This window comes from Mesorhizobium sp. RIZ17, assembly GCF_051127865.1.
In the GTDB taxonomy this organism is placed as follows: Bacteria; Pseudomonadota; Alphaproteobacteria; order Rhizobiales; family Rhizobiaceae; genus Mesorhizobium; species Mesorhizobium humile.
Map to the genome: position 1 here is coordinate 6,137,548 of NZ_CP147861.1, position 53,382 is coordinate 6,190,929.

Consider the following 53,382-nt stretch of genomic DNA (forward strand, 5'->3'; position numbering starts at 1 on the left):
TCACCGTCGTCGTCACCGATGCCGGCGACGGCATGCTGTTGATGGTCGCGCATATGAATGCCGAGGCGCTGGCGCTTACGCTGGAGACCGGCATCGCCCACTACTGGTCGCGCTCCCGCAACGCGCTGTGGAAGAAGGGCGAGACCTCCGGCAATTTTCAGCACATCGTCGAGATGCGCACGGATTGTGACCAGGACGCGATATGGTTGCGCGTGAAAGTGTTGGGCCACGACGCAACTTGTCACACCGGTAGACGTTCCTGCTTTTATCGGACGGTGGGGCTGAACGACGGCAGAGCGACGCTTGCCGACGACGGCAGCAAGCCGCTGTTCGATACGGACCAAACGTATCGGAAGCCTCTGTGAACCGTTCAATATTCACAAACCACTCATATTCATTATTCTCAAACATCCTTGTGGTACAAGGGATATGGGACACGGGAGATCGTGATGCTCGAATGGGCGTCATTGCGCAGCAGACCTGACGTTCGGGAGGCCAACGGCCCCGCATCGTCCGGCGGCGTGCCCGATCCGAAGCCTGGCAGGAAAACAGGCATCTCGCTGGCGCTGGGCGGCGGATGCGCCCGCGGCTGGGCCCATATCGGCGTGCTGCGCGCGCTCGACGAGGCCGGCATCGAAGTGTCGATGATCGCCGGCACGTCGATCGGCGCCCTGGTCGGCGGCTGCTACCTTGCCGGCAAGCTCGACGAGTTGGAAGAGTTCGCCAGAAGCCTGACCAAGCGGCGCATCTTCGGCCTTCTCGATCTCAATCTGGGCGGCAGCGGCCTGTTCGGCGGCATGAAGCTCGATCGGCGCCTGCGCGAGCACCTCGACGGCGCCCGCTTCGAGGACCTGTCGAAACCCTTCGTCGCCGTCACTTCCGAAATCCGCACCGGCCATGAGATCTGGCTGTCGAGCGGCTCGCTCGTCACCGCCATGCGCGCCTCCTATGCGCTGCCGGGCGTCTTTGAGCCGGTCGCCTGCAACGGGCGCATGCTGGTCGACGGCGCCCTGGTCAATCCAGTGCCGGTGTCGGTCTGCCGCGCTTATGAGCAGCCGCTCGTCGTGGCGGTCAACCTGCATTACGACCTGTTCGGTCGGGCCGCCGTCATCAAGCACAGCGCCGGGGAACTCCTCGTTGAAAACGACGCGCCGCGTCCCGGCCAAGTCAATCCCCAATCGCACCAGACACGCCTTGGCATCACCGGCGTCATGGTCGAGGCCTTCAACATCATCCAGGACCGGATTTCGCGCGCGCGTCTCGCCGGCGATCCGCCGGATATGTCGCTGCAGCCCAAGCTCAGCCATATCGGCCTCACCGAATTCCACCGGGCAGACGAGGCGATCAGCCTGGGCTACCAGGCGACGAAGTCGCAGATCAACGAACTGACCCGGCTGCAGTCCGTGCTCATGTGAATTCCCGCTATCGTCGTTACGCCAGCGCCGCATCGCTGATGCGGAACTGCACCGTGCGGTTGCCGTTCCAGTAATTGCCCGACAGTGAACCGGCGATGTGCACGGTCCTGCCCCTGTTTTTAAACAGGAATTCGCCGAGCGCCGTGTCGACGGCGCGGAACGCGATGGCCTGAATGTTGCCGCCGCTTTGCGACTGCAGGTCCACCCGGATGTGGTTGGTGCCGATCGCGCGCGCGTCGGCCAGCCGGTGCCGCGGCAGCACGAATACCGGCGCGATGTGCCCGGCGCCGAATGGCCCGGCTTTCTCCAGCGCGTCGAGCAGCGCGATCGTGGCGCCCTCGGCAGCCAAGGCGCCGTCGATCGCCAGGCTTTCCTCGTTCTGCAGCCGGAACACGTCGGCCGCGGCGCGCTCCTCGAAGAAGGCGCGCAATTCGCCGAGCTTGGCGCGCTCGACGGTGATGCCGGCGGCCATCGCATGGCCGCCGCCCTTGACGATCAGCCCGGCCTCGGCTGCCTCGCGCACCAGCCGACCGAGATCGAAGCCGGTCACCGAACGGCCGGAGCCCGTGCCGATGCCGGTCGAATTGAAGGCGATGGCAAAGGCCGGCCGGCGCGCATAGTCCTTGAGCCGCGAAGCGATCAGCCCGACGATGCCCGGATGCCAGGTGTTGCTGGCGGTGACGATGACTGCCGGGCCGTTGCCGCCGGCAAGCTCCGCATCGGCCTCGGCGCGGGCCTGCGCCAGCATCTCTTGCTCCATCTGCTGCCGTTCCTGGTTCAGCCGGTCCAGCGTCTCGGCAATGCTTGCCGCCTCGACGGGATCGTCGGTGGCCAAAAGCCGGCTGCCGAGCGCGGCGTCGCCAATGCGGCCGCCGGCATTGATGCGCGGGCCGATCAGGAAGGACAGATGGAAGGTGTTGATCGGCTCGCCAATGCGCGAGACCCGCGCCAGCGCCGCCAGCCCCTCATTCTTCTGCTGGCGCAACACCTGCAGCCCCTTGACCACGAAGGCGCGGTTGACCCCGGTGAGCGGCACGACGTCGCAGACCGTTGCCAGCGCCACCAGATCGAGCATGGAAAGCAGATCGACCGGCGCGGCATTCGGCAACCTCTCGCGCAGCACCTTCGCCGTCTGCACCAGGCACAGGAAGACGACGCCGGCGGCGCACAGATGCCCCTGCCCCGACAGGTCGTCCTCGCGATTGGGATTGACCACGGCGTCCGCGGCCGGCAGCGGGCCGCCGACCTGGTGATGGTCGAGCACCACGACATCGGCGCCGGCCTCTCTGGCCGCATCGATCGAGGTCGCGCTGTTGGTGCCGCAGTCGACGGTGACGATCAGCTTCGCGCCGCGCGAGATCAGCTCCCGCATCGCTTCGGGATTGGGTCCGTAACCCTCGAAGATGCGGTCCGGGATGTAGATTTCCGACGGCGCCGAAAAATGCGTGAGAAAGCGTTTCAGGAGCGCCGACGACGCGGCGCCGTCGACGTCATAGTCGCCGAAGATCGCCACTTTTTCGTGGGCGACGACCGCATCGGCCAGCCTCGCCGCCGCTTTCTCCATGTCAGTCAGCGACGCCGGATTTGGCAGGAGCTCGCGAATGGTCGGATCGAGGAAGCGCTCGGTCTGCTCGGCGCTGACGCCGCGCCCGGCAAGCACCCGCGCCACGATGTCGGGCACGCCATGGCCCTGCGCGATGGCCAAGGCGGCCATGTCCTGCCGCTCGGTCAGCCGGTGTTCCCAGGAAACACCGGTCGCCGACTGCCTGACATCGAGGAAGAGGCGCTTTTCGCCGCTCAACTACGCTTTCCGCTTTTCAGCCTGGCGGCGGAGCCATTCGTCCGCCGCATCGCCCATGGACTTTCCCGTACCATCCTTGAGCCAGGCCATGAAAGGGCGGTCGAACCGAAATGCACTGCCGTATTCGCGCGCGAGAAGCGGCGCACATTCTGGGTATTGCGATAGGATTTTGTAATCACCGTGGCGCGCGAAATCGGATCCGCGCCAGTCGAACGCCTTCATCGTCAGATCCCTGCAGCCGGTATCGTCGTCGCTGAGATGGCTAACAACTGCGGTCCGACCTCGCAAGCAGGTCTAGAACTTATCCAGATCCTGGTGTCGCGCCTTGATCTCGCGCACCGTGCGCGAGGACGAGCGCAGCACGATCGTGTGCGTGGTAATGAAGGTGCGGCCGAACTTCACTCCGTCGAGGAGGTTGCCGTCGGTGACGCCGGTCGCCGCGAAGAGTACGTCGCCGCGCGCCATATCCTGGGCGCGATAGACGCGCTTCGGGTCGGAAATGCCCATCTTCTGCGCCCGCGCCACCTTCTCGGGCGTGTCGAGGATCAGCCGGCCCTGCATCTGTCCGCCGGTACAGCGCAGCGCAGCCGCCGCCAGCACGCCCTCCGGCGCGCCGCCGGTGCCGAGATAGATGTCGATGCCGGTTTCGTCGGGATCAGTGGTGTGGATGACGCCCGCGACATCGCCGTCGCCGATCAGCCGGATCGCGGCGCCCGTGGCGCGTACGGCGTCGATCAGCCTGGCATGACGCGGCCGGTCGAGGATGCAGGCGGTTATGTCGGAGACGCCGACGCCCTTGGCCTTGGCCAGATTGGCGAGGTTCTCGACCGGCGAGGCGTCGATGTCGATCAGGTCTTCGGGATAGCCGGGGCCAATGGCGATCTTGTCCATGTAGACGTCGGGCGCAAACAGCAGGCTGCCCTTTTCCGCGATGGCGATGACGGCCAGCGCGTTGGGCAGGTTCTTGGCGCAGATCGTCGTGCCTTCGAGCGGATCGAGCGCGATGTCGACGGCCGGACCTTTGCCGGTGCCGACTTCCTCGCCGATATAGAGCATCGGCGCCTCGTCGCGCTCGCCCTCGCCGATCACCACCGTGCCTTTGATGGCCAACCGGTTGAGCTCATGGCGCATGGCGTCGACCGCCACCTGGTCGGCGGCCTTCTCGTCACCGCGCCCGCGCAGCCTTGCCGCCGCGACCGCCGCACGCTCGGTGACGCGCACGACTTCCATGGCAAGGATCCGGTCGAGACCAGCGACGATGTTCTGGGCGATGTTCATGGATTACGCGTTCCTCGTTGTCATGAGAGCGGTTCAGTTCTGAGCCGCTCCAGTTGTTGCTTCGAGCAATTCCAGAACGGTCGAGCGCCGGAATTGCTCCGCCTCCCGCCAGAGGCGCGCTTCTTCTGGCAAAGCTCCATGACAACGGCAAGACTCAGCCTGTCACTTTTCGAAATGACAGCAAAATCAATCGATTGAAGGCAAAAACGGACTTGGCTTATTCGGCCCGCTCGATGCGGATCACCTGCGGCTTGTCGGTCAGATGACCGTCCTTGGTGATGCCTTCTACGGCCTTGCGCACCGCCGCTTCCGTCGTCTCGTGGGTAACGAGGATGACAGTCTTCTGCGCCTTCGTTTCGGCGCCAGCCGCCTGCTGGACGATCGATTCCAGCGAGATGTCGTTGTCGGCCATGCGCTTGGCTATGGCCGCGAAGACGCCGGTGCGGTCATGCACGGTCAGCCGGATGAAATAGCCGCCGGCATGACTGCGCATCTGCGCCTTCTTGTAGGGCTTCAGTTCCTTCGCCGGCCAGCCGAAGACCGGCCCATGCTGGAAACCTGGCCGGCTCTTGGCGATGTCGGCAATGTCGCCGACGACCGCCGAAGCGGTGGCATTGCCGCCCGCGCCCGGACCCGAGAGCAGGAGCTCACCGAGGATATCGGTCTCGATCGCCACCGCGTTGGTGACGCCATGCACCTGCGCGATGACCGAAGCCGTCGGCACCATGGTCGGGTGCACGCGCTGTTCGATGCCGCTGTCGGTGCGCTGCGCGACGCCGAGCAGCTTGATGCGGTAACCGAGGTCGCCCGCCGCGCGGATGTCGGCCTGGGTGATGTTGGAGATGCCTTCCATGTAGATGTCACCGGCGGCGATCTTCGTCCCAAACGCAAGGCTGGTCAGGATCGACAATTTGTGCGCCGTGTCGTGGCCCTCGATATCGAAGGTCGGATCGGCCTCGGCGTAACCCAGCCGCTGCGCGTCCTTCAGGCAGGCGTCGAAGGAGATGCCTTCGGCCTCCATGCGGGTCAGGATGTAGTTGCAGGTACCGTTGAGGATGCCGAAGACACGCGTCACCGCGTTGCCTGCCATCGCCTCGCGCATCGTCTTGATGACCGGGATGCCGCCGGCCACCGCCGCCTCGTAATTGAGCAGCACGCCCTTCTTCTCGGCGATCTCGGCAAGCTGCACGCCGTGCTTGGCAAGCAGCGCCTTGTTGGCGGTGACGACATGGCGGCCGGCCTCGAGCGCCGCCTTCACCGACTGCCGCGCCGGCCCCTCGTCGCCGCCGATCAGCTCGACGAAGACGTCGATATCGGCCTTCTCGGCCAGCTTGACCGGGTCGTCGAACCATTTCGCGGTGCTGAGATCGATGCCGCGGTCGCGCTTCGGGTCGCGGGCCGATACGGCCGTCACGACGACGTCGCGGCCGCACTGGCGGGTGAGCTCGGCCGCCTTGTCGCGCAGCACGCGCGCCACCGAGGCGCCGACCGTGCCGAGGCCGGCAATTCCAACACGCAACGCTTCAGCCATGTCCGGCGACGCCCCTCAAATTCTACGGGATATAAGGCAAACTCAGCGACGAGCGGTGAGCGGCACCACGTTGTTGGGCTGCTTGGCGGTGGTCGCGAGGAACTTCTTGATGTTGCGTGCCGCCTGGCGGATCCGGTGCTCGTTCTCGACCAGCGCCACGCGCACATAGTCGTCGCCATGCTCGCCGAAGCCGACACCCGGCGCCACCGCGACATCCGCATGCTCGATGAGCAGCTTGGAGAATTCGAGCGAGCCGAGATGACGGAACTGCTCCGGGATCGGCGCCCAGGCGAACATCGAGGCTGCGGGCGCGGGAATAGTCCAGCCGGCGCGGCTGAAGGAATCGACCATCACGTCGCGCCGCTTGTGGTAGACCTCGCGCACCTCCTCGATGTCGGCGCCGTCGCCGTTCAGCGCATGCGCCGCCGCCACCTGGATCGGCGTGAACGCGCCGTAGTCGAGATAGGACTTCACCCGCGTCAGCGCCGAAATCAGCCGTTCGTTGCCGACCGCGAAGCCCATGCGCCATCCGGGCATGGAAAAGGTCTTCGACATCGAGGTGAACTCGACGCAGACATCCATCGCGCCCGGCACCTGCAGCACCGACGGCGGCGGGTTGCCGTCGAAATAGATTTCCGAATAGGCGAGGTCCGACAGGATGATGATGTCGTTCTTCTTCGCGAAGGCGACCACGTCCTTGTAGAAGTCGAGCGAGGCGACGAGCGCCGTCGGGTTCGACGGATAGTTGAGGATCAGCGCCAGCGGCTTCGGGATCGAATGGCGGATGCCGCGCTCGACCGCCGGAATGAAGCCGTCATCGGGCTCGACCTGAAGCGAGCGGATCACCCCGCCCGACATGATGAAGCCGAAAGCATGGATCGGATAGGTCGGATTGGGGCACAGGATGACGTCGCCGGGCGCGGTGATCGCCTGCGCCATGTTGGCGAAGCCCTCTTTCGAGCCGAGCGTCGCCACCACTTGCGTGTCGGGGTTGAGCTTCACGCCGAAGCGGCGCTGATAATAATTCGCCTGGGCGCGGCGCAGGCCGGGAATGCCGCGCGACGAGGAATAGCGATGCGTGCGCGGATCGCGCACCACTTCGCACAATTTGTCGACGATAGCCTTCGGCGTCGGCAGGTCCGGATTGCCCATGCCAAGGTCGATGATGTCGGCGCCGCGCGAACGGGCGCTGGCCTTCAGCCGATTGACCTGCTCGAACACGTAAGGCGGAAGCCGGCGGACCTTGTGAAATTCTTCCATTGGAGTTCCAGACGATCAAAGGGGGGCGCTTTCGGCGCGCGATATAAACCTAATTGCAGCTAGGGTCGAGGGCAGGGTCGCATTTGCCCTCGATCTGCTTCAGCGTGTCGTCGCCATGCGTCTTGGCAAGCTTGTTGAGCGCTGCCGCATTCGCCGGTGCCTTGACGCTGCCGCCCTTGGCGGCCTGCGCCTGCTCCTCGGCCTTGAGCTGGGCGAGGTTCGCAGCGGTCTCTTCCTTGGTGAGCTGCTTGGCGGCCACCGGCGGCGGGACATTGAGGTTCGGATAGGAGCCGGTGTCCTTCGGGCCTTCGGTCAGGGACGTCGGGGCCGCATTGTTCGTGCTGGTGCTCGTGCAGCCGCCGGCGGGCAGCAGGACGCCGACCAGCCCGGCCACGACCGCCATGCGGCAAATCGAACCCGGCCTGAGAAAAAAAGTCCCGCCAACATTAATCGTCATATTGTTTTCCTGGCAGCCGGGTTACAGCGAATTGGACCCGGTCAGATGTCCCATGGTAATATGTCAAGAAAACGCTCCGGCAGGAACCCCGCGAACCATGTCCAAACCTGACGATTCGGACAAAGCGGAAGATGGCGGACCTTCGGCCATCGAGCAATATCTGGTGAAGGACCCCGAGCGTTTTGCCTTGAACATGGCGCGCATGATCGAGCAGGCCGGCAAGGCGGCTTCCGCCTGGACCGAACCGCGCGAGAAGGGCGAAGTGCGCGATCATGTCGCCGAGCCCGTCGTCGACATGGTCAAGACTTTCTCCAAGCTCTCGGAATACTGGCTGGGCGACCCGCAACGCGCGCTCGAAGCGCAGACGCGACTGTTCGCCGGCTATATGACTGTCTGGGCGAACGCCATCCAAAAGGTCAATCCCAACGCCGAAGCGCCGCAGGACGCGGTCCAGCCCGAGCGCGGCGACAAGCGCTTCCAGGACCCGGAGTGGGGCCGCAACGCCTTCTTCGATTTCCTCAAGCAGGCCTATCTCGTCACCTCGCGCTGGGCGAACGAGTTGGTCGAGCATGCCGAGGGCCTGGACGAGCACACGCGCCACAAGGCGAGCTTCTACGTCAAGCAGGTGTCTAACGCGATCGCGCCGTCGAACTTCATCCTGACCAACCCGGAGCTGTTCCGCGAGACCATGGCCTCGAACGGCGAGAACCTCGTGCGTGGCATGAAGATGCTGGCCGAGGACATCGCCGCCGGCCGAGGCGACCTGAAGTTGCGCCAGGCGGATTACACGCCGTTCGAAATCGGCAAGAACATCGCCACCACGCCCGGCAAGGTCATCGGCCGCAGCGACGTCGCCGAGATCATCCAATACGACCCGGCGACGGAGACGGTGCTGAAACGGCCGCTGCTGATCTGTCCGCCATGGATCAATAAGTTCTATATTCTCGACCTCAACCCGCAGAAATCCTTCATCCGCTGGGCCATCGAGCAGGGCCACACCGTCTTCGTCATCTCCTGGATCAATCCGGACGAGCGCCACGGCGCCAAGGGCTGGGAGGCTTATATCCGCGAAGGCCTGCAATTCGGCCTCGACATGGTGGAGAAGGCCACCGGAGAGAAGGAGGTCAACGCCATCGGCTACTGCGTCGGCGGCACGCTGCTTGGCGCGGCGCTGGCCCTGCTGGCGCAAGAGGGCGACCATCGCATCAAGTCGGCCACCTTCTTCACCACGCAGGTCGACTTCACCTATGCCGGCGACCTCAAGGTGTTCGTCGACGAGGACCAGGTCGCCGCGGTCGAGCGCTCGATGAGCGAAAAGGGCTATCTGGATGGCACCAAGATGGCGACCGCCTTCAACATGCTGCGCTCGGGCGACCTGATCTGGCCCTATGTCGTCAACAACTATATGCGCGGCAAGGAGCCCCTTCCCTTCGACCTGCTCTACTGGAATTCCGATTCCACGCGAATGGCGGCGGCCAACCACTCCTTCTATCTGCGCAACTGCTATCTCGAGAACAATCTCTCGCGCGGGGTGATGGAGCTTGCCGGGCGCAAGGTCTCGCTCGCCGACATCACGATCCCGGTCTACAACCTGGCCACGAAGGAAGACCACATCGCGCCGGCGCTTTCGGTGTTCCTGGGATCGCAATTTTTCGGCGGCGACGTCGAATATGTGATGGCGGGTTCCGGCCATATCGCGGGCGTCGTCAATCCGCCCGCCGCCAGGAAATATCAGTACTGGACCGGCGGCAAGCCGGTGGGGGACTTCAACGCATGGCTCGCCGCGGCGCACGAGCATCCAGGCTCGTGGTGGACACACTGGCAGCACTGGATCGAGAACCAGGACGACATCCGCGTACCCGCCCGCAAACCCGGCAAGCGTATGAAAACCTTGGGAGATGCGCCGGGCAGCTATGTCAAGGTGCGCGTGTAACGGGCTGTAATGTCTGGTGAGTTGACGGGCCGCCAAAACAGGGCGAAATGGTGGCGTCAATCGTTCCGCGGCCTCAAATCACCTTCCGACGCAGAATAATTCCGAGGCTTGCAGATTCGACACACGTCCCGTTTCCGGTTGGGAACAGGAGGGTTATCGCGGCCCGGTTCTGGAGTGGCGCCGCGATAACGAACCGACCGGATACCGAGGGGGAATTTGTTTTGAAATCAGCAGGTTGGCGTCTTGCACGAAGGGAAAGCCGCAGCATTGCGGCGGCGCTTTTTTCCGTGCTCCTGGCCTCTTGCACGTCGACCGGCGACCCGACGATGTCGGTCGTTTCGCCCGCCTACAATTCAACCGCGACCGAAATGAGCGCGACATCTGGCGCCAAGACCGGGACCGCGTCCGATTCGTCGTTGCAGGCATCGGCTCCCGCCGAGGCGACGGCGACCGTGATGAGCGCGGGCGATACGCCCCTACCCGAAAAGGTCGCCTATGTGCCGGAGACGCGGCCGCAAGCCGCCTTCCCGACCGTCGCCTTGCCGGCGGGCTCCACCGCTATTACCGGCAGCACACCCCAACCGCTGGTTCAGCAGGCGCAGACGGCGGAACAGACGCAGGGCGTCGCCCAGCAGGTCGCCGCCGGCGATGCCGCCGCCATCGCATCGAAGGCTCAGGCGACCACGCAGGCCATGAGCAACGGCGTCTATGTGACCGCGGGCGAACCGGCGCAGCCGCAGGTCGCCGCGCCGAAGAAGAGCCTGTTCGCCTCGCTGTTCAGCACCACCCCGGCTTCGGCCGCACCCGCCCCCCTGATCAACAATGCGCGCTCCGGCGAGCAACCCGCGGCGCAGGCCAAGACGACGGCGCCGGCCAAGCCGATCGTGACGCTGGCCTCGGCCACCCCGGCCGACAAGCCGGTGCAACTGGCTTCGATCGACGACCCGGCCAATCACATCACCGGTGCCGACGCGCTCCCCGGCGTGCGCCAGACCGCGCTGTTCGAGATCAAGCGCAAGTCCGGCATCGACGACGAAAGCGACGTGGACCTCAATGAGGACGAGGGCGGCGGTTCCTACCAGGTAGCGTCGGCCGCCGGCATGGCCAGGCTCGCGCCCAATGGCCTTTTGAAGCAGAACGAAAGCGTCGACGTCGCCTGCCTCAAGCCGTCGCTGGTGCGGGTGCTGAAAACGATCGAGGGCCATTTCGGCCGCAAGATGATCGTCACCTCCGGCTACCGCGATCCTTCGCGCAACCGCCGCGCCAACGGCGCCAAGAACTCGCTGCATATGTATTGCGCGGCCGCCGACATCCAGTTGCCCGGCGTGTCGAAGTGGGACCTGGCGAGCTATGTCCGCTCGATGCCCGGCCGCGGCGGCGTCGGCACTTACTGCCATACAGAATCCGTCCACATCGACGTCGGTCCCGAACGCGACTGGAACTGGCGCTGCCGCAGGCGCAGCGGCGGTGGCGAGGACGGCTGAGCCCTTCGGCTTGGCCTCGTGGGCATAGCAGGTTTGATCGGTTGAAGGCCGATTGCCGTCAACATTAGTTTCAAAACGCCACCACAGACATTGGCGATTAGCCGAAGCCCGTCCGAACTTCGTCATCCACGGGCGGAGCGGGAGCGAAGCGGACGCGCAGACCCGAGGATCCATTCCGTGACCTTGGCCTAAGAGTGCAGCGGCGCAGATTCTGCACCGTTGCGGCGCGTCATCGTCACGGAATGGATTCTATGGTCTGCGCGCGTCGCTTCGCTCCTTGCTCCGCCATAGAATGACGATCGCGAGGGGCGTTGCAGTCGATCTCCAAGCTGCACGATCAAGTGGAGTCGGAAACCACGCCTAGCGTATTGGCGGAGCGCTTTTTGCCCCTTTTGAAAAAAGTTGTCGCATGTGGCGGCAGATGGGTTGCCGGTTGGCAACAACGCAATTATAAGCCGCTTCGTCTGAGCGCGCCCATCGTCTAGCGGTTAGGACACCGCCCTTTCACGGCGGTAACAGGGGTTCGATTCCCCTTGGGCGTACCAGTCTTTTCAACGAGTTAGCGCCATCGCAATCCATTCCGTTAAATAACGGTGCAATAAGCGGCCCCGCATTTCGGCGGACGTTCCCGCACGATTCGGCGAATCCCGCTGTCAACTGCCCCTTCGGACACTTGATCAGGCGCGGCAGTTCCTGCCGTCATACCATCGTGCCGATGGCGATCGATGACAGGCTCTCAGGATTGCCGTCAGCATTCAGCTTTTCAAGCGTTTCGAGGTGTTTTGCTGTGGCAAATCCATTGATGATGAATTGACCAGGATCGATCCAGAGGGCGCCACCTGCAGGCATCAGGTTAGTGTTAATGACCGATGCAATCGGAGAATAGCGGAGCGGGACATCCTCAGCAGCGGCTACCCCCTTCTCCGAATTAATCGTTTCAAGGGTCGGCAAATGTTTCGCGGTGGCCTCACGCGAGACAATGAACTCGCCGCCATGCATCAACCCAGTTAGCTCAAAAATCCCCCCACCCAAGAAGATGTACATCGGAATGTCATCGGCAGATCCGTGCCTGCCAACCACCAGCCCGCCATGACGTGCGTCAGTGATGCGTCTGTGTTCCAATTGCCTGATGAATTCGGTGAAGGTGAGGCGGTGAATGGGCGTCGAGCATTTTGGGCACTCGTCGACCTGAAGCGGTATTGTCTCATTGCAGACCCCGCAGGGTGATCCCTCTGCAATGTCAACGCAAAACTGAACCATGTCGTCGCATGCCCCCCAAAGTTGCATTCGCCGAATATGAGGACGGCCCAGAGAAATGAAAAGGGCCCTGGATGCCTATGCCTCCGGGATCATGCCTGTTCTTTGCCGGTGAGTATGACTTAGATCCCCTGCCCGCCCAAAATAAAGCCCGGGAAGTCGCGCTCGGCGTGGTCATCCTCGCGCTCATCGTCAAGCTCTCGCTCGTCGTCGCCCTCTCTATCATCCTTGCCTACAACTTCGATCCCGCCCGCAAGCCACGGTTCAAGATCAGGGTCAGAGTCCATCACATCCAGCAGCCCAATCAGCCGCTCGATCTCATCTTCAACGGCTCGCCGGACGTTCTGGTCAAAAATGACTGGCGCGTTCATCCACGTACCGCCTTCCTGCGGCCGGCCTGCTGGCGCGCGACGGCTTGCAGACGATCCACCAGTGAGGCTTCATCACTGGCAATAGCCAGAGCCGTCTCAGGAGTGCCGCCCCCATGCTGCCGCAGCCAGTTCTGCTTCCAGCGAAGGTGACGGACGGCTTCAGCGGGGATGAATATCTGCCGAAGCCCGGCAAGCAGCCACGCCTTCCGGGCCTTGTCCGTCAATTCGCTCGCGGCCCTCCCGGCATCCGTGTGCCTGCCATGTTCGCGATAGATTATGACGCGCCGATAGTCCGCGAGCATGTACGCGTGATACGAGAGTTGAATTTGCATCGAGCCGGTCCACCAGTCGCTTGCCGGCTTGATCCAGTCGATAATCTCGGCGAGGTCATCCTTGACGACAGGCGCCGGCCTAAGGCGGAAAGCAACAACCTCGCCCATGGTCACGCTTCACCGCAGAGCGACGACATGCAGGTCACGAGGTCGTCCCCATCCAGTTCGAGACCCAAGCGGTTGTAGCCACTGATGACACAGGCCGCCTTGGCGCGAACTTCTTCGATGGCCTGGCAGGGAACGGCCAGCACTGCCAGAAAGGCGTCTCGCGCCACATAGAAGGCATCGTCAGCCTGTTGATAGGCATCGTTGTAGCCACTCGCCTCGATGACGGCTTCCTGCTCTCGGAGTGAAGCCATTCCGATATCGCCTTGCTCCGTGAGATCCTTCATCCAGTGGTCATAAGCCGAACGGTTCATCAGCCCGTCGGCGAACGACTTGGCGACCTGCACTCGCTTGCGCGCTATCTCGCTTTCAAGGGCTTTGGATGCGCGGAATACCAGCGGGACATGTGTCCACCGGGACGAAACGCCGCCCGGCATCGTCCACTTCGGGAACAGCTTTTCTCCGAGCGCTTCGGTGATCGAAGTCTCGCGGTTCTGGCAGATGCTGTAGTGGTCCTCAGCCGCCTTGTAGGCGGATAGAGCGTGGTTGACCGTGGAGGCCGGCGCGGAAGCAGCAACAGCTGACGGCGCCATCGCGGCAGCGGCCATGCCGGCGGACAGGAAGGTGAGCGCGTTGCGGCGGTTGACATTGGGCATGCCTTCGGCGGCTGCCCGAACAGGGGTGTTCGGCATGCAATTCTCCGTTTTGGTTATCAGAACTGATTTACTATGTCTGGTAACCTAAAACGAGGCGCGGTGATTGTCAACGGGTTTCTAGGTGTGATAACTGGAAAAGGCGTTTTTGAGAGGGACACATGCTTACGACCGGAAATCAATTGAAGGCCGCTCGGGCATTGATAGGGATCGAGCAGAAGGAAGTCGCGGACCTGGCCGGCGTAAACGTGAACACCATTCGCAGCATGGAAGCGGCGGGGAGTGGACCGATTGCGGGGCGAGCCCAAAACGTCCAAGCAGTGCAACGGGTTTTGGAGGCGCGAGGCGTCGAGTTTCTGAATCATGGGCGGCCAGGTGTTCAGCTTCACACAAAACAGTAGGCCCGGTGGTGGATAGCGGGTGCAGAGAGCAAGGATTACGGGGGTCTAGGCGCCTAACCGCTGGTCTTTTAACCATCCAGAAAGATTCCTTCTCCTGCGTATCAAAGCGAGGAGTAAACCAGTGTCTGACATCCGCCCTATTGCCCCCATCGACACCACCGGGCTCAAACCTGCAATGCCTTTGACGGCTCTGCCCAAGTGCGAGTTGGTCGACCCCCAAGAGCTATTTGTCGACGGCTCCTACCAGCGATCGATCGGCGAGCGAGGCCATCGCCAGATCAGAAGAATGATCCAGCGCTTCTGCTGGACCAGGTTTAAGCCTCCGATCTGCGCATATGGCCAACACGAGGGCAAACGTGTGCTTATGGTCTTGGATGGCCAGCACACGGCTATCGCGGCCGCGAGCAACCCGAATGTCGACCTCATCCCGGTGATGATTGTGGATGCGCCGGAGACATCAGCACAGGCGGCGGCTTTTGTTGGTCAAAATACCGACAGGCTTGCTGTGACACCGCTGCAATTGCATCAAGCAGCGGTGGTTGCGCAGGATGAAGACGCGGTCACGGTGGAACAAGTCTGCCAGCGTGCGGGTGTGACAGTTCTGAAAGGCCCTGCAGGGAATGGCCGCTATCGGGCTCGCGAGACCATAGCAGTGACCACGGTAAGTGGACTCGTTGAACGCCAGACCGCCATGGGAGCGCGCCGCATCCTCGAAGTGCTGGCGAACGCAGATTTGGCGCCGGTCACCGGACACCATATTCGGGCCGCAGAGTACCTGATGACAAACAAGGACTATTGCCAAAAGTTCGAACCACAGGATCTAACCACCGCCATTAGCGAACTTTTTCTAACGGCAGAGGACGACGCAAAGGTGATGAGCCACGCTCATCGCTGGCCGTTTTGGAAGGCGTTGGCCGTCGTCTGGTTCCGCAAAACGAAAAAGCGCCGACTTCATCTGCGGGTCGCTGCTTAGAAGTAACTTTAGAAGGACCCGCCCCTATCTTCCCAGCGGGCGGGTCTGACGACGCGCGTTTATTGACTGCCTATTGCGACCGCTCGACCGCAAATGTTGGCGCGTCATCTCCCTCGCCCGCTTGCAAGAACTCAATAACGGCAGAAAGAAGCCGCTCGGCGACGATCCTGTTCATGGCCAGATTGATCGTGCCGGTATCGGTCTCTAGTTCGATCAGCCCGATAAGCGGATCGGCCGAAAGCAAGGTCGTCTCGGTGGCGAGAAGTTTGACGAATCCGCTTTTGCCGGGCCTACGTTTCATGCTCCACCTCCATCGGAGGCAGATCCTGCCGGCCACTCGCTGAAATCGTCAAGCCGCTCCCTTCGGGGAGCCTGCTTGCGCGCGCGCAATAGTTGCGCAATGCTGCTCCTGCAAGTCTTGCGGGGATAAGACAATGTTTCACGACATATGCCTGCAAGCCTTTCGGCTGGGCGGGGTGGATGCGGTCAACGCGCTTCTCAAACAGCAATTCCCATCTGTTGCTGATCGAGTCCGCGCGATGGAGGATCTTCAGGAGACCGGCTATTGGTCGATCGCCTGGCATGAGAAAAAGCATCCAGACGGCGGGATGTACCGCGACTTCGGAAGCGTCAGAGAATACCTAGCCGAAGATGACGAGGGTTAGACCATGCGACTGATAGGGGTCCCTGATCCGTCTCGCGTGGGCATGGTTGCGCTTGCGCGTCCGAACTGCTGGGCTGGTCCGTAGGCATCCGGGATATGATCGGCGGCAGGCCGCCTGGTGATTCTGTCGGTGCATCGTCCCCGAGAGCAAGGGGCTGGTTTTCACCGCCCGGTAACATTTTAGCGAAATTGAATGTTCGATTAACCAATCGTAGACCGCGCTGTCCTATTCTGAGACAGCGCGGTCAACTACCCCTGGCCGCGTAGGCGGCTCCGGCAACCCAGCCCCCGCCGCACTGTCGGAGCCGCCACACTCGCCTAAATATACCAGCAATGGTTGAATCAACTGTTACCGCACGTGCTTTCTAGTGCGCTTCCCCGATAGTTAGAATTTGAGGAGGCCCCGCTGTTTGATTGCGGCGCACGCCGGGGCAGCGGGAAATGATTGGCATGGAGGAGTGCGCCTGGATGGCCGAGCTGGCTGTGTGGGCGCCGCCCTTGGGGTCATTGAAACGGACATCAGACGAGTCCTGTCAGATGGATGAGATGAAAAATCCGGGTGCCGATTGCTTGCACGAGTGCACCGTCGTTGGCCGCCAAATCCCAGCCAAGGAATGCAGCCCAACAAAAGAGTAGCAAGGCAAATCGCATTAGAGAATTCTAATGTATCGCTGGTTTACGGAAGGTTACGAAGAAACAGCCGTCACGGTTCAGGCCTTGCGTTGCTCTGGCGTCACGGCATGATTGGTGAACTGCAGATTCCGGTCGTCCCGGCCGGCGGCTCGGCACTCGTGGCAGTATATGATTTTCAGCAGATCCCAATGAAGGCAAGGCTGGTCCGGGCCGAACCGTTTGACCAGCTCGGCGACATCAAGAACCGCGCGGCGCCGGCAACCGAGGCAGTGAACGGACAAGCCTGTGCCGGCGGCCAGTTTGCCTCCCAGCGTGCCCTCTGAAAATGGATATTCCTTGCCCAAAGCGGCCTCCAGGAGGTCGCCCCATCCGAGTCTCGAAATAAGAGCCCTGGGTGCGCCTGCCAAGGGCTTACGCGATCACACCATGTCGATCACAGATGTTTTAGCTACTTTGCATATGCGGCGGACCACGGTTCGCCAGGCAGGGCGCACGCTTAGGCAATCTCCAAAAGAGAGGCGCCCGGCCACCCTTAGCCCGTCGCTAGGTGTGGGGGCACACCAGCGGCGGGCTATCGGCAATTCACCATTCTCGGCGACATTCCAGCCTGCGCCGCTACATCGCCGCGCAACGGGGTGTCGGTGCCGACAGTCCGTTTCCGGTCTCTCCCCTTGTCCTGGTTCAATCTGCTTGAGCAATTCGCCAGCTCGGCGGATGGCCCGGTCGCGAAGGGACACGGCTGTCCCGCTCAGACCATAGCGCCCTACTCCCACCGTCATCCTTATGGATGGTGCGGATCATCTCGGCAGGGGTGTAGATTAGGATCAGCCGGCGCTATGTCTCGCCCCCGAGCCCCGCCGGTTAGGCCCGGCGTTTGCTGGCCTACCCCCCAGCCTGCCGGGCCGCCCGCGATCGAGGGCAAAGGCGTCCACTTCGGCAATGGGCGTGGCGCTGAAAGGCCCGCCACCTAGGGCTTAAGGTGAGCGGGCCTTCCAAAGCGTTGCCTGTCGGCGTCGCGCGATGGGATGGCTGCAGGACACAGGGTAGCGCGGCGCCGCGCAATTAACCACAATGGTCAACGCTGAGTTCCCGTCATCCTCGTAAATTTTTTGTATGAGAAAAGCCCGCCGCCACTCGGGAGGGGATTGGCGACGGGCTCCTGCGATTTTCTCTTCGCGGCTGCACCCCTGAAGGGATCGACCACTTGCTGCTACAATCCGCCGACGCAGGATTGGTTGCAGACGAATTTATATACATTAGAACTAGCTTGACGAAGGCTTCAGCCGCTCCAGACTCATCGAGATGGCGAAGGGCAGCTTCAACATCGGCGACGAGGTCGCCATCACTGCGACTGTGCGACGGCGCGTCACCGAAGACCGGGTGAGCGTCTCGATCCCGTCCTATGGCCAGCCGCATTCGATCGTCGACCGAACGACAAAGGTGAAGCAGGGCCAGCCGATAGAGCTTGTCGGCGACGTCACCCACGTCGATGACGAGGCCGGCAAGGTCACAGTCAATCTCGGCGTCCCGGTGACGGTGAGTGCCGATACGCTGCGGCTGGTCACGCGCTACGTGCCGCCGAAGCGGAAAACGCCACTGGTGGACAAGGCGACATGACCAAGCTTTCCGACCTCGGCCCGCCCATCGTTGGCAAGATGCACGGCAATGAGCCGTCCGACGCACGCGACCATTTCCATAAATGCGGCGCCTGCGGGCAGATGATCGACTTGCGTGACCTTCGCCAAGTCATCTGGCACGAGAAGCCTGGCCACGAGCCGCTTGAACTGGACACCTGAAACGTCCGCTAGCCGTGGAATAGCAATGCGCCGACGACGGCGATAGATGCCAGGAAGGCAAGCAGCGGCATCAGGGCCTGCCCTCGTGGCTGCGGCCAGACGCACGCACGACCCCAACAGCAAAGCGATTCAAGGCGCGACCGATATCTTGGTTCCGGGAACAATTTAGCAAAATTGAATGTTTATTTGGTTATGGAAAACGACCCTGCTTGCCGCGCCGCACTGCGCATCATCCGCGCCACGATCGAGGAGCATTGCCCGCCGGGCGTGCTGATGAGCGAGGAGCAGGTGAAGGGCCATTATGGCCCGACGCTCATGGACGAAGCCGAGGCATTGTCGGTCGCAATTGTCGCCACGATCGAGCGGCTGTCGTTCAACGGAACGCCTAAGCCGCCGGCACCGAGCATCAAGGGCTGAACCGCAAAAAGCCCGCCGACCGAAGCCAGCGGGCCTGTGCAACTCTATGCGGTTTGTCAGTTGCCGCCGTCGCGGCTGTCTGCCGAACGATCACCACACCGCGAACCATCGGCCGCCGTATCGTAGTCATGCTGGCAGTTGCCTGCGAAAGATACTGTGGAAGCCGAAACAGCGCTGAGTAACAGCGCCACGACGAAGAATATGCGCATTTACACCCCCCTTGGTTGAACGGGGGTGCAACTTGTTCTGCTTTTCTGATCCCGTCAAGCTGCTATGGAGATATTGGTAAACTAAAATATTGCCGAAACGTAGCGGCCGAAGCGGAAGACGCCGCTGGTGGACAAGGCATATGACAGGTGGAGACGCCCTTTTCCTAGGAGCGGTTCCGCATTATGTTCCGCGCCTATGTCGCGCAACAACACGGTTCTTCAACTCATCGCCGCGGTGATCACCATCGCCGTCCTGGCCATTTTGCACCAGGGGCTCGATTGGTTCCTCAGCAAAACGTCAATCGATTTCATGGTTGGCGTGTTCGTCGGTATGGCGCTGATTCTGCTGGTCTGGATTTATGAAGACCGAAAGGATCGGCGCTCACGGCCGGTTGGCGGCGGTAGGGCCGCCGAGCAACAGAGCGCGCGCCACACGATCGATCTGTGATTGCTGCAGCCTAGACCCTCGGCCAGCCCTCATCAAAGCGTCGAGCACGGCACTTTGCTGAGCTCCGCCCGTCAGGGTCAGCGCCATATCCGATACCGCTTTTTCGTTGCCGCCGTTGCTGAGCGCGTCGATTATCCGCTCCACGGCCCGTGTGCCAGCGGCCCTCGCAGCGCCGCGAGCACCACCAGCGATAAAACCTTCGCGGACGCCAAACCGGCCAGCGGTGCCTGGGTCGACCGCTTCTCTGGCACCGAGACGTGCCGCCGTCTCGGAATTGCGCGTGACGATGTTCGACGTATCGGCAAATAGCTTTTCACGGTCGAGCAGATCGATGATGGCCTTGGCCTTGTCCTGGCCGAAGAGCGTCGACAGGCGAGAACGGTTCCAGTCGCCTTCCCCCTTGATCAGGCGCTGAAGCGCGACGCGATCATTTGCGTTGGTGCCAACGATGCGCTCGATTTCGGCCCGCGCGCCCTCGCGGAGGCGGAGCGGTACAGCCGATGGCCCGACCTGTAGGCCTTGGGGCAAAGCGCCCTGCTCTACCTCTTGGATGAGTTCGTCCGGTCTTGGCGCCTCTCGTCCGCTGGAAAGCACCGTCTGACCGCGCTGGACGGCATCCTTCTGCCTCGCCAGCTCGGCGTATTTGGCGTCGACCTCCTTGATATTCGGCACCTTGGCCGCGAGTTCGTCATCGATCGCCTGACGCGCCGTCTGAAGCGCATTGAGGTAGTTCGTGCCTTCTCCCTTCTCTATCAAGTCATCGACGGCCTGACGCGTATTCAACAGCGTGCCGGCGTCATGAATAAGCCCGCCAGGAGCGGGCTGGCCGGTCGCGCGGGCGCGGGCAATCTCTTCGCTGGTGGGAACATAATCCAGCATCGACCGAATGCGCTGAATGCCCTTCTGCGCGTCGCCACGAAGCGATTGAGCATCACGTTCCAGATAGCGCGCGATCGGCGCAGCATCGACATCGGAGGCATCGCGCAACGCTTCGCGGTACTGAGGCAGCAACCGCCGCTGGTTGCGGTCCGCCCCTTCAATGACGCGTGACGGCGTGGGCGCCTCGCCAAGCGTCTGGTCGAGCGTTGACCGGATACGCCAATTGGCGTCAGCGTCTCGCGCCCCGATGGCATTGCGAACGATGGCCTTCCCCTCGCCAGGTGTCGCGGCGATAGCTCCGGCCATATGCCGAAGGTTCGGGCCGAGATCCATCAACATGCCGTCGTTGCCGAGCTGAGGCAGCGCAGCCGGATCGATGGCGTCTTGCCGAACTGCATCAGCCAGGACGCCGACAGCCTTCTTGTCGAGACCAAGCGCCTTGGCAATTGAACCGAGCTGCACGTTGTCGGCTATCGCCTTTACGCCCTTGCCCACCAGTGGAGCAATGAGCGGAGCAGCGAGGCCGAGCCCGCCGCCGATGAGCCCGCCCTTCAAGGTTTCTTTAGCATCCCCGCCAGACCGAACCGCTGCGTCTCCACCGCTGATCGCCGCCCCCGAGCCGATGCTGGCAGCGTAGCGCAAGGGCGCCGAGGCGACGCCAATGCCGAAGGCCTCGGGCGCGGCCGCCATCACTGGCAGAGTGCCCACCACCGCGCCGGTCACGTTGCCGGCAGTCCGCGCCACCGGATGCTCAGCGCGGCTTTCCTGCTGGATGTCGGTCATCTCCTGGTTGACTTTGGAAGCTGGCTCGCCAGTCAGCATCGCACCGATGCCAGCGGCGGTCGCGGTCAACCCTTTGTCGACCAGCGGGCCGGCGATCGGAATGCCTTCGCCGATCGAGTTCAGGAACGTTCCAGCCGCACCCATGGCTCGCGGCGATGCGATATCGGGTGCATCGTGACCGCTCCCCGGCTTCGGCCCGCCAGCATCCATGATCTTCTGCGCGGTTGCGATGCCCGCTTTTGCACGCGAATCCGCCGCGGCAACGTCGGCGTTGGGCGCCGGCAGAGACTTGGCTATCTCGTCTACCGCTGCATTCTGCTGGTCTGGCGTCATCGACAGAAAGGCGTCGTCGACCTCTACCTTGCGACCATTGATGTTCAGCGTGGCCATCAGGGTTCAATGCTCCACTTCAAGCCGTTGCTGGTCGTGCCACCGCCAGTGCCAGGCGCGGCCGGCGGCGCACCCGAACCGCCAGTCCTGATCGCATCCACCATTGCGCGTATGCGCGCCAGCTTGTCGTTCAACGACGCCTTTGCCTCACCTGGCTTAGGCGTGAGGATTGATGCTTGGTTCTCGACTTCGGCCGGCGCCGCTGTCGCGCCGGACACGCTGTAGAGGTAGGACGCGATGATGGTGCGTAGCGAGTTCGATGCACGCTGGTATTCGGGCGACTTCAGGTAATCGGCGCCATAGTCCGAACCGTGCGGGATCGCCGACAACGCCTGATCCGACGTGTTTGACAAGGCGTCGAAATTCTTCTCGACGATCGACAGTTCGGGCGCGACCACCGAGTACAGTTTGTTGTCACGCTGCTGCTGCTCGTTCGGCGGCTTCTGCTTAGCAGCGGTCAGCGGCAGGATGCCGGCATTCTCGGTCGGTCCGGGGTTTGCCGCGCGCGGGCTGACCGGTGCCGGGCTCGGCGGCGCGGCGGGAGCCGGCACGACCTGCACAGGTGGCGCTTGCGGCGCGGGAGCCGGTTCCGGCGCTGCCTTAGGCGTCACCGGAACCGGTGGCCCGCCAGCAGAGGCCTGCCCAAACACGCCTTGCGGGGTCAGGAACAGCAATTCGCCATTCGGGCCGCTGATCGTCTTGCCGGCCGCAAGCTGCTGAGCCTGCTCGGCTGTCAAGCTGCCGCCGTCCATCAGGCCGTTAAGCGCCTGAGCTTCGACAGAATTGCCGCTGAACCGGAATTGACCCGCATTCGCGCCACCGCCGCCGATAGGCTTCGTTTCGCCTGTCCGCTTGTTGTACAGCGTGCGGTCGTCCAGCTTTTCCCAATCGGTTTGCTGGCCGGTATAGACGGCCTGATGCGTCTTTGGGTCGACCAGCACGCCACCAACCTCGATCGGCTTGCTTTGCTCGGCGTCGAATTTCTGCCGGTCCAGATCAATGCGCGCCTGGTCGGCAGGCGCTATCGTGGGGTTGCGCAGCCGGTCGGTCTCAATCTGCGTCTTTTCCAGGTCGGCGCGGTTCTTCTCAAGCTCAAGCTGATTGGCCGGGTTCGCTTCGGCAAGTTTCTGCTTCAACATCATGCCAACCACCGCCTGCTGTTGGGCTGACAGGCGAGGATCCTGTGAAGCCTGCAGGAGCTGCTGCAGCGTCGGCCCCCCCGAGACTGCGGACGGCTGAGCCTGAGCGGTCTGGACGGCGGTCGGATTGACCTTGATCCAGCCGCTGGGTCCCTTGGCGCCGGCCATGCCCGTCGTCTCTGCATACTGGTACGTCTCGCCGTCGGCGGCCTTGGCAATGGTTCCCATCGCCGCGTTAGCAGGCAACCCGGCAGGACCGGCAGTCTGAGGCTGCTCGGCCGCCCTCGGCGAAACAGGCACGCGCTGGGCAAGCGCTTCGACTGCGGTGGCTGCTGGAGCCGCAGTAGCGACAGCCGGCCGATTAAGCGCTTGGGCAACGCCTGCAGATGGATCGGTGCTCGCCACCTGCACGGGCGCATCACTACCGCCAAAGAGCTTCTGATAAGCCAAGGCGTTCGCAAGTCGCGTGCCTTCCCCGCCTTTGTCGTAGGGTGAGCCGTAGCGGATGAAACCTTTCAGGGCGCTGTTAGCCCCGGCGATGTCAGTGGCCTTGGCAAATGCTCCGCCGCCCGGGTCCACCCTCACGGTGCCGGTATCGTCGGGGACAATGCCGGCCTCACGAACGAAGAAATCCATCTGCGTTTCCGGGTCAGTCGCCGAGCGCCCGGTTGCCTTCGCGAAATTGTCCAGCGACGCCTTGCGGCCCTCCCGCCATTGCGTGAAGCCAACCGCGCCTTCGCCGGGATTGACCGCGCCAGGGCGGAACTCGCTTTCCTGCTTCCAATTGCCAAGCGTGGCATAGGCCTGCGCATCGTTGAGGCCGCGCGCCTTCAGGCCTGCGAACAGCGCCTTCGGATCGGCCGCGCCAGCAACGCTCCCGCTCACGTCGACACTCGGCAAATTGCCTGGTGCGCCACCGGCGGCCGCTGCGCCCGGGCTGGCGGCCGAGGCAGAACCACCGGGGCCGAACAGCGCTGAGAACACGCTGTTGCCCCCCTTGCGCCAGTCCTGCTCGGCAGTAGTAGCCTTGCTGTTGGCCATGCGATAGCCGAGAGCCTCGCCGATGGCGTTCAGACCCTGACCGACCGTGCGCGGCGCGGCTGTCGGTTGCGCCAGCGCGTCGGCGATGGCCCGCAAGCGCGCCAACTGCTCGGGCGTCTGCACGCCGGTATCGCCACCGAAGATGAACATGGGAGCCGTCATGCCAATGCCTCCCCATAGTCGACGGCATCGACGCCGCCGATGCTGAAGACAGCGTGAGGCCGGAACGCCCGAACTTCATCCGCCATGACGCCGATCTGCTCGCCGCCGCCCCAGACATATTCGAAGGCGTACTTCGTGAGGCCGTTGGCGAAGGTGCCAAGCCTTCGGATGTTTCGCTTCAGGCGCCGATCCGAATACTTGATCAGGTTCGCGCCGAGGCCGAAGAGACCGCCGAACAGATCGCTCGTGCTATTCGCTTGAGACTGCCAATTCTGGAGCTTCTGGTTGTAGTTGGTGTTGATCAGGCCGGCATTGTCCGTCGTCGGGATGGTCGGCATGTTGGCATTGACGAAATTCGGCTGGCTGACCTGCGAACCGGACAGCAGCGCGGTCAGATTGTTGATTGGAGCCGAGTTCTGGGCCAGCGCTTCCTGCACCGCCTGGCCGCGACCCTGCAGTAGAAGCTGGTTATAGGCGTCGTTTTCGTTCTGACCTTCCAAGTTCTGCGCCTGCGCATAGGCGTCCGATCCGGGGCGGATGCCGCGGTTGATCAGGTCCGCCTCATTCGACGCGCGCCGAGCGTCCAGCGCCGGCTGAAGGCGCTTCATACCGAGATCCATCAACCGGGCCTCGGTCGCGTCGTTCGACAGGTCGACAGGCTTCGACAGGAAGTCGTTCAGGAATGCCGACTGGCTGTTTGCCAGCTTGCCCATATTCAACTGAGCCTGGTCGGTCTGATCCTTGATCGCCTGTCCCGTCTGCGAAAGCGTCTGGGTCGCCGTATAGGTCGGGATGTCGTACGTTTTGCCGGTGTACGGGTCGTACTGCTTATAGGTGCCAGTCTGATTATAGGTCAACGAGCCGTCAGGCGTGACCTGGTTGACGTTGCCCAAGTTCGCGTTGGCGATTGCCGTCGAGACGTTCGTCCCGGTCTGCGCGGCAGAAGTCTCTTTAGGATCTGGCGGGGCGGGCGGAGAGGGTGCGCACATGGTCAGGCCTCCTGAAGAAAATACGTCATTGCGATTGCCGACCGTTTGAAGCCCACGCGCTCGCACATCTTGGCAACGCGTAGATCGGTGGCGATGGTCACGTGCGCCCTGACGCAGCCGCGCGACTTGAGTTCGGCCAGGATGTGCTTGGTGAAACGGCGACCGATGCCGTTCCGATGATCCGGCCGCATGTAGATGGTATCCTCCATGGCGATGGGCTCGCTGTTGTGCATGTCCTGCGTGAGCCAGATGAAGGCGTAGCCCACGGCCTCGCCCTCGGTCCTGACCACGAAGCAGAGCAGATGCCCGGCCGAGCCGTAGACGTCCAGGCGCGGCTTGAACTCGCCGATCGTCATGCCCTCCGCCGCCATGCGCGTCTGCATCTCGCCGTAATGGGTGCGGCAAAGCGGCTCGAGTTCTGGCCAAGCCTCATTGAAGTTCTCGATGGCGATGTCGTAGCTCATACGACCACCCCGCCGTTCTCAAAGGTCGCGTCGAGCTGCACGAACTCGACATCGGGTCGGATGGCCAGGAAGCCGGTCACCTGCACCTGCGGCTGCATCACGTAGCCGGTCTTGCCGATCGATATCCACTGGCCGCCGCTCACGGTCGCCTCGGGCGCCGCCTGGTCCCATTTCGCAACGTCCCACAGGCCAGCATCCCATAGGTCCGCCGACCCGCCGTCGGCAGCATCGGGCGCCGTCGGAAGCTGCACCGTGTAATTGGCCGAGAACGAAATCTTCGGATTGAATGGCGTCGAGTTGAGAAACGTCGGGCGCGCCTGGTGAACCGTCTTCAGCCGGCCGAGCGTCTTCATGTGATCGGGGTTGCCGACATAGGTGTAATAGATCGGCTGGTCTTCGTCCTTGCCGTTGATTTCGCCCTCGAACACCTCGCCGTCGTTGGTGCCGAAGAACAGACGGCTATCGTGAAGCTCAATGCAGCGGGTTGCCCATCCGACGAACTTGCACCATGCGCCGGTTTCGAGGTTGACGACCAACGACCATGCCTCTTGCCCGTCGGCCGCGATCGGCAGCGAGACGATGGCGTAATTCATGTCGGGCCACTTGATGATTTCCCACGGCAAGGCGATGCGCCGGGCGGCTTCGCGCTTCCAGTCCGGCTCAATATTCCGCGAGATGGCCGCCAGCGACAGCGCGGCCGCGTCCTTGTTGATGGCGGCCGAGATTGGCACCATGCCTTCCTTGGTCGCGACGATCAGGTCGCCACCCGCGCGCATCGTGGCGCGCTTGCCCATCGGTGCGGTCAGATCGTAGCGGCCGACCAGGTTCCACTCGGCTGCGGTCGAGCCGGCCGGGTTGCTGCCTTCATAAATCGCGGCCTCGCCCTCGGTCGTGACGAACACGCATTTGTCGTCGATGCCATCGCCGGCATCGAGCGACCATGTTCCCCCGAAGAGCAACGAGCCGCCGCGCTGGAACACACCGGACAGGTTGATGGTGCCGAGCGCGCCGGTCACGGAATCGACCGGCAGATAGCTCGCCTTCATCGTACCGCCCTGGATGAAAAACAGGCGGTTTCGGTAGAGCCACACGTGAGACAGCGCCGAGGTCGCGACGCCGGTAATGGCGGCAGATACCTGCACCACGCCGCCAGGGATGTTCGCCGTTGCCGAACCGCCAGCGCCGCCTGTGATGGTCTCGTTGTCGACGAACGTGCCGGTGATCGACTGGACCATCAGAGAGCCGGTCGTGCCGTTGTCGACGTTCTTGACGATAGTCCCGACCGCGCCGCTGGTGCCGCCCGTCACGGTGCCGCCGCTGGTGAAATTGACCGTCTGCGCGTCGAAGTTCAGTCGAAAGGTGGCCAAGCCGTTGACCGCTGTCCAATCGAAAGCCGTGCTGTAGAGTTGCAGAAAATCGGTCCCGTTTACCGCGACGACGAACGAGCCGCCCGAGGTGGTGAAATTCACGTAGGAGTAATAGCCCGATGTCTGGCCGGTCACGGACGCCGCTGGCGGAGTGTCGGGGCTGGCGGGCGCGGTCACGTCGCGGATCGTCGTTTCATCGCAAGCCCAAATCTTCCGGGCGCCGCCAGCGTTATAGGTGATGAAGCTTTCAACCGGATCGGTGCCGAGCGTGGCACGCTTAACCGAGCCGCCGCGCATAACAATGCCGGTCGAAGTAGGGAACCAGTTTTCAAGGGTCTGCGCTGAGAACGGCTTGGACTTGACCAGGCTCTGATTGGTCACCCAGCCGGCGACCGGCGCGCCGAACGTGTAGGGCTGCGCAATCGGGCGCACGGGAGCCGGTACGGCCTTGCGGCGACCGGGAAACCGTTCGTACCTCACGCCGCACCTGTTACCGAGCCAGGCCACGTCACGCGGCGGCCGCGCCAGCTTACAGGCGGCTGGCCCGAGATGATCGGCTTGGAGCCGGCGTCGTCATCCATGCAGCGCAGGAGCAGTTCCTGGTAGTCATCGAAATCCTGCTCATAGGCCTGTCCCTTGTTCTGCTTCCAGCGATAGATGATCGCCTTCTTCAGCAAATCCTCCGAGAGCCGGAACGTGTCGGCGTCTTCGGTGAAGCTCGTCTTCTTGGACTGATCGCTGGCCGCGACAATCTCGTTCGACAGGTAGAAGAACTTGACCGTCTCGCCGCTCGCCATCGACGGCCAGATACGGAACTGGTTGCCGAAAATGATCCAGTAGCCGTTCACCGCTGCTACGGGCGTCACCTGCAGTTCAAGCCACTGGTCCGGGCTGGTCAGATGGTCAGTTGCCCACCGCCAGCGCGACGACCAGAGCGACGAGGTTTTCTGCATCCGGCGATAGTCGCTCGGCATGTCGAAGGCATCCGCCACGCCGTCGCCGGTAAAGGTCGCGATAATCAGCAGCTTCTGCCAGTCGTGGGCCTTGGCAACTTCCAAGGCCATGACGTTGACCAGTTCCTGCATCTCGACCATTTCTCGATTGGTCGCGCCAAAGACGAGTGTCGGCATATCCATGCCGAGCACTGTCGCGGCACCCCTGACCACATCGAGGATGGACATCAGGCAGCGTCCTTGGCCTTGCCTTTCGGCTTGGTCAGATCCTCGATCATTGCTTCCATCGCAGCCTGGCGCTCGATCAGCTCTTCAATCTGCCGATCCTTCGCGGCCTCGCGCTCTGCGGCCTTGGCGGCGTCGGAATTCGCGAGGAACAGGCCAGCCTGCTTGCGCAGATCCCGCATGTTCGGAAGGCGCACGCGGTCAAGCTGACCGTCGGGCAGGTCGCGCACTTCCTCGACCGTGCGAATGCCGGCGGTGCGCATGACGTCGGCCTGTTCGGGTGTGACGCCCGACCAGGCTGCAAGCGCGGTGCCGTTCAACGGGATTTCGCGGCCCGCCTTGAAAGCCTCGTATGCCGGCTCGATCTGAGACCAGCGCGCCGTCATGAAACGGAGCTTCTCACCGTCCTGGTCCTCACCCATCAGCGACGGGTCAGGCAGCAGATGGCGCACGCGCTCGGTGGTGCGGGTGTTCAGCGGCGAGTGCGAAGGCGAATACGTCACCCAATCCTCGGGCTGAAGCTCAAGGATGCGCCGATTGCTGGCGTCGAGCCTGTAGCCCTTCACGTCGCATTTCTCGGCCACCGGATCGCCCTTGACCGGCAGTTTCTCGTAGCTCGTCTTGAACCCGATCACGCGGATAAGGGGCTGCGCTTCGCTCATCTTCTTCGGCTCCTGAAAACGTTGTGGGCGCCAGCGGCGCCCTACTGGTTGATCACATCGACGATGCCGGGAAACTCGGCGAGCAGTGCAGTCCACTCGGCTTCCGACACGTTCTCAGCCTTGGCGAAGTCGACCGCGTTGCGGTGTTCGCCGCCGTTCCAAAGCTGGCGGAATTTCGGGAAGATGCCGGTCTGCGGATCGACCGCAACCACGTCATCGCTCTTGTCTGTCTTCTCTGCCTTGTCAGCCATTTCTGGCACTCCTTAGTTGAGAGGAAAGAATGGGCGGGCCATTGCAGCCCGCCCGAGGTGCGGTCAGTACGGGAAGGCGCACATGATGATTTTCGATGCCGAAAGGATCGAATATGCGCAGACGGTTTCGGTGACGGCGGCGGCGACTTTCAGAGTGCCGTCGGTGGTGACCGAAAGGGCGAGCGCCTGGCCGGACGCGCCGGACACCAGAGCGGTCGTCAACGTCGCCGGACCTTTGACCTGTATCCAGCCATACTCACCATTGCCAGGCGCGCCCGCCAGCACGCCGGCACCATTCGCCGCCGTGTCGGACACGTCCGAAGTCACTTCGTTCGTCACGCCGGTCGAAGTGCCACCGGGCGCGTAGAAGCCGACGGCATTGCCGGCGACGGCCGCGATGGCGCCCGCACCCTGGTTGTACTTCACGAAGCGGTACGTCTTGCCGTCATAAGACTCGTACAGATCGTTGATCTTCGGAGCCTTGCCCGATTCCGTTCCGGTGAGCTGCGCGGCGGTGTACGTCTTGGTGACGTCGATACCAACAAAAGAGGTCATGGTTCTTGCTCCTTATGCCGCGTCGAAGATCACGCCCTGAAGCGAGCGGTTCGAGCAGACGAGATTGCCCATCCAGTAGAAGGGGATAACAACCGCATCCTGGTTGACGGGCTTCTTCTCGTCGTCCTGCGTCCACTGCGCCTCTTTGTGCTGGTCGACGTAGAGGTAGTCGGAGTTGAGGAAGTAGCCCTTCTCGGCCGTGGTCGTGAAATTCGTGTTGTCGTCGAAAATCACGTCGGCGGTCTTGTACTTCAGGCCGATGAAACCGGACTGAGCCATATCGGCGTCCATGTACCGCTGAAGCTGCTGCTCGCCGGTCTCGTACAACGAGTAGAAGTCATGGCTGAACGTGATCAGGTCCGGCTTGTCGGCGCCGCGGTTCAGGGTGAGCCACATCGCGTTCATGTCGGCCTTGAAGGTCGCAGCGTTGGCCGCATTCGGCGTCGCGGCGAGATTGGTGCCGGTGGCTTCGCGGAACTTGTTGCGCCAGAAGGTCCACGTGGCGGAATCGATACCGCCGACAATGCCCTGACCGTTGGTCTGCAGGATGTTGGCCAAGCCACCAATCTGGTTCGACAGCGAGCCGTCGGAATAGAGGTCGACAGAGAAGTTGTTGGCCGCCGTCTTGAGCGCGTTGTTCTTTTTGGTCTTCACCAGGTTGATCATCGCGAACTTGCCGGAATTCTGGCGAAGCTCCTTGCCGCTCGACACGACATGCAGCGCGACCTGCGCCCAATCGTATTTCGCGGAGGTCACCACGTCCGACCCATTGGTGTTCAGCGTGTCGAGGCCGGCATAACGCTGATAGGTCGAGTTTTCCGCGTATTCGAGCTGCACCTGAATTTCGGTGCCGCCGTCAAGGTTGCGGATCTTGTTCTTCTTCTTCAGCCGGTTGAGGAAAGCGTTGTTCTTCGAAACGTTGTCCGCCACTTCCGTCGCGCTGTTGCGAAGGGTGGTGGACACCATTTCCGTGAAAGTAGTCGACGGACCAGCCATCGCTCTTATCCTTTGTGGTTCCGGTCGTAGACAGCGGCCAGTTCCTCATCTTCGGAGAGAACCCGAGCCTTGCCCGACGCTGTTGAGGGGATGTTGACGGAGTTGGCGCGCTTGGCCGCGTCGACCTTTCCGGTGTCCTTGGGAGCGGCCACTTTCGCGGCGGCTGCCTTGGCCCGCAGATCGGGATCGGCGTTTACTGCCATGTCATAGGCCAGGTTGAAGACGGCCTCTTTCGAGGCGGTGCTTCCGAGCCGGTCCCATGCATCATTGATGAAGTTGACCATGCGCTTTTCAGGGATTTCAGAGTAAAGCGGCTTGTCGGCTGACAAGCGGCCTAGCTCTTCATTGGCAGCGGTGATGCTGTCGCGCTCCTGAAGGCGCTGGCTTATGCGGTCGTCGATGTTCGCGGAGTTGTGGACAGATGCGAGCATCTGCTTCAACCCGGCGATTTCCTGCCGCAATTCGCTTTCGCCCTGCTGAGGGGTCTGGCCGAAGACTGCCGCGACCTTATCGCGGATGCCGTACCGGTCGATGATGCTCATCACCGTTTCGACCGGGGCCTGATCCATGTTCTGCTGGACGTTGAAAAGGTACTCGATCGCCTGCGCAGGCGTGACGACCTTGCCGTCGGCCATCTTCTTCCCGGTGTTCGGGTCGAAGTATTTGCCATTGCGCTCGATGACATCCTGAATCGGCTTGTAGGCGGATACGGCGCGGCCGTGATCGGACAGCCTGCCCTGAAGCTCCTGCTCACGATCGGCGACGAACTTGCGCAGCTCGGCGGGAGCCTTCTCCCATGCCTGCTTGACGTTCTCGGCGACGCCGCCCTTGATGCCCTGCCAGTTGGCCGGGAGAGGAACCTGCTCGGCGCCAGGCGTCAGACTATCGCCGGCCTGTCCCTCTCCGCCATCGCCGCCAGCAGCCGCCCCGGCGACTTCGACAGCAGATTTCCTAGCCGGATCAGGGCTGGCGAATTTCCCGTTGTCACGTTCCGCCCCGCTGTCGCGTTCGTGCTTGTTCCAGATCGCTTCAAGCGCGGCGTCATCATTGACCGGCGCGACCGCATTGTTGTTGGCGGCCCCCTCGGCGACGAGGCCGGCCGGGAGTGCGTTGTTGGCAAGGCTTTCTGCTACAGCAGCGCTCATCGAAATTCCTCTGACACCTGAAGGCCCCGCTTCTTGCAGAAGTCGGGATTGCGAAATTTGCCCTTGGTCGGTGACAGGCTCGGCTCGTATTCGACGCAGTTGTTGCGCTTCAGATCATCGCGCCGCTCGGAACGCGAAGTGATCATTCGGCCGTCGATCGGCGAGGAATAATCTGGGATGTCGGAAATGACGTTTGGCATGACGATCTGCCCGGCGAACGGCTTGTCCATCGGAACGCCGGTTCGCCGGTCGACGAATATGCCATCGCGGAAAACGTACCTTGCCAATTTCCTGTCCTGCTTTTCGGGCAGATGCAGAGTGCAAGGGATGCCTGCGAAACTCTAAGCGGCTTGCTTTCAGGCGAGCAGTAGCAACACCATGTCGTCGTCGTCCCGCATAGCCTGCATTTCTCTGTCGATGATCATGCGCCCGAGACGAGCTTCTAGCGCCGAGCTGTCGGGTAGGACGATCGGCGGCGCCTGGTAGCCGGCGAGCAGCGCGGCCATGACGTCCGGCGCCAGCTCTGGCCAATCGATCACTTCGACCGGTGGCATGGGCGGCGGTTCGTTCAGATCGACGACTTTACCGTCGCGAACGTATTTTGTCGGCTTCCGGTAGTAGCCCCCGCCTGGTTTGAAAAGCGCGTCGAGATCCGCGCCTTTCGGGCCGAAATAGCGGTTGCCGTAGTAGCGCTTGCCGAACCACCGATCAGCAAACATCAGCTAGCATCCAGAATGACCGCCAGTCGGTTGCCGTCCTGGTCGACCGAGGCGTTGATACGGTCCTTCGTGTCATTCGTATCGCGGAAAATGGCTGTACCGCTTCCGAGGCCGTTCGCCTTCCCGAGCAAAGCCGCAGACCAAAGGCGCCAGCCCTGCCGAGGCGTCAAGCCGGGCTCTATCCCGGACGCTCGATCAAGTAAGGCGTCCGCGTTCTGGTTTGCCGTCGGGATGTCGCCAACGGCAGCAGGCGCGGCCGGCAGATTGTTGGTCTTGGCTGCGATCGAAGCGATGTCCACCGACACTGAGGCGCCCGCCGGCGTGCCGAGTTTGCTGTTTATCGCGAGCACGTTGTTGTTGACAGTGGTCAGGCTCGCCGCTGTGGCGAAGGTCGCGAGCTGCGTATCGAGGTTCGCCGAGGCGAGGCCGACGGCACCGCGCACGCTGGCAGCATCCAGATCGTTGAAGCCGGTGATGCCGGTTCCCTTGGCAAGCACGATGTTCGTGCCAGCCGTAAGCAGGCGCGTCGCGGTCGACCAGACGGCATCGAGGGCGTTCGCCGCGAACTTGGCCGCGGTGATCGCGCCTGTGGCAAATGTGCCAGACGTGATGGCGCCCGAGTTCCAGGCGGTGCCAGCGGCATTGACGACGTTGACGCCGATTTGCGCGCTGGCCGTGTTCACCGCCGCGCCTGCGATCTGCGTGGCATTTGCTGCCACCACGCCCGCCGTGAGGCTAACCTGGCCTGTACCGGTGCCGGACGAAAGCAGCACAGACGCGCCGATGTCGCGCGCCGTCTGTGCGGTGCCAGCTATCTTTGCCACGTCGACCCGCCCATTGGCGTCGACAAGAGCCGTGGTGCCGCTGGTCGTGTCGCGCCGGAAAAGTTCGATGACACGCGTAACCGGCGCCATGCTCGCCTGAGTGATTTGCACGCAATACTCTTCGGCGTCTGACGTTGACGCCACGGTCGTGTCTTCGTCGATCAGCAGCGAATAGACGCCCGGCATGTTCGCGGCCGACAGCTCGGTGATGGTCGGGGTCGTGTAGACCGTCGCAGTGCCCCCGTTGCGGCTGCGGTAGACCGTGAACGAGGTCAGGCCTGTTTTGCGCGTCTTCAGGTCCGCACTGTCGACAGCGACGAAGTAGATGACTTGATCGATCTTGCCGCTTGGAATTCTCATCTGAAGCTCGCTGCGACCATGGTGTAGTTGTTGCCGGCGACACTGCGGGTAGCCGTGACGGTGCGGCCAACTTCAGCGACGCCGGCCTGATAACTGCCGCCTGACGCGCTTCTGCCGGTCGCGCCGATGGTGGCATCAAAATCCTCATTGACGCCGGTCCAGGTGTAGGTTGGAGCCGAGTTGCCGCAACGGGCAGCAGAGAGCAGAAGGCCGCGCTCGCTGACGTCGATCGTGCCTGTTCCCGGGTTGGCGCTCGATGTCATCGTGGCTACTGGCGTCAGGCTGTTCAGCATCATCGACCGGTACGGGAAGATGGTGAGATAGGTAGCTGCAGCCGTCAGGGTAATACTAAGGGTCTGGTTGCCCGAACCGGCGCTCGCCGGAACCCGGGCCGAAAGGATGCAGGCATAGGAAGCGCTAACCTGCAGATCGATGGAATTGCCCAGCGAGACGCCCGCGATAGTCCCGGAACTGAACAGCATCGATGTGGATGAGTTGCCGGTGCACAGGAAGTGCATCGCGCGAGAATCATCGGCCGCGCCGACGTCGACCGTGAACGTGTAGGTCGTGCGGGAAACCGTGTCGCTTTGCAGGGCGCCAATGGAGAAGGTCGGCCCCTGTGACCCGATGATAGGGTAAAGCAGCCCCTCCATGAACTGGATTGGCTGTTGCGGATGGAACTGTCCGCTATCGCCGAACATCAGCCGAGATTGGCGCCAGCTACGGCATCAGCGACGGTCTTCAGCGCGTTGAATTCCGTCGTGAGCTTGGCGAGTTTCGCCTTCACCGCTGCCTCGTACGGGTCCGTCGTGCCAAAGGCCTGCACTGCCGAGATGACCGAGGCGAAATCGGTCGGGATCGCGGCCAAGGCGGTCGAGGCGGTGCCGGCGTTCTGCTTCACTTTCAGCATCACCTGGCGCTGGTCATAGAGACGCTGGGCGATGGCATTCATGCCAACGTCGATTTCACTGGTTGTGGCCATTTGGCTGAGCTCCTATCGCTTGCTGCGGCGGCACGGTTTCGACCCCGACCGGTCGACCCTGGGTGTCCTTGACGATTCTCTTCGGCGCGGTGAGCGCCTTGGTGACCATCACCATGAACTCGCCGAATTGCTGGTTTTGAGCGGCCAGCGCCTTCAGGATGGCCTCGCCGTCGATCGGGTCGAGCGGGATCGGTGGCGGCACGATGCCGTTTGCCAGCAGCATCTGGTTTTGCTCGACCGCCGCTGTCTGCTGCTTCGACCGCAGATCAAGCGTCTTTTCCTTCATGGTCAGGTCGTGGAGTTGCTGCTTGTGCTGCATGTCCTGCGCGGCCGCGTCCGACTTGATCTTTGCATCAGCGACTTTTTGCGCCTGGTCCGCTTCTCGCGCCTTCGCGTCCGCCTGAGCTTTTTGTTGTTCGGGGCTTGGTTGCGGAGGCTCATTGGCTTTCGCCTTGGCATCGGTCACCATCTTCTCAAGAACGTCTTCGACCGACTTGCCGAGGTTGAAGAGACGCGAGTTCGCGGCGAAGATTTCGACCGCCACCTCTTTCGACAGTTCGCCGCCTTGGATCAGCGGTCCGACAGCGCCCCAATAAGCGCCGGCCGCCTGCATGAACTCGGCCGTTTCGGCCTTCTGCCTGGTCAGGTCCGCCTTGACCGTCGAATCGCTCTCGACATCGACGCGGTACATCATGGCCATGCGCTGCGTCAGAAGCTGCTGGATGCTCTGCAGCTTGGCCAGCTTCGCCTGCCGCTCCTGTTCGGCCTGCTGAGCCGCCTGCAGGGCCGCCTGGTACTGCTGCTGAGCCTCGGGCGGCTGTTGCGCGCCCTGCGGTGGCGGTGGCGGCGGCTGTACGGGCGTCAGATCCTGCTGCGTTGGGATGATCTGCACGCCGGTCATCTGCTGCAGCGTTTCGTGCGAAAACTTGGTCGGGATAATCTCCGCCATCATCACGAAGATGTCGCGCGCGGTCCGCTCCATCATGCGCTGCATCTTCTGGATGCGCAGCGAGCCCCATTGGCTCTTGATCTGCTGGGCACCAAGCGTTTCCTGAGCCTTCGTCGCACCGCGCACGATGTCGGAAATGCCGGTGATTTCGTAAATGGCCTGCTTGGTCTGGTCGCGGGCTGTGTAGAGCTGCAGAAGGACAGCGGCGTATTTCTCTGCCGGCCAGAACGCCACCGCGCCAGCCAGCCCGCCATTTGCCGCCCAGATGTCGGCATTGTTGATCGGAACGAACTCGTCGTCGTCGGCCGCGACCATGTTGGCGATGTCGCCAGCGTCGCCTGGATACCAGCCCTTCACTCGCATCTTGCGCGTGATGACGCCGATGCGCTTGGTGGTCAGGTCCAGTTCGTCTGCGAGCTTGCTGTAAATCGAGAAGGGATTGACCGGCATCAGCCGGCCGGTGAGTTCGATCGGCTGCATTGGCGCGGGAATGCAGAAGAACTCGGTAAGCCCAAGCGGATCGTCGACCTTCTTCAGCACCACGCCATTGTCGTCGATGAAGATGACCTTGCGGCTGGCCTTGTCCCAGACCTCCCAACCAGTCAGATCGCTGTCGCTTTCTCCTCGAGCTTTTTTCTCGGTGTCATCCGTCTGGATGCTGATCAGGCCGGCGTCGAACACCGCGCTTTCGTCTTCACGCTGCACGACAAAACGGAAGGCATCCCACGGCCGATCTTTCCAACGCTTGGCTGGACCGTGCCGATAGTCGCGCCAGCTTACCGCTTCGAACTCGATGCACTCGTTGGCGAGGCGTTCGCTGCCCGCGCTAGTCGCGTCAGATGGCGCTGAATAGTCGCCCCCGCCTTCAGCATCGTTGCCAGCCGTTGAAGTGTCATTATCCGCTCCACCGTCAGCGGCGTCGCTTGCTCGGGCGAGTTCCGCATTCGTCGTCTCGTCCTTGATGATGTCGCTCTTGAACCGAAGCCGGATCACGCCACGGCCGGCCAGGAAACCGTCCTGCGCCTCGCTTTCCAGTTCGACCTGCAGCTTGGCATCGTCGACCTGCTTGCGAATGGCCCGTTCGATCAGCTCGGCCACATCCTTCGCGGCTGGATCTTCATCGGCAAACCGGCGCCGAATGTCGGGCGCTGGCGGGCTGTTGATGATCGCCGGAACGATGGTCTCGACGTTTGCGAAGAGAATGTTGAAGTCGTAGGTATTGCCAAGTGTGGCGGCGCTGCTGGTGTCATCTGACTTGAGTTCGCCGGTATAGGCCTTCGTTGCCCGCTCGGCGTCGTCCATCCAGTTCTTTTCGAGCTTGCCGGCCGCCTCGACGCGCGAAAGCCACTTCGCGCCCTCCTTACGAAGGTCGACGCCCTGTTTCTGCTGATCCGGGGTGCGCTTGTCCGCCGCCTTTGCCATGGCGAGCAGGATGGAGGATCGCAATGCGAAATTCTAAGCCGCTTGCAATCTTAGAGATGTCGCTCCAGTCATCAATTCATATGCCATCTACCAAATGCACCAGTAGCGGCGTATGTTGAAGCAGACATTGGCTCTTGCTCGGTGGAAGAGGTGGAACAATGCGGATGCGGTGGTTATTTCCTCTTCTATTATTATTTTCTTCATGGGGCGCAAAAGCAGATACATTCCAAGTTGTGCCAACTTCCGTTCATGTAAGCGGCGGCGGGCTTGAGGCATACGCGTGGTACATGAACAATTCGACGAAGATACTATATAGATGCATGGCCTCATACTTAGATAGACAGGCCGAACTGTTAGTAAATTGTGGGCATCAGACCGCTTACACACCTCTCGTTGGATCAGACGGCATAAAGACATTTCCCGATTCCACAAAGAATGACCTAAATGGGGTCGGTATATGGCAGCTAAACCAGTCGGACGGTCGGTTAATGTACTGCATCTTGATCGTAGATCACCCTCAATGCGCACTAGCTCAATTCAGGTAGTAGTAGCCTGACCGACCCGAGAAATTTATGCTTGCGCCAGTTAATCGTGATGAGGCCCGCCGGTCTTGAATTTCCGCACGATCATCTCAAACAGGATATCCGAGATCCACATAGCTGAAACACCGATGAGAAACGCGGCGGCGAGCGTCGTGGCATCCTCAGCCGGGTCTGGGATCGGCAACCCGGTAGCCTTGAAATAGGACACCACGGGCAGCGTGAGATAGGCAGCCGCCAGCGCACCGCAGACTGGCGAAGCGAACATCTCTCGCACCTTGTAGCGATGGCGGGACAGCGCTCGCAGGATGCCGCCGGATAGGCCGGCAATGAGGACTGGCGCCTTGATGCCTAGGAAGTCGAGAAGATCGTGCATCAGGGCCTCCACCCGCAGAGTTTTGCGCCCTTTCGGTTGTGCGCGAGAAGGTCTTTCACTTGAGCATCTGTCATGGCGTCTATTGCGGCTGCTGAAGGCCTCTGAGGCTTCGCTATGGCGCAGAAACTGCCCTTGGTGGTCGTGCAGCCGGCGAGCGCGATGAGCGCGGCCAGGATCAGCCCTTTGACCATGACTTCAACTCCTTTCGCGCTGCGTCGGCCGGCAGAGCGCCGACATCGTTTTGAACCTGGTCAGAGATGTCGCGCGCCTTCACTTCTTCGGCCGCCTGCTTGTTCCGTTCGGCTTTGGCGCCAGTGACGCGACCGTTGACCCATGCGCCCACTGCGGCAATGATGCCGGCGCCGATCGCCAGCACGGTCGGGTTGGTGAGCAGCCAGCCGAGAAGCGCGCTCACAGCCAAACACCCACGATGACGCCCGAGACGAAGCAGACGCCACCGACGATGAGATACGACTTCCACGACTCGATGAGGGCAGTCAGAGCGGCTTTGAGGTTTTCCATGTCACTTCTCCTCGGCGGGCGGGGGCGGCGCGACCATGCCGGCCGGACCGTCGCGCACGGCGTTGATGATGATCTTGGCCAGCGCCAGGCTACCGGTGATCTTGAGAGCCGCGGCATTGCTGACGCCGAACAGCGTCCAGTCGAAGCCGGCGAGCGCGCCACCAGCTACGATAGCTATTGCTGCATTGAGGTAGTTGTGCAGTGCGTTCGTGTTGAACCACTTCATTGGAACAGTCCTTCGATGAAGCAAACGACATGATGCCACCAGCCGGCGACAGCCATGGCAGCGAGCGCGAGGAAGGCGAAGATGCCGGCGACGAAGCCGTTACCTTTGGGGGTAACAGCGGCGGCGGGAGGTGCGACTGGCTGCGTAGGAGCCGGAACGGACATTGTTGGGGCTGGAATGGCCGGCTGTATCGTCATCGAAAGAGAGGTCTTGCGCACAGTCGCAACCCGGCTTGACCATCCTCTGCCGAAGTCCTTCCACGTAGGGAGCCTTTCGAGGAACGAAAGCCGTGCATCGCAGAGGTTGTCGATGATGGCGCCAGACGGCTTGGCCTTTACCGCGGCTATGGTTGCCGGTCCAATTCGACCGTCCTGAGCGACGCCAGCGCACGCCTGCAGGTACTTGGCCGCCCTGCCAGGTCCCGAGTTCACAGCAAAGTCGAACACGGCGTAGTCGACGCCATCAGGGAGCAGCGCGCCGGCCACCGCGTCCCAATAGAAACGGCGATATACGGTTGCGACTTGGTCGTCCGTGATCTTGCGCAGATCGGCTTTGGTCGCGTCCGCCTTCACGTAGCGGCGGAAGTTGGCGAGCGTCACGCCCTTCATTGTTGCGCCGCCAGGATCGGCAGAGTTATCCGACCAGCCGCCCTCGGATTTCAGGACCAGAGTAAGCGAGCGCGCGAAATTCCTATCCATAGGCTGTCCCTTTGGCGATGTGGACAGCGTGCGGGCTTGGCCAGCGAAACTCTAAGCGGCTTGGTTTCGAAGCGGCTGTACTACTCGATCAGTGTAGGCTAGAGGATCACCGGCCGGTAAGAGAACTGTTCAGAATATGCCTCTTTTTAATCCACTTAAGCGCATTGAGCGGTCCATACGTTCCATGCGGGACGCAGTATTGGTCCGCCCGGCATCGGCGATGCGGGCTGTTCGGCGGGAGGTATCGAAGCAATACCCGATGCTTGTGCAAGACTTCGGTGACCACCGGATAGTTTTTGATCCGAATGATGATCCGATTGGGAAAACCATTCTGGAGTCCGGGAGCTGGCACCGGCCGCAGTTCGAAAGCATATTGGCGGCGTTAAGGGGTGCCGGGCGGCTAGCCGATCGAAAGATATTTCTGGATGTTGGCGCCAACATCGGGACACAGACCATTTACGCTTTGGCTTCCGGCGCTTTTTCACGCGTGATGGCCATTGAGCCGGACGCCGCGAATCTCAGAACTTTGCAGATGAACGTGATCCTAAATGGGTTCGAGGATCGTGTTGATATCGTGCGAGCTGCTGCCGGAGACGCGATGGGAACGCTGTATCTGAACGCGAGCGAAACCAACAGCGGTGGCCATAAAGTCGCGGACACGCCAAACGGCGTTAGGTCGGCTCCCGTTAAGGTCGTCACCATAGAATCCGTTTTGCGTGAGCGGCGGCTTGATCCTGATCAGTTCGGGATGTTGTGGGTCGATGTAGAGGGGTTTGAGCCTGAAGCCGTGGCTGGAATGTCGCCCATCATAGAGTGCGCGATTCCGCTCTGCGTGGAATTCAATGCGCTCGTCTATGGGCAGACCAAAGCTCGCGAATTCTTCAGCTACTTGGCCAAGCACTACACCAGAGCCGCCGTTGTGTCGGATCGGATGCAATTTCGCCCGGTCTCCGAACTTGCCACTCCCGAAAGAACTGTGGACATTCTCTTCGCCTAAAGATTGTCCTCCCACCCAACGACAGCCAAAGCGGATCCGGTGCTGGCGCTTGCGTAATAAATATTCGTGCTTTCCAGCATGAATTCGCCTTGGGTAGTGGAGTAAATGCCGATGGCCTCACCGCTGTTTTTGACGGGTGCCTGGAGCGGCGGCGGGTTCGTCGAGGATGTGGCAGCGCCATAGCTGTTATTTGGCGCTGCGATAATGTAGGCGTTCGGGTTCGCCGAAAACCCTGACAGGGCCAGTCTGACGGTCGCGGCAGTAGGAGGCACAAAGCCACCTACTGCGACTGCTGTCCAAGTCGGCACGGTGGGCGAGCCGCTGGTCCCTGATGCAGCAATCAATGCGGTGGATGGGTTGGTCCCGACGACGATCTGCGCTCGCCGATCATACTGCACCTTGAACCGCAGTTTAGCGCTGGCATCATAGTAGGAAGCTCCGACGCGAGCTTTGAAGGTGTAGCCGGCCGGCATCGTCGGGGCGGTCGAGGAGAGGGAAATAAGGCTCGCCAGCGTAGTCGTCGTCGGGTTGAAAATGACCCACTCGTGATACCAATTTGAAGCGGTCACTGTGCCGCTATCGAGGCCGTTCACACCCGCCGAGCCGGTGGCATAGGAAACGTTGACGCTCGACGCCCGATAGGTGTTGCCGAGTGTATCTTCCAACACCAGCTGGTCGGCGGTGATCGTGACCGCCGCGATCGACGTCGTGGCAATCTTCAGGTTTTTCCGCGCTGCGGCCGTCGGTGAAGCCGCGATAATTTCCTCAACACGCCAGCCAGTCGAGGCGCTGTCGTACCAGAGATTGATCGACTGCCCTGGCTGAAGGATGATTGGCGTGTTGATCAGGAACCTGTTCGGCGCAAGCGATCCTGTATTGTTGCCGAGTAACGTGACGTTCGCGGCGCCGATGTTGCTGACATAGAGGAACGTACTGGAGCTGCTGGCGGCAATCCCGGTCAATGCCGAACCAGCTCCATTGCCAGTCAGTCGCAGGACTAGAGCCGTTGCAAGACCGGCCGGGCTATAATCATTGGTGTTCCCCGCGGCGAGCGCGGCGGGCGAAATGATGTTGTACAGCAGCGGCTGTCCGCTAGCCCGCTGGTAGCCAATGCAGCGCCAGTTGCCGCCACCGAGCGAGCGCATCACAGCGATATCGCCAGCCGCAGTGCCGATGTTTGCCGCGCCCGGCAGAATGAGGCTGGTGGCGTTGTGGGTCAGCGTCAGCGCTCCGCCAAAGACCAGGACTCGCTCGGCGCCCGCTGCTACGGTTCCGAGCGCAGTGATCGTCACAGTTCCGGTGATGTTGACGAGCGTACCTGTGGAGTTTGCCAGGTTGACAGTCGCCGCGCTCGCCATGTCGGTGCCGGCTGGGCTGAACGCGTCAGCCGCACCCACTGCCGTGTTCGATCCCGATCCGCCAGCCGTGACAGGCCGAGCTGCGTTCGCGTCCGCCACCAGATCGTCGACCAGCGCATTATACTTCGCCGATTCAATCGTCGTGTTCGGGCTGCCCTTGGTTCCAGGAGGGGCCGAATAGACACCACCAGCGCGCGGCATAGCTGCTCCAATCTTATCGATTGGGGCGATGATCGCGGTGCGCTCGCGAAACTCTAAGCCGCTTGAAAGACTGATAGCTTAGTGCTTTGCTCCATCGTCGATCTTGGGGAGGAACGCATGAAGTCCTGGCAGGCAGTTCTGATTTCAACCGCTCTATTAGCGGCTGGATACATGGTGAGTGCACAAGCCCGGAATACAGCAGGCGGCCAATGGCATATGATCACGAGCGGGCCAGGGACGTTTGCGTGGCTGTATAACGATCAGGATGGCGAAATGGTCTACTATTGCGACGGGGGGAAACTTGAATGCCACAAGCGCGTTCTACAAACTACGCCCTAGCCCGCCGCCGCCGTATCATCGCGTCGACCGCCTCTTTGACCGTCTGCTGACTGCGGATTGTGCCATCTGGCTGGCCGACATAGGCGCCCTTGTCACCTTCTGGCTTCTTCGCTTCGGCCATTGCCTGCCGCCAGGCCAGGCCGAGATAGCGGAAGGCGGATGCGTCGTGCTCTGCCCAATTCTTAAACGGGATATCGCGAAACACCTTCTTGTCGTCGTCCCATTCGCGGCGATAGGCCCTCAAGCCCTCGATACCATCTGACACGCGCTCGGTCGCCCTGAAGCGCGCAAGCTTGATCGTCTGCAGGCCGGCGTTGTTGCCCTCGGCAAGGCTGACCATGCCGACCATCTTCGGCTTGCGGCCTTTATCCTTCAGTGTGTCGAACCGCGTGCGCTTCGTTCCCCATACCGGATGCATAACGTCGTGCGGCACATAGTCGATGCCGTGGTAGCCCTGATCGTCCAGCCATTTGCACCAGTCTTCCAGATCCTCGCTGTCCGGCCGGTAGAAATCGACGATCAGCGGCACGCCATTGACGACTTGGAAACACCAGACCGGATTGTTCGCGGCCTTACCCAAGTCCCACGCGGTATGCACCGGATGGTTCGGGTCGATGTCGAACGGCGTGCCGATGCGCTTCATGCGCTCGGCCCGCGCTATTTCTGCGCCCCAATAGGAGCCCACCAGTGCGCCCGAGAACGAACAGTAATATTCCTGTTCGATGAGCATGTCGGCCATCTCTTTGCCGTACAGGCCCTCGTAGACGTCGCGCTGCTCTTCGATCAGGGCCTTGTCGATGGCCCCGGTCAGATCGGCCGACAGCACTTCGGTGAACCAGCCGCGGGGATTGCTCACCGGGTCGAAGACGTTGCCCTTCACCTTGTCGAGCATGCTCTTGGCGTGATTGTTGCCGCGCGGCGTCGTGATGAACGATGCCCATCCGCCATTTTCGGCGAGGATCGGCGACAGGTATGCCCATGCTGCCGGGTTAGCCAGCGCCCATTCCGAAAAGGTAATACCGACAGGCGGCGAGCCGACCAGGCTGTTGTAGTTATCCGAGCCGACCACCTGAAACGTCGAATCCACGTCCCTGAAGCGGATGAACATTTCATTGTCGTTCATGTTGGCGATGATCGACGGCGGGAAGGCCTCAAACAGGCGCCGCTTGCCTGTATGCGGGTTGATGGCGTTCCAGATCGCTTTGCGCGCCTGTGCCGCCTCGGGCAGCATGTGCCAGTAGGTTCCCGGTCGCTCATAGGCCGAGACCGCGTGCATGTTCAGGTTCACGTCGTCCTTGCCGGCGCGACGGTGCCAGAACAGGAGCTGACGCTTGCAGCCCTGCTCCCACGTGGCCCAGGCCTTGCGCTGATAGGAGCGCGGCCGCCAGTTATTCGCCGGTAGCCTGACTTGCGGCATCTTCGCCTTCGATGTCCGAGAACTTCACGATCTGTACGGTAAGCGGGCCGCCGTCAGGGTCGGTGAGCGCGACCTTGCTTCCGTACTTCTTCGGTGCCATCCGCTCGGCAACCCACTTGCGCGTGTCGATGCGCAGACGCGACCGCTGAACGTGTTCGGAATTGAACGCTTCCGCCGTCGAGCCGTCGCCATTCGTCTTGGTCGTGAAGTCGTTGCTTCCATCGTCGGCGATGTCTGGCATCTCATCCACCATGCCGTCGACCTGTAGCGCTCGCGCACGCGTGTACTGGTCGCAAAACGCGGCGTGCGCCGGATCGAGCAGCCAACGCAACACAGTCGACTTGTTCGGCATGTCATCCGCTAAACAGATCGACCGCAGGCTGTTGCCCTCTGCCAGCTTGAGGCAGATCGCGTCGGCAGTCTCCTGGGTGAAGTCCGTCGGTCTAGCCATTTCCGCTCTCCTTCATCCTGATTAGAACGAGGCGCTTTGAAACTCCTAGACGCTTGGCAATTTCCCGCGGTCGATACCCGTCATCGAGCAGTCGCTTGATTTCGCGACGACGCTTCTCGGCGATCTGGATCTTCCTATGTCGGAACGGCCGATCGGCTCGAGGATCCTTGAGGCGCTTCGCCCGGGCTATGCACTCGACGACCGTCGAAATCGAGATGTCCAACTGCTCGGCAATCGTCGAATAGCTGGCCATGCCTTCCCATAAGTCGAGAATGCGGTTTCGTGTCCGGACGACCTGCGGATGTGTTTTGCCACCCTTCCGATTGAAGGACGAGAACCGATAAAACGGGACGCGTGGCATTGGCCTGATCGCCTCATGCTTCATGCGTCGCCCTTCGCCTTCCGCTTCAAATAGGCTCGTCGTTCCGGCGTAAGGCGGACATAGGCCGGCCGCCAATTGATTGGCGCCGGGGATAGAAACGTCTCCCCTGGGGGATCGATCCGGTACCAGTTACCATCGTTATCAAGAAAAAACTGAAAACCCGGCGTTCCGTAGTCGCCGACCATATCGTTGAAGAGCAACTCGCAAATGAGGCCATCCCCCCGAACAGCGGTGTTCATCGGCCGCCATGGATTCTCGCGGTCATAGGCTTCCCGGGCCTGTCGTTCAGCTATGGTCATTTTTCCTCCTTTTGAGATGCGAGATAGTCGGCCAGGTTGATGCGCCTCACCTCGGACGCCGCGCCTAATGTGCCGAGTTTCAAATCGCGGTAAGAACGGTCGCCGTGCGGATCGAACTTCGCCGCCGCCGCTTTCCTAATCCATGTCGGTGCTTTGGCGGCGGCTCGTTTCATCTTCTTCGCTTGCCGTTTTTCCTTGCGGGATTGCCTCGGGAAAATGAGCGCCTGGCCGCTCGACAGGATCTTGTTCGATATCCAGTCCGCCCGCTTCTCTGCTGGCGATATCGGATCGCCTTCCAGCCGATCGAGAGCGCGCCATGCATCGGCATTGGTCGGATATGGGCCAGCGACCGTTTGCGCATCGGCGACCACGACGAAACCGCCTTCTCCTTCGATCACCGTCTTCATTTGCCGTCACCCACAAGCACGTCGGTCTGCACATGGAAATGCTGATTGCTCGGCTTTCGCGTGAAGTAGCTCACCCGTCGAGCCGGCACGACTTCGTAGGGCGGCGACACGCAGCGCAGTGCCGTTCCGTCTGCCCCTTCTTCCGATCCGAAGAATTGCTTGCCCCAAATTTTCTTCCGGCTGTCCAGGATAACCCAGCCGTGTTCAACGTCCTGCCAGCGCTCACTCATGCAGCATCTCCGTCACTCCGTGCTTGCGCACGCCGAAGGTGGCCTTGCACCGCGTCATTGAACGCGCCGATATGGGCGCGAATTTCCGTTTCAGAGAACCCCGCCCTGGCAAGTTGTCCGACCAAGCTGGCAACCGTCTGTCGCCAATAGCGGTCAGCACGTTTGCCATGCAGACCAGCCAAGGCTTCGGCGGTCTTCCGAATCTTCCCCGCGCGGCGGCGCATGGGGAAGCAAATCAAGTTGTCAGGCATCGGTAGCCCTCCAAGCCATTGATTTTATTACGTCGAGTGCCGAAAAATGCCACGGCCTTTCCGAGACATAGTCGTGCAATCCATTGAAAACATTGCCGTACAGGGTATGCGTTGGCATTGCTTGAGCACCTTCGCGCGCGAGAAAAATCTTCTGGTCGTTTTTCATTAAAGGGCATCAGGCAGCCCTCTCGCGCGTGTAGACGCTAAGGTTCTCACTTTCTTCGGAGCCCCTTTTATCTTCTAAGGTATCTCCTAAGGTGTGTTCATAAGGTATAAGGGTGGCCACACCGTTACCCGGCGAAGTAACCGCCCGATTACCTATGTGGGTAATCGCTCGATCACCTCCAGACGGCAAAGGTGACTGCACGATTACCTTTTGCAAAAGCCTCTCCTGCCTGTCGAAAACGTAGTCGTCACGAAGGCTAAGAACGTCGAACGCCCATACGAAATTTGGGCGATAGACTTGCGCCCTCTTTGAAGAGCGGCCGACGACGGCTTGTGACTCGGCCGGCAGGGCGCTGATGGGAAGGCAAGAGAGAGCGCCGCCGTCCTTCAGTATCCCAATCCACTTGGAAACCGTCTCTGGGGCCGCGCCGAGCTGTTGCGATAGCGTTTCCCTTGTCGGGTAGGCGCAGCCCACGGCGTCGTTGTAGAGGTCTTGCAGAACCCAGGCCGTGCGAATAGCCCCGGGCGAATCGCGGAACCCAGGGAAGAAACGGCAGGCGGCGCCCCAATCGTATTTGCTGACCATCAATGCCCCCTCGCCAACATCAGGTTGCTATCACGAACCGCTTGAACCGCCTGCAAGGCCGAGAGGCCGAAGCGCTCTCGGATTTGTGGGATCGTGGCCATGGTTCTGTTGGCGCCGCCAGTCGCCAGCCAGACGGCGGCGCGATCGACGGCATTGTCTGACTTGCTGGCGTCGGCGCTCATGCCGCCACCGCCATGTCTTCAACGACGGAGACGGCCGTTTCGAGCCTGTACCGACTGTGCGATGAGGGAAACGCGCCACCGTGGCGTTCAAGCGGCGACGAGATGACGAAGCCAGCTTTTCGCAGCAGTAGGATGTAGTGGGAAACGCGCACACCGGTAGGCAGATCCAAGGTGGTGAGGCCACGCTTGCCCGCTTCGATCAGTTTGCTAAGCATCCATCCAGCGCGACCGTCGAGCTTGACCGTACGGCCATCCGGCTCGACCCTGACTGTGATAGTGGATTTCCGAGGCTTGGTTACCGAAAGTGTATTTGTCGGGGACAAGTCCCCTGCTATGCCGTCCATGTCTGGTTCCTTCGTAGTCCCTGGGGAGGGGTTGCGATTCGAAATCAAGGGGTCAGATTTGGCTTGAGCGGCTGTTGTCCAGACGAGTCGCTCAAGCCACCTCTTTTGCAGGCTTCATCTCTGGCAAGTTATCCAGCCAGGCCTGCGCATCTTCCTTCCTGATCAGCGTTCGGCGACCGGCCTTTCTGACCGATATCCGGCCAGCCCGAATTTCCTCGTAAAGCAGCGATCGACCCACACCATAGGCGGAGCAAAAGCCGTCCACGGTGAAGGCGTTGGGAGTAACTTCCATCTTGGTCCTTTCCTTTTCGAAACAGTGACGGATACACACGCATATTCTATTGCAAATGGAGTCGGCGTGCTAACGCATAGAGCCTTTATCCCCCAAAATTTGCGTTTATGGAATTTGCAGCAATTTCATATGGTTAGCTCTATTTTATCCACAGGTTGCCCACATTTGTTTGTTCGATCTTTGTTCTTCCGACGAATGGGCAGTGGGAAGGACGTGGCGCGAGCCTTTCCTGATTTGCTTTATCGTCGCTGTTTTGGATGGAGAGCGATGACAAAGTTCAGCACGGAACGCAGACCTTTGCAGGTCTGTCGCAGCGCGGGTTCCCAAACTGAAACTTTTGTCGATTCCCCCCGAAGGGAGAATTTGATTTTGCTGATATTTGCGGCGTTAGTCAACACCGCAGCGCACGTTCACGCGCCGAGGCGGACGACTTTCAAATCGTCTTGTGGAGGAACCAACGGAGCAATCGCCGACCGGGCCAATTCTTCGAGGCCAGAGGTTATCCACTTCGAATAATGCCGCTCGATCATTGCGGTACTGGTGTCATGCAGCGCCGCGACAAGGCGAATGGGTAAGTTCGCGCGGATGCCCTTCACGATGCTGGAATGCCTCAGGGCATAAGGAATTACGTCGGGAAGCTTCGCTCGGTCCCTGATCGCCTGCCAGGGCCGGGCCAACTCCGCAGCCGAGCGCCAGCCCCCGCGCTGATCCCGCTGCCATTCGATCTTGCCCGGCGTCTGGACGTGGCGCCACCGCTCTAGCAACAGAGCGTCGGGCGGACGCTTGACGGTGACCGGCACCAGCTCATCGATAACATCGCGGCCGATCGGCACGGTAATGGTGCCGGTCTTGGCGCCCCTACCCTTGCGGCTTGTCGGCACCATCAGCCGGCTCTGAGCAATCTGGCAATCCCCCACACGCACCCGAGCTACTTGCGAGAGGCGCGCGCCAGTTGCTGTCAGGACCAGCACCAAGCGAAACAGGTCGCCCTCCCATTCCTGTTCAGTGTCGATCTCTCTGGCGGCTCGCAAAATCCGGGCAATGTCGGCGTCCGGCAATATCTGGTTGTCTCGCGCCACTGCTTCCGCCTCGTCAGTTTGGGAGGCACGCAAGCCTTGCTTGATGACGCTAGGAAGGGACGCGGGCAACTTCGCTCGGTTCGCAGCACAGGCCGAATTGAGTGCGGCCTTCATGTCATTGATCAGGCGTTGTCGTGTCGTCGCCTTCATGGTCGCCGGCAGACCGTCACGCCAGGCCGACAGGTCGCTTTCGGTGAGCGCGAAAAGATCCAGATTGGCGAGCGGCGCCGCTTCGGGAATGGCTTCCTGTTTGCCCCGCTCACCCTTGCCCAGGACGTAGCGGCCGAGACGTTGGCCGGCGTCCGAACGCTTATCCCGTCCGGCCCTCTTCGCCTCCCGCGCATCCCGCGCGGCTATGTAGGTGTCAACCGCATGCTTGACCTTGAGAGCCGGCCCGAGCGCTTCAGCTTCGGCCTGTGTTCGATGTTCATCGACAATCTGGCGAGCTGCCTTGATCGCCGCCTCATAGGCTAGCGGGCCAACCTTCGTTGATCCCTTGTCGTCGGCGGTGCCTATCGTGACGTATTTGTAGTTGAGGCCATTTCGCCAGCGCACCAGCCAGACGCCACCGCGCTTCCCCTTTCGATAGCCGAGGTGAACTTCTGGATCGATGCCCCGCCAATGGGTGCCGATGTCGAGCGCCGCGCGGGCATTCGGGGTAGTGATCGGAGATTCCTTGAGCGACTTGGACAAGGGCGTTTTCCCAAACCGTAAAATATGCGTAAAATATACCCTCACGCACGACCGCGTACAATTGCGGATGGGAGATATCCAAAGCCTTGCAAAATATGGATTCTGGCGGACATCAGCGGACGACGACGGATCGCTAGTTAGGCCCTTTCACGGCGGTAACAGGGGTTCGATTCCCCTTGGGCGTACCAGTCTTTCTCAAGCATTTGGCGCGTCGCTGATCGATAAGCATCGTAGATGGCGGGCCTAGTCTGGGATTTCCCGGATGAAGTAGACGATTTGATCCTCAAATCGGTCTATCGAAATCTTACCTTCGATGAGCTTGATGAACTCCTCGGCTATGGCCTCATCGTCCCACGTCATTTCGTATCCGTTTAGAGCGAGGAACATGAGACCGCAAACCCACCCGGTGCGCTTGTTTCCCTGCTCAAAGGCATGGGCTTGGGCGATAGCCAGAGCCAAGATGACCGCGAGCCGCAAGACGTCTTGTTCGCCATCGTATACGTAATGGTTTTGCGGGCGGGACATAGCCGATTCAAGCTTCGCCACGTCCAGTATGGCGTGAGCCTCCGAACTAGCAGCTACTTCATCTTGGTTGGCGCGGATTGCCTGCTCAACAGGGAGCCACAGCGGCTCACTTAGCAAGTTCGGCCCGGATTTTAGGATACCGAGCGCTGATCTCTTTGCGCAAAGCGTCGAAATCTACCGGACCCTTAGGAGGGCGCGGAGGGAATTGGACTCCATCGTCCTTTACCACTGGAACCGCAAAGCGCATTCTTTTCGTGTCTTTCTTTGGCCCGGGTCTCCAGGCTCGCTTAATCATGGTATATCTCATTTCTCGTTACAAGTGCCTTAAGGGCATCTAACTGAATTCAATGGTGAATGTTCCATAAAGTCCGCCCTTTCACGGCGAGGTACGCTTCCCCTTGAGCGTACCAGAAATTTCAATCAGCTTTTCCGGTCGCGTCCCGGTCTCGATGAACGACCCGAAAGGCAATCCATCATCTTGCCGTTTCACCCGGCTAAACCCAGAGGCGGGCCTGTGAAGGTCAGGCCGAAACGCGCCCCGATCGCGGCGACCTGATCCATGTCATCGGGGATCCGGCACTTGCGCTCAGCCATCTCCGCGAAGAAACCCTCGAAGCCGCCGGGTGTCATGACGGTGAGCATTCTGGCGGGTCGCTCGCCAAGCACCCGGAATGTATGCTCGGTTCCGCGCGGAACGTGCACGACACAGCCCGGCCCGACTATGCGCGTTTGACCGTTCATCCAGAACTCCACTTCGCCGGACTGGATCTGGAAGGTCTCGTCTTCGTCGTTGTGAATATGGCGCGGAGGACCATAGCCGGGCTGATCGAGGCTCTCGAACATTCCGAGCCGCGAGGCCGTTTGCTCCGCTGTCAGGCAAATCCGGTAGGACGTGCCAAGCCACTGGACAGTGTAGGGTACCGAAGCAGCCGCCACCGAAACCTCCAACGCCATTTCGATGCGGGAAGGTTGCCAGAATCGATTTCATAATTGAAATCGATAGCTACAATAAAATATATTTGGCAGATGAATTTATCGAGCTTCGACCTCAATCTCCTGCGGGTGCTCGACGCGCTGTTGCGCGAGCAATCGACCGTAAAAGCCGGGGAGCGCATCGGCCTGTCGCAACCAGCGGTCTCAGCCAGCCTCGGGCGGCTTCGGAATTTTCTGGGCGATCCGCTGTTCGTGCGCGCAGGACAACGCATCGTGCCGACCCAGTACGCCCGCGATCTCGAACTTCCGCTTCGCCGCATCCTCGATGAATTGTCGGCGCTGCTTGCAGGGCCTGGCAGCTTCAATCCGGCCGAGGCCGAGCAAAGTTTCAAGATCGCAGGTTCGGATTTTTTTGCCGAGATGCTGATGCCTGCCCTGGCCAATGCAATTTCCCGGCTTGCTCCAGGAATACTGGTCCAACTGGTGGATCTTGTGCCCGACGATTATGTCGGCACGCTGGAAAAGCATGGGATCGACCTTGCCCTCGTTCCCAAGGTCGATTTCCCCGCCTGGATCGACCATCTGCCTGCCTTCCGGTCGACCTTCGTGACGATAGCCCGCGTCGGGCACCCGAGGCTGGAGCGGGCGAAGGTGAGGCCCGGAGACGTCGTTCCGATCGATCTCTTCTGCGACCTCGGCCATGTCGTCTTCTCGCCCGAGGGCAAGCTCAAGGCCATGGGCGACGCCGCACTTGCCCGGATGGGCCGCGAACGGCGGGTGGCCATGACAATGCCGGTGTTCGGCGGCGTCTGTAACGCGGTGGCGGGAAGCGATCTGGTCGCGCTCGTGCCGGAACAGCTCGCGCGCAAGGTGGCACCTCGACTGGGGCTGGCGATATATAGTCCGCCCATGCCGATCAATCCCGCCCTCATCTGCATCGTCTGGCACAAGCGCAATACGACCGACCCCACACACCGCTGGCTGCGGGAATTGGTGCTGAAACTGCTCTCGCAACTGAGCGCCTGTGAAACCGATGGCAGCGCCCATGAACCGCGCCCGAGCTGAATAGCTGGCCCGGTGTCGGTGCCAACAACAGATGGCATATGCAGAAACGCGCCGTTAACGCCGTTCCCGAACGGCAGGAGCCGGCCTCAGCCCCAAAGTGTAGAGTTCTTCACGCTCCCGGACGTGGAGACGAGGATGAACCTGCTTCGGACAGCGCTCCTATGCGCGGCAATGACCGGCCTGGCCGGGCTGCAGGCTGCCCGCGCCGAGGATCAGCCCGTCCAGTCGAACGGCGACGCGGCGCAACAACAGCAGCCGGTCGTTCACTGCGAGGGGCAGAATTGCCTTCCCCCGAAGGACGACCCCGCATTGGAGTGCAAGGGGCAGGATTGCACGCCGGCTCCGGCGGCCGACCAGCCGGCGGGCCCGGAGATCAAGAAGGTCAAGTGAGCTGCAGCGGGCCCGCTGTGGCGAACCCGCGGCGAGCGCCGATCAATCCGGAACCATCGGCGCCGGCTCTTCGCACCGATAGACCATGCACTCACCGTCACGGACCGGGACATAGTCGACCATCGGCACGTAGGGAGCATCGCACTCGTTGCCGAATTGACGGACATAGCGCTCATATGTGTTCGCCCCGGTGGTCAGCACCACCGCATGCCGGCTCTGGATCAGCGCCTGGGTCTGCGCACAAGTCATTGTGCGTGTGTCGGGCCGTGCATCGGCGAAATTTGTGGCAGCAACGATCAGCGCTGCCGCGCAAAACGCAATCTTGCGTATGGGCATGGAGGCATCCTCGCAAATCGGCAAATTCGCATCTTGCGACATCGCTCCGCAACAGCGGTGCGGTCACGATGCAGCGAGCGAAGCCTTGAAAAGCAGTTGAAAGCCCGCGCCAAAGGCCTGGAATTACCCGAGGACGAACGTGCGAGGTCAGGCTGTTGCGAACACCACCGCAGCAAGCCCCCCGGCCGGCGCAGGCCGAGCGCGCCGGCTTTGACCGACACATGATCGAGATGGTCGATCGTCACCATCGACGACGCAATGACCGGCATGCCGTGCTGTCTATTCGTCGCGAACGGCCCGAACAAATTCCCGTGAGCCATGTCCGCAAGCAATATCCCACTATATAACAGCGTCGTTGAGGTAATGAGATGTCAGGCGCCTACGATCTGGGAACCAATCTGGTCCGCCGTATCTATGAGAAGCGCATAGATACGCCGGCCATTCTTGATGCCGGCACGCATTTTCCCAATGCCGCGAAGTTCACCGCCGCCTGGGAGAATATCCGCGACGAGGCGCTGGCGGCGAAGCTGAACAAGGCGCCGCGCTTCCACGACATCATGCCGGAGCAGGCCGATATCTCGGCCAATGACGGTCTCGACTGGCGCATGTTCGTGCTCAAGGCCTATGACATGACGGTCCCGGAAAACCTCGCGCGCATGCCGGTCCTGAGCCGGTTGCTTGCGGAGTGCCCCGAGGTCAAATCGGCGGCTGTCTCGTTCCTGGCCCCGCGCAAGCACATCCCGCCGCACCGCGGACCTTTTCGCGGCATCATGCGGTTCCATCTCGGCCTGGCCATCCCGAAACAGCCGGACGGCCGTCCGGCAACGATCATGATGATCAATCACGAGGAAAGGCGCATCGCCGACGGCGAGTGCATGCTGTGGGACGACACGTTCGAGCACGAAGTCATGAACAACTCGGATCAGCCCCGCGTCGCTCTCTTGCTCGACGTGTGGCGTCCGCAAATGCCGCTGGATATGGAAATCCTGTCGCGCGTGATCGTGCGCGGCGTCCAGGTGGGGATGCGCTATCGCGGCGTGTCGTTCGGCGGCTGAACCAGTTGCAAAGGCTTAAAGCGCGCCGCTTTGCGCGCGTGCCTCGCGATAGGTCCCTGCCCTGTTGCCACGCTTGCCCGGAAACATCGCGTCCCTCGCCAGCAACCCGCTGACGCGGCAGAAGGCAGCGAACGCGCGGCAGGCTTCCTCGACGCTGGCCACGTCGACCGTCGCGCCGAAGCAGGCATTGAAGGCGGCTTCGTAGACCTTGCCTTGCCGGCGCTTCGGCCAATCCTGAAGGAGATCGAGCGCCTGCTCGACGCTGTAGATTTCCTCGACCGGCAGGCCGGGCGCGGGCGTGATGCGCACCGGCACTTCGAATTGCAGTCTGTCCATTCCCTGTCTCCCGAACTGGCGCAGCCGGAGCAA

Annotated in this window: 65 protein-coding genes and 1 tRNA gene (1 of these 66 only partly in view); 16 read left to right on the top strand and 50 right to left on the bottom strand. The window is 61.5% G+C overall.

The genetic code is table 11. The annotated features are described in order from the left end of the window. Both hisI and WDX12_RS29900 read left to right on the top strand, forming a co-directional pair. Positions 1 to 365: the 3' portion of a phosphoribosyl-AMP cyclohydrolase gene (hisI, locus tag WDX12_RS29895; protein WP_434723016.1), read on the top strand. Its footprint begins 94 nt before the window's first position; only the last 365 of its 459 coding nucleotides appear in the window; the start codon falls outside the window, past its left edge; it ends in the stop codon at positions 363 to 365. Between the two features lie 84 nt (positions 366 to 449). Continuing rightward, positions 450 to 1,415 carry a patatin family protein gene (locus WDX12_RS29900; RefSeq protein ID WP_320295489.1) on the top strand — a complete coding sequence of 322 codons (966 nt, stop codon included), beginning with the start codon at positions 450 to 452 and terminating at the stop codon, positions 1,413 to 1,415. Positions 1,416 to 1,431: 16 nt separating this feature from the next. Here the strand turns inward: WDX12_RS29900 and recJ are convergent, their stop codons facing one another. The 6 genes from recJ to WDX12_RS29930 all read right to left on the bottom strand — a co-directional run bounded on the left by recJ (position 1,432) and on the right by WDX12_RS29930 (position 7,742). After that, positions 1,432 to 3,216: a single-stranded-DNA-specific exonuclease RecJ gene (gene recJ / locus WDX12_RS29905; protein WP_434723017.1), complete on the bottom strand. Its 1,785-nt coding sequence runs from the start codon at positions 3,214 to 3,216 to the stop codon at positions 1,432 to 1,434. Beyond that, entirely contained in the window at positions 3,217 to 3,438 is a 222-nt protein-coding gene (locus WDX12_RS29910) for a DUF6434 domain-containing protein (protein ID WP_434723018.1), read from the bottom strand. A 72-nt stretch (positions 3,439 to 3,510) separates the two neighbouring features. Beyond that, entirely contained in the window at positions 3,511 to 4,494 is a 984-nt protein-coding gene (glpX, locus tag WDX12_RS29915) for a class II fructose-bisphosphatase (protein WP_434723019.1), read from the bottom strand. 217 nt (positions 4,495 to 4,711) lie between these two features. Continuing rightward, entirely contained in the window at positions 4,712 to 6,025 is a 1,314-nt protein-coding gene (locus tag WDX12_RS29920) for a homoserine dehydrogenase (RefSeq protein WP_434723020.1), read from the bottom strand. A gap of 42 nt (positions 6,026 to 6,067) precedes the next feature. Continuing rightward, positions 6,068 to 7,285, bottom strand: coding sequence for an LL-diaminopimelate aminotransferase (locus tag WDX12_RS29925; RefSeq protein ID WP_434723021.1), 1,218 nt, complete (start codon positions 7,283 to 7,285; stop codon positions 6,068 to 6,070). 49 nt (positions 7,286 to 7,334) lie between these two features. Next, positions 7,335 to 7,742, bottom strand: coding sequence for a hypothetical protein (locus WDX12_RS29930; protein ID WP_434723022.1), 408 nt, complete (start codon positions 7,740 to 7,742; stop codon positions 7,335 to 7,337). A 97-nt stretch (positions 7,743 to 7,839) separates the two neighbouring features. Here WDX12_RS29930 and phaC point away from each other — a divergent pair, with 97 nt between their 5' ends. The 3 genes from phaC to WDX12_RS29945 all read left to right on the top strand — a co-directional run bounded on the left by phaC (position 7,840) and on the right by WDX12_RS29945 (position 11,704). After that, positions 7,840 to 9,675, top strand: coding sequence for a class I poly(R)-hydroxyalkanoic acid synthase (gene phaC / locus WDX12_RS29935; RefSeq protein WP_434723023.1), 1,836 nt, complete (start codon positions 7,840 to 7,842; stop codon positions 9,673 to 9,675). A gap of 368 nt (positions 9,676 to 10,043) precedes the next feature. Then, on the top strand, positions 10,044 to 11,159 hold the full coding sequence (locus WDX12_RS29940) for a D-Ala-D-Ala carboxypeptidase family metallohydrolase (protein ID WP_434723024.1): 1,116 nt from the start codon (positions 10,044 to 10,046) through the stop codon (positions 11,157 to 11,159). A 470-nt stretch (positions 11,160 to 11,629) separates the two neighbouring features. Beyond that, positions 11,630 to 11,704, top strand: a tRNA-Glu gene (locus WDX12_RS29945). Positions 11,705 to 11,858: 154 nt separating this feature from the next. Here the strand turns inward: WDX12_RS29945 and WDX12_RS29950 are convergent. From WDX12_RS29950 to WDX12_RS29965, 4 genes are all read right to left on the bottom strand, one after another. After that, the gene (locus WDX12_RS29950) at positions 11,859 to 12,203 is read right to left on the bottom strand and encodes a hypothetical protein (protein ID WP_434723025.1); all 345 of its coding nucleotides are present in this window, start codon (positions 12,201 to 12,203) and stop codon (positions 11,859 to 11,861) included. 335 nt (positions 12,204 to 12,538) lie between these two features. Then, positions 12,539 to 12,787, bottom strand: coding sequence for a hypothetical protein (locus tag WDX12_RS29955; RefSeq protein WP_434723026.1), 249 nt, complete (start codon positions 12,785 to 12,787; stop codon positions 12,539 to 12,541). Then, complete coding sequence (locus WDX12_RS29960) at positions 12,784 to 13,227, bottom strand: hypothetical protein (protein ID WP_434723027.1); 444 nt, start codon at positions 13,225 to 13,227, stop codon at positions 12,784 to 12,786. The genes WDX12_RS29955 and WDX12_RS29960 overlap by 4 nt, the downstream gene beginning before the upstream one ends. Before the next feature lie 2 nt (positions 13,228 to 13,229). Continuing rightward, positions 13,230 to 13,916: a hypothetical protein gene (locus WDX12_RS29965; RefSeq protein WP_434723028.1), complete on the bottom strand. Its 687-nt coding sequence runs from the start codon at positions 13,914 to 13,916 to the stop codon at positions 13,230 to 13,232. Between the two features lie 483 nt (positions 13,917 to 14,399). Between WDX12_RS29965 and WDX12_RS29970 the strand changes: the two genes are divergently transcribed. Further along, entirely contained in the window at positions 14,400 to 15,251 is an 852-nt protein-coding gene (locus WDX12_RS29970; protein ID WP_434723029.1) for a hypothetical protein, read from the top strand. 70 nt (positions 15,252 to 15,321) lie between these two features. On the opposite strand, the gene WDX12_RS29975 is transcribed toward WDX12_RS29970, so the two are convergent. Next, a complete protein-coding gene (locus tag WDX12_RS29975; protein WP_434723030.1) occupies positions 15,322 to 15,552 on the bottom strand; it encodes a hypothetical protein in 231 nt (76 codons plus the stop codon). 133 nt (positions 15,553 to 15,685) lie between these two features. Between WDX12_RS29975 and WDX12_RS29980 the strand changes: the two genes are divergently transcribed. The 5 genes from WDX12_RS29980 (at position 15,686) to WDX12_RS30000 (ending at position 18,761) form a co-directional block, all read left to right on the top strand. Further along, complete coding sequence (locus WDX12_RS29980; RefSeq protein WP_434723031.1) at positions 15,686 to 15,916, top strand: hypothetical protein; 231 nt, start codon at positions 15,686 to 15,688, stop codon at positions 15,914 to 15,916. A 739-nt stretch (positions 15,917 to 16,655) separates the two neighbouring features. Further along, entirely contained in the window at positions 16,656 to 16,871 is a 216-nt protein-coding gene (locus WDX12_RS29985; RefSeq protein ID WP_434723032.1) for a hypothetical protein, read from the top strand. A gap of 979 nt (positions 16,872 to 17,850) precedes the next feature. After that, complete coding sequence (locus tag WDX12_RS29990; RefSeq protein ID WP_434723033.1) at positions 17,851 to 18,165, top strand: hypothetical protein; 315 nt, start codon at positions 17,851 to 17,853, stop codon at positions 18,163 to 18,165. Further along, on the top strand, positions 18,162 to 18,344 hold the full coding sequence (locus WDX12_RS29995; protein WP_434723034.1) for a hypothetical protein: 183 nt from the start codon (positions 18,162 to 18,164) through the stop codon (positions 18,342 to 18,344). Before WDX12_RS29990 ends, WDX12_RS29995 begins: the two co-directional genes overlap by 4 nt. Before the next feature lie 192 nt (positions 18,345 to 18,536). After that, positions 18,537 to 18,761: a hypothetical protein gene (locus WDX12_RS30000; RefSeq protein ID WP_434725729.1), complete on the top strand. Its 225-nt coding sequence runs from the start codon at positions 18,537 to 18,539 to the stop codon at positions 18,759 to 18,761. A gap of 56 nt (positions 18,762 to 18,817) precedes the next feature. On the opposite strand, the gene WDX12_RS30005 is transcribed toward WDX12_RS30000, so the two are convergent. Further along, entirely contained in the window at positions 18,818 to 18,970 is a 153-nt protein-coding gene (locus WDX12_RS30005; protein WP_434723035.1) for a hypothetical protein, read from the bottom strand. Positions 18,971 to 19,166: 196 nt separating this feature from the next. Between WDX12_RS30005 and WDX12_RS30010 the strand changes: the two genes are divergently transcribed. After that, positions 19,167 to 19,418, top strand: a complete 252-nt coding sequence (locus WDX12_RS30010; protein ID WP_434723036.1) for a hypothetical protein — start codon at positions 19,167 to 19,169, stop codon at positions 19,416 to 19,418. Here WDX12_RS30010 and WDX12_RS30015 read toward each other — a convergent pair. The 21 genes from WDX12_RS30015 to WDX12_RS30115 form a co-directional block, all read right to left on the bottom strand. Further along, entirely contained in the window at positions 19,353 to 21,470 is a 2,118-nt protein-coding gene (locus tag WDX12_RS30015) for a hypothetical protein (protein WP_434723037.1), read from the bottom strand. The two genes, WDX12_RS30010 and WDX12_RS30015, sit on opposite strands and share 66 nt — an antisense overlap. Next, a complete protein-coding gene (locus tag WDX12_RS30020) occupies positions 21,470 to 23,812 on the bottom strand; it encodes a phage tail tip lysozyme (protein ID WP_434723038.1) in 2,343 nt (780 codons plus the stop codon). Before WDX12_RS30020 ends, WDX12_RS30015 begins: the two co-directional genes overlap by 1 nt. Continuing rightward, positions 23,809 to 24,801 (bottom strand): tail fiber domain-containing protein, encoded by a 993-nt coding sequence (locus tag WDX12_RS30025; RefSeq protein ID WP_434723039.1) that lies wholly within the window; start codon positions 24,799 to 24,801, stop codon positions 23,809 to 23,811. The genes WDX12_RS30020 and WDX12_RS30025 overlap by 4 nt, the downstream gene beginning before the upstream one ends. Before the next feature lie 2 nt (positions 24,802 to 24,803). Continuing rightward, entirely contained in the window at positions 24,804 to 25,265 is a 462-nt protein-coding gene (locus WDX12_RS30030) for a GNAT family N-acetyltransferase (protein WP_434723040.1), read from the bottom strand. After that, positions 25,262 to 27,013: a hypothetical protein gene (locus WDX12_RS30035; protein WP_434723041.1), complete on the bottom strand. Its 1,752-nt coding sequence runs from the start codon at positions 27,011 to 27,013 to the stop codon at positions 25,262 to 25,264. Before WDX12_RS30035 ends, WDX12_RS30030 begins: the two co-directional genes overlap by 4 nt. A 95-nt stretch (positions 27,014 to 27,108) precedes the next feature. Continuing rightward, on the bottom strand, positions 27,109 to 27,813 hold the full coding sequence (locus tag WDX12_RS30040; RefSeq protein WP_434723042.1) for a hypothetical protein: 705 nt from the start codon (positions 27,811 to 27,813) through the stop codon (positions 27,109 to 27,111). Then, a complete protein-coding gene (locus tag WDX12_RS30045) occupies positions 27,813 to 28,472 on the bottom strand; it encodes a hypothetical protein (RefSeq protein WP_434723043.1) in 660 nt (219 codons plus the stop codon). Before WDX12_RS30045 ends, WDX12_RS30040 begins: the two co-directional genes overlap by 1 nt. Positions 28,473 to 28,513: 41 nt before the next feature. After that, on the bottom strand, positions 28,514 to 28,723 hold the full coding sequence (locus tag WDX12_RS30050) for a hypothetical protein (RefSeq protein WP_434723044.1): 210 nt from the start codon (positions 28,721 to 28,723) through the stop codon (positions 28,514 to 28,516). Between the two features lie 63 nt (positions 28,724 to 28,786). After that, positions 28,787 to 29,278 carry a hypothetical protein gene (locus WDX12_RS30055; RefSeq protein WP_434723045.1) on the bottom strand — a complete coding sequence of 164 codons (492 nt, stop codon included), beginning with the start codon at positions 29,276 to 29,278 and terminating at the stop codon, positions 28,787 to 28,789. A 12-nt stretch (positions 29,279 to 29,290) separates the two neighbouring features. Then, the gene (locus WDX12_RS30060; protein ID WP_292276985.1) at positions 29,291 to 30,274 is read right to left on the bottom strand and encodes a phage major capsid protein; all 984 of its coding nucleotides are present in this window, start codon (positions 30,272 to 30,274) and stop codon (positions 29,291 to 29,293) included. A 5-nt stretch (positions 30,275 to 30,279) separates the two neighbouring features. After that, the gene (locus tag WDX12_RS30065) at positions 30,280 to 31,419 is read right to left on the bottom strand and encodes a hypothetical protein (protein WP_434723046.1); all 1,140 of its coding nucleotides are present in this window, start codon (positions 31,417 to 31,419) and stop codon (positions 30,280 to 30,282) included. Further along, the gene (locus WDX12_RS30070) at positions 31,416 to 31,706 is read right to left on the bottom strand and encodes a hypothetical protein (protein WP_434723047.1); all 291 of its coding nucleotides are present in this window, start codon (positions 31,704 to 31,706) and stop codon (positions 31,416 to 31,418) included. Before WDX12_RS30070 ends, WDX12_RS30065 begins: the two co-directional genes overlap by 4 nt. A gap of 69 nt (positions 31,707 to 31,775) precedes the next feature. After that, on the bottom strand, positions 31,776 to 32,138 hold the full coding sequence (locus WDX12_RS30075) for a hypothetical protein (protein WP_434723048.1): 363 nt from the start codon (positions 32,136 to 32,138) through the stop codon (positions 31,776 to 31,778). After that, complete coding sequence (locus tag WDX12_RS30080; protein WP_434723049.1) at positions 32,138 to 33,322, bottom strand: hypothetical protein; 1,185 nt, start codon at positions 33,320 to 33,322, stop codon at positions 32,138 to 32,140. The genes WDX12_RS30075 and WDX12_RS30080 overlap by 1 nt, the downstream gene beginning before the upstream one ends. Next, positions 33,319 to 34,023 (bottom strand): hypothetical protein, encoded by a 705-nt coding sequence (locus WDX12_RS30085; protein ID WP_434723050.1) that lies wholly within the window; start codon positions 34,021 to 34,023, stop codon positions 33,319 to 33,321. The genes WDX12_RS30080 and WDX12_RS30085 overlap by 4 nt, the downstream gene beginning before the upstream one ends. Beyond that, a complete protein-coding gene (locus WDX12_RS30090; RefSeq protein ID WP_434723051.1) occupies positions 34,023 to 34,304 on the bottom strand; it encodes a hypothetical protein in 282 nt (93 codons plus the stop codon). The genes WDX12_RS30085 and WDX12_RS30090 overlap by 1 nt, the downstream gene beginning before the upstream one ends. Beyond that, positions 34,288 to 36,555, bottom strand: a complete 2,268-nt coding sequence (locus WDX12_RS30095) for a hypothetical protein (protein WP_434723052.1) — start codon at positions 36,553 to 36,555, stop codon at positions 34,288 to 34,290. The genes WDX12_RS30090 and WDX12_RS30095 overlap by 17 nt, the downstream gene beginning before the upstream one ends. 705 nt (positions 36,556 to 37,260) lie before the next feature. Then, a complete protein-coding gene (locus WDX12_RS30100) occupies positions 37,261 to 37,590 on the bottom strand; it encodes a hypothetical protein (RefSeq protein WP_434723053.1) in 330 nt (109 codons plus the stop codon). A 175-nt stretch (positions 37,591 to 37,765) separates the two neighbouring features. Continuing rightward, positions 37,766 to 38,005: an ABC transporter permease gene (locus tag WDX12_RS30105; RefSeq protein ID WP_434723054.1), complete on the bottom strand. Its 240-nt coding sequence runs from the start codon at positions 38,003 to 38,005 to the stop codon at positions 37,766 to 37,768. A 108-nt stretch (positions 38,006 to 38,113) separates the two neighbouring features. Then, on the bottom strand, positions 38,114 to 38,338 hold the full coding sequence (locus tag WDX12_RS30110) for a hypothetical protein (protein WP_434723055.1): 225 nt from the start codon (positions 38,336 to 38,338) through the stop codon (positions 38,114 to 38,116). Next, positions 38,335 to 39,036, bottom strand: coding sequence for a glycoside hydrolase family 108 protein (locus WDX12_RS30115; RefSeq protein ID WP_434723056.1), 702 nt, complete (start codon positions 39,034 to 39,036; stop codon positions 38,335 to 38,337). The genes WDX12_RS30110 and WDX12_RS30115 overlap by 4 nt, the downstream gene beginning before the upstream one ends. A gap of 259 nt (positions 39,037 to 39,295) precedes the next feature. Between WDX12_RS30115 and WDX12_RS30120 the strand changes: the two genes are divergently transcribed. After that, complete coding sequence (locus tag WDX12_RS30120) at positions 39,296 to 40,033, top strand: FkbM family methyltransferase (protein WP_434723057.1); 738 nt, start codon at positions 39,296 to 39,298, stop codon at positions 40,031 to 40,033. Here the strand turns inward: WDX12_RS30120 and WDX12_RS30125 are convergent. From WDX12_RS30125 to WDX12_RS30195, 15 genes are all read right to left on the bottom strand, one after another. Then, the gene (locus WDX12_RS30125) at positions 40,030 to 41,592 is read right to left on the bottom strand and encodes a hypothetical protein (RefSeq protein WP_434723058.1); all 1,563 of its coding nucleotides are present in this window, start codon (positions 41,590 to 41,592) and stop codon (positions 40,030 to 40,032) included. The two genes, WDX12_RS30120 and WDX12_RS30125, sit on opposite strands and share 4 nt — an antisense overlap. Before the next feature lie 328 nt (positions 41,593 to 41,920). Next, positions 41,921 to 43,348: a hypothetical protein gene (locus tag WDX12_RS30130; protein WP_434723059.1), complete on the bottom strand. Its 1,428-nt coding sequence runs from the start codon at positions 43,346 to 43,348 to the stop codon at positions 41,921 to 41,923. Further along, entirely contained in the window at positions 43,320 to 43,799 is a 480-nt protein-coding gene (locus tag WDX12_RS30135; protein ID WP_434723060.1) for a terminase small subunit protein, read from the bottom strand. Before WDX12_RS30135 ends, WDX12_RS30130 begins: the two co-directional genes overlap by 29 nt. Next, positions 43,792 to 44,184 (bottom strand): helix-turn-helix domain-containing protein, encoded by a 393-nt coding sequence (locus WDX12_RS30140; protein ID WP_434723061.1) that lies wholly within the window; start codon positions 44,182 to 44,184, stop codon positions 43,792 to 43,794. Before WDX12_RS30140 ends, WDX12_RS30135 begins: the two co-directional genes overlap by 8 nt. Next, positions 44,181 to 44,480 carry a hypothetical protein gene (locus tag WDX12_RS30145; RefSeq protein WP_434723062.1) on the bottom strand — a complete coding sequence of 100 codons (300 nt, stop codon included), beginning with the start codon at positions 44,478 to 44,480 and terminating at the stop codon, positions 44,181 to 44,183. Before WDX12_RS30145 ends, WDX12_RS30140 begins: the two co-directional genes overlap by 4 nt. Further along, complete coding sequence (locus tag WDX12_RS30150) at positions 44,477 to 44,887, bottom strand: hypothetical protein (protein WP_434723063.1); 411 nt, start codon at positions 44,885 to 44,887, stop codon at positions 44,477 to 44,479. Before WDX12_RS30150 ends, WDX12_RS30145 begins: the two co-directional genes overlap by 4 nt. Then, positions 44,884 to 45,117: a hypothetical protein gene (locus WDX12_RS30155; RefSeq protein WP_434723064.1), complete on the bottom strand. Its 234-nt coding sequence runs from the start codon at positions 45,115 to 45,117 to the stop codon at positions 44,884 to 44,886. Before WDX12_RS30155 ends, WDX12_RS30150 begins: the two co-directional genes overlap by 4 nt. Continuing rightward, positions 45,114 to 45,368, bottom strand: coding sequence for a DUF6074 family protein (locus WDX12_RS30160; RefSeq protein ID WP_434723065.1), 255 nt, complete (start codon positions 45,366 to 45,368; stop codon positions 45,114 to 45,116). The genes WDX12_RS30155 and WDX12_RS30160 overlap by 4 nt, the downstream gene beginning before the upstream one ends. Positions 45,369 to 45,543: 175 nt before the next feature. Then, a complete protein-coding gene (locus WDX12_RS30165) occupies positions 45,544 to 46,119 on the bottom strand; it encodes a hypothetical protein (RefSeq protein ID WP_434723066.1) in 576 nt (191 codons plus the stop codon). After that, positions 46,119 to 46,301 carry a hypothetical protein gene (locus tag WDX12_RS30170; protein ID WP_434723067.1) on the bottom strand — a complete coding sequence of 61 codons (183 nt, stop codon included), beginning with the start codon at positions 46,299 to 46,301 and terminating at the stop codon, positions 46,119 to 46,121. The genes WDX12_RS30165 and WDX12_RS30170 overlap by 1 nt, the downstream gene beginning before the upstream one ends. Continuing rightward, positions 46,298 to 46,645 carry a winged helix domain-containing protein gene (locus WDX12_RS30175; protein ID WP_434723068.1) on the bottom strand — a complete coding sequence of 116 codons (348 nt, stop codon included), beginning with the start codon at positions 46,643 to 46,645 and terminating at the stop codon, positions 46,298 to 46,300. The genes WDX12_RS30170 and WDX12_RS30175 overlap by 4 nt, the downstream gene beginning before the upstream one ends. Before the next feature lie 91 nt (positions 46,646 to 46,736). After that, complete coding sequence (locus tag WDX12_RS30180) at positions 46,737 to 46,937, bottom strand: helix-turn-helix domain-containing protein (RefSeq protein ID WP_287106437.1); 201 nt, start codon at positions 46,935 to 46,937, stop codon at positions 46,737 to 46,739. Between the two features lie 410 nt (positions 46,938 to 47,347). Next, positions 47,348 to 48,709 (bottom strand): tyrosine-type recombinase/integrase, encoded by a 1,362-nt coding sequence (locus tag WDX12_RS30185; RefSeq protein WP_434723069.1) that lies wholly within the window; start codon positions 48,707 to 48,709, stop codon positions 47,348 to 47,350. Positions 48,710 to 48,952: 243 nt separating this feature from the next. Then, a complete protein-coding gene (locus tag WDX12_RS30190; RefSeq protein ID WP_320295481.1) occupies positions 48,953 to 49,351 on the bottom strand; it encodes a type II toxin-antitoxin system death-on-curing family toxin in 399 nt (132 codons plus the stop codon). Between the two features lie 369 nt (positions 49,352 to 49,720). Beyond that, positions 49,721 to 50,170, bottom strand: a complete 450-nt coding sequence (locus tag WDX12_RS30195) for a cupin domain-containing protein (RefSeq protein ID WP_434723070.1) — start codon at positions 50,168 to 50,170, stop codon at positions 49,721 to 49,723. Between the two features lie 90 nt (positions 50,171 to 50,260). On the opposite strand from WDX12_RS30195, the gene WDX12_RS30200 reads away from it, so the two are divergent. Next, positions 50,261 to 51,232 (top strand): LysR family transcriptional regulator, encoded by a 972-nt coding sequence (locus tag WDX12_RS30200; protein ID WP_434723071.1) that lies wholly within the window; start codon positions 50,261 to 50,263, stop codon positions 51,230 to 51,232. A gap of 135 nt (positions 51,233 to 51,367) precedes the next feature. After that, complete coding sequence (locus WDX12_RS30205; protein ID WP_320295478.1) at positions 51,368 to 51,622, top strand: hypothetical protein; 255 nt, start codon at positions 51,368 to 51,370, stop codon at positions 51,620 to 51,622. Positions 51,623 to 51,664: 42 nt separating this feature from the next. Here the strand turns inward: WDX12_RS30205 and WDX12_RS30210 are convergent, their stop codons facing one another. Then, positions 51,665 to 51,958 (bottom strand): hypothetical protein, encoded by a 294-nt coding sequence (locus WDX12_RS30210; protein WP_320295477.1) that lies wholly within the window; start codon positions 51,956 to 51,958, stop codon positions 51,665 to 51,667. Positions 51,959 to 52,326: 368 nt separating this feature from the next. Here WDX12_RS30210 and WDX12_RS30215 point away from each other — a divergent pair, with 368 nt between their 5' ends. Then, positions 52,327 to 53,013 (top strand): aspartyl/asparaginyl beta-hydroxylase domain-containing protein, encoded by a 687-nt coding sequence (locus WDX12_RS30215; RefSeq protein ID WP_320295476.1) that lies wholly within the window; start codon positions 52,327 to 52,329, stop codon positions 53,011 to 53,013. Positions 53,014 to 53,028: 15 nt separating this feature from the next. Here the strand turns inward: WDX12_RS30215 and WDX12_RS30220 are convergent, their stop codons facing one another. Beyond that, a complete protein-coding gene (locus WDX12_RS30220) occupies positions 53,029 to 53,349 on the bottom strand; it encodes a DUF982 domain-containing protein (protein WP_320295475.1) in 321 nt (106 codons plus the stop codon). Positions 53,350 to 53,382: the final 33 nt, after the last annotated feature.

Bases quoted from the DNA above. Each gene is read 5' to 3' on its own strand.
- WDX12_RS30150 (WP_434723063.1), bottom strand. From the start codon at position 44,887: ATGAAGACGGTGATCGAAGGAGAAGGCGGTTTCGTCGTGGTCGCCGAT.
- WDX12_RS30170 (WP_434723067.1), bottom strand. From the start codon at position 46,301: ATGAGCGCCGACGCCAGCAAGTCAGACAATGCCGTCGATCGCGCCGCC.
- WDX12_RS30200 (WP_434723071.1), top strand. From the start codon at position 50,261: ATGAATTTATCGAGCTTCGACCTCAATCTCCTGCGGGTGCTCGACGCG.
- WDX12_RS29980 (WP_434723031.1), top strand. From the start codon at position 15,686: ATGTTTCACGACATATGCCTGCAAGCCTTTCGGCTGGGCGGGGTGGAT.
- WDX12_RS29990 (WP_434723033.1), top strand. From the start codon at position 17,851: ATGGCGAAGGGCAGCTTCAACATCGGCGACGAGGTCGCCATCACTGCG.
- WDX12_RS30060 (WP_292276985.1), bottom strand. From the start codon at position 30,274: ATGGCTGGTCCGTCGACTACTTTCACGGAAATGGTGTCCACCACCCTT.
- WDX12_RS30095 (WP_434723052.1), bottom strand. From the start codon at position 36,555: ATGGACGACGCCGAGCGGGCAACGAAGGCCTATACCGGCGAACTCAAG.
- WDX12_RS29955 (WP_434723026.1), bottom strand. From the start codon at position 12,787: ATGAACGCGCCAGTCATTTTTGACCAGAACGTCCGGCGAGCCGTTGAA.
- WDX12_RS30000 (WP_434725729.1), top strand. From the start codon at position 18,537: ATGGAAAACGACCCTGCTTGCCGCGCCGCACTGCGCATCATCCGCGCC.
- WDX12_RS30160 (WP_434723065.1), bottom strand. From the start codon at position 45,368: ATGCCTGACAACTTGATTTGCTTCCCCATGCGCCGCCGCGCGGGGAAG.
- WDX12_RS30025 (WP_434723039.1), bottom strand. From the start codon at position 24,801: ATGTGCGCACCCTCTCCGCCCGCCCCGCCAGATCCTAAAGAGACTTCT.
- WDX12_RS30140 (WP_434723061.1), bottom strand. From the start codon at position 44,184: ATGAAGCATGAGGCGATCAGGCCAATGCCACGCGTCCCGTTTTATCGG.
- WDX12_RS30205 (WP_320295478.1), top strand. From the start codon at position 51,368: ATGAACCTGCTTCGGACAGCGCTCCTATGCGCGGCAATGACCGGCCTG.
- WDX12_RS29985 (WP_434723032.1), top strand. From the start codon at position 16,656: ATGATTGGTGAACTGCAGATTCCGGTCGTCCCGGCCGGCGGCTCGGCA.
- WDX12_RS30180 (WP_287106437.1), bottom strand. From the start codon at position 46,937: ATGGAAGTTACTCCCAACGCCTTCACCGTGGACGGCTTTTGCTCCGCC.
- WDX12_RS30135 (WP_434723060.1), bottom strand. From the start codon at position 43,799: ATGGCTAGACCGACGGACTTCACCCAGGAGACTGCCGACGCGATCTGC.
- WDX12_RS30115 (WP_434723056.1), bottom strand. From the start codon at position 39,036: ATGGATAGGAATTTCGCGCGCTCGCTTACTCTGGTCCTGAAATCCGAG.
- WDX12_RS29910 (WP_434723018.1), bottom strand. From the start codon at position 3,438: ATGAAGGCGTTCGACTGGCGCGGATCCGATTTCGCGCGCCACGGTGAT.
- WDX12_RS30085 (WP_434723050.1), bottom strand. From the start codon at position 34,023: ATGTTCGGCGATAGCGGACAGTTCCATCCGCAACAGCCAATCCAGTTC.
- WDX12_RS30040 (WP_434723042.1), bottom strand. From the start codon at position 27,813: ATGTCCATCCTCGATGTGGTCAGGGGTGCCGCGACAGTGCTCGGCATG.
- WDX12_RS30210 (WP_320295477.1), bottom strand. From the start codon at position 51,958: ATGCCCATACGCAAGATTGCGTTTTGCGCGGCAGCGCTGATCGTTGCT.
- phaC (WP_434723023.1), top strand. From the start codon at position 7,840: ATGTCCAAACCTGACGATTCGGACAAAGCGGAAGATGGCGGACCTTCG.
- WDX12_RS30090 (WP_434723051.1), bottom strand. From the start codon at position 34,304: ATGGCCACAACCAGTGAAATCGACGTTGGCATGAATGCCATCGCCCAG.
- WDX12_RS30155 (WP_434723064.1), bottom strand. From the start codon at position 45,117: ATGAGTGAGCGCTGGCAGGACGTTGAACACGGCTGGGTTATCCTGGAC.
- WDX12_RS30080 (WP_434723049.1), bottom strand. From the start codon at position 33,322: ATGAGAATTCCAAGCGGCAAGATCGATCAAGTCATCTACTTCGTCGCT.
- WDX12_RS30045 (WP_434723043.1), bottom strand. From the start codon at position 28,472: ATGAGCGAAGCGCAGCCCCTTATCCGCGTGATCGGGTTCAAGACGAGC.
- WDX12_RS29965 (WP_434723028.1), bottom strand. From the start codon at position 13,916: ATGCCGAACACCCCTGTTCGGGCAGCCGCCGAAGGCATGCCCAATGTC.
- WDX12_RS30220 (WP_320295475.1), bottom strand. From the start codon at position 53,349: ATGGACAGACTGCAATTCGAAGTGCCGGTGCGCATCACGCCCGCGCCC.
- WDX12_RS29925 (WP_434723021.1), bottom strand. From the start codon at position 7,285: ATGGAAGAATTTCACAAGGTCCGCCGGCTTCCGCCTTACGTGTTCGAG.
- WDX12_RS29975 (WP_434723030.1), bottom strand. From the start codon at position 15,552: ATGAAACGTAGGCCCGGCAAAAGCGGATTCGTCAAACTTCTCGCCACC.
- WDX12_RS30010 (WP_434723036.1), top strand. From the start codon at position 19,167: ATGTCGCGCAACAACACGGTTCTTCAACTCATCGCCGCGGTGATCACC.
- WDX12_RS30130 (WP_434723059.1), bottom strand. From the start codon at position 43,348: ATGCCGCAAGTCAGGCTACCGGCGAATAACTGGCGGCCGCGCTCCTAT.
- WDX12_RS30005 (WP_434723035.1), bottom strand. From the start codon at position 18,970: ATGCGCATATTCTTCGTCGTGGCGCTGTTACTCAGCGCTGTTTCGGCT.
- WDX12_RS30120 (WP_434723057.1), top strand. From the start codon at position 39,296: ATGCTTGTGCAAGACTTCGGTGACCACCGGATAGTTTTTGATCCGAAT.
- WDX12_RS29900 (WP_320295489.1), top strand. From the start codon at position 450: ATGCTCGAATGGGCGTCATTGCGCAGCAGACCTGACGTTCGGGAGGCC.
- WDX12_RS30110 (WP_434723055.1), bottom strand. From the start codon at position 38,338: ATGAAGTGGTTCAACACGAACGCACTGCACAACTACCTCAATGCAGCA.
- WDX12_RS29950 (WP_434723025.1), bottom strand. From the start codon at position 12,203: ATGTACATCTTCTTGGGTGGGGGGATTTTTGAGCTAACTGGGTTGATG.
- WDX12_RS29920 (WP_434723020.1), bottom strand. From the start codon at position 6,025: ATGGCTGAAGCGTTGCGTGTTGGAATTGCCGGCCTCGGCACGGTCGGC.
- WDX12_RS30020 (WP_434723038.1), bottom strand. From the start codon at position 23,812: ATGACGGCTCCCATGTTCATCTTCGGTGGCGATACCGGCGTGCAGACG.
- WDX12_RS29960 (WP_434723027.1), bottom strand. From the start codon at position 13,227: ATGGGCGAGGTTGTTGCTTTCCGCCTTAGGCCGGCGCCTGTCGTCAAG.
- WDX12_RS29930 (WP_434723022.1), bottom strand. From the start codon at position 7,742: ATGACGATTAATGTTGGCGGGACTTTTTTTCTCAGGCCGGGTTCGATT.
- WDX12_RS30165 (WP_434723066.1), bottom strand. From the start codon at position 46,119: ATGGTCAGCAAATACGATTGGGGCGCCGCCTGCCGTTTCTTCCCTGGG.
- WDX12_RS30030 (WP_434723040.1), bottom strand. From the start codon at position 25,265: ATGAGCTACGACATCGCCATCGAGAACTTCAATGAGGCTTGGCCAGAA.
- WDX12_RS30050 (WP_434723044.1), bottom strand. From the start codon at position 28,723: ATGGCTGACAAGGCAGAGAAGACAGACAAGAGCGATGACGTGGTTGCG.
- WDX12_RS29940 (WP_434723024.1), top strand. From the start codon at position 10,044: ATGAGCGCGACATCTGGCGCCAAGACCGGGACCGCGTCCGATTCGTCG.
- WDX12_RS30015 (WP_434723037.1), bottom strand. From the start codon at position 21,470: ATGGCCACGCTGAACATCAATGGTCGCAAGGTAGAGGTCGACGACGCC.
- WDX12_RS30175 (WP_434723068.1), bottom strand. From the start codon at position 46,645: ATGGACGGCATAGCAGGGGACTTGTCCCCGACAAATACACTTTCGGTA.
- WDX12_RS30075 (WP_434723048.1), bottom strand. From the start codon at position 32,138: ATGTTTGCTGATCGGTGGTTCGGCAAGCGCTACTACGGCAACCGCTAT.
- WDX12_RS30145 (WP_434723062.1), bottom strand. From the start codon at position 44,480: ATGACCATAGCTGAACGACAGGCCCGGGAAGCCTATGACCGCGAGAAT.
- WDX12_RS30065 (WP_434723046.1), bottom strand. From the start codon at position 31,419: ATGAGCGCTGCTGTAGCAGAAAGCCTTGCCAACAACGCACTCCCGGCC.
- glpX (WP_434723019.1), bottom strand. From the start codon at position 4,494: ATGAACATCGCCCAGAACATCGTCGCTGGTCTCGACCGGATCCTTGCC.
- WDX12_RS30125 (WP_434723058.1), bottom strand. From the start codon at position 41,592: ATGCCGCGCGCTGGTGGTGTCTATTCGGCCCCTCCTGGAACCAAGGGC.
- WDX12_RS29995 (WP_434723034.1), top strand. From the start codon at position 18,162: ATGACCAAGCTTTCCGACCTCGGCCCGCCCATCGTTGGCAAGATGCAC.
- WDX12_RS30215 (WP_320295476.1), top strand. From the start codon at position 52,327: ATGTCAGGCGCCTACGATCTGGGAACCAATCTGGTCCGCCGTATCTAT.
- WDX12_RS30055 (WP_434723045.1), bottom strand. From the start codon at position 29,278: ATGACCTCTTTTGTTGGTATCGACGTCACCAAGACGTACACCGCCGCG.
- WDX12_RS30100 (WP_434723053.1), bottom strand. From the start codon at position 37,590: ATGCACGATCTTCTCGACTTCCTAGGCATCAAGGCGCCAGTCCTCATT.